We start from the raw sequence: 57092 nt of genomic DNA, 5'->3' as shown, positions 1-57092 counted from the left end.
GCGAGCGCCTGGTTACGCATGCACGCCGCGCGCTGCTCGAAGCCGATGCGGTGCTCGCGGAAATCGCCGCCGGCAAGGCGCTCGGGCGCGGCATCGTGCGCGTGGGCTGCACCGAGGGCTTCACGCGCTCGTTCCTGCCGAGCGTCCTCGCGCGCCATCACGCCGCCGTGCCGCACGTCAATTTCATGCTGCGCGCTGGCACGCCCGCGCAAGTCGAGCATTGGGTCGCCTCGGGCGAAGTCGATCTGGGCGTGTCGTTCTCGGGCGGCGATCCGGCGAAGGTCAGTGTCGAATACAGCGCGCAGGCCAGCGTCTGCGCGCTGCTCGAAGCGGGGCATCCACTCGCGCACAAAGCCGCGCTCACGCTGGCGGATCTCGCCGCGTATCCCGTCGCGCTGCTTGAGCGAGGCAACACGGCGCGTCAGTTGATCGACGCGTGCTGTGCACGCCAGGGCATTGAGCTGAACGCCATTCTCACGAGCAATAATTCGAGCGCGCTGCATGCGTTCGCAGCGCTGGCGGGGGCGATCACGCTGGGCAGCCGGCTGTCGCTGGCGGGCTTGACGAAGCGCGCCGATGAACTCGCGCTCGTCGCCCGCCCCATCGACGAGCCCGAGCTGCGCCAGCGCCGCCTCTTTGTCACGACGATGCGCGAGCGGCGGTTGTCGTCGGCCATCGAGAGCGTGCTCAAGGCGCTGGTCGAGGCCATCGACGCGTGCGCGCTGGGCGAAAGCGTGGACTGAGCGCGGGCGCGCACTATACTCGAACGATGCCCGAAGACGCCTAAGCAGCGCGATAACAGCACTACGACAGCACTACGACAGCGCTACGTCAGCGCTACAAGCGCGCGCCCATCCTGCCCCGCGAGGCCACTATGCCAACGAATACACCAACAGGCCGCCTGGAGCAGAACGGCCAGCCCGTTCATGACGGCCAGATCATCGTCCTGAGCGGGCCGCCCGGTAGCGGCAAGACGTCGGTGGCCAGGGCGCTCGTGCCGTTGCTGCCCCAACCCGTCGCCTGGATCGAAGGCGACCGCTTCTGGAAGTTCATCGTCAAGCCTGACGCGCGCGAGCGCCACGAGAACTTTCGCATCCTGATCCGGTCGATGACGGCGGCCTGCATGCCGTTTGCGCGCTCGGGCTTTCATGTCGTGCTCGACTTTTCGGTACCGCCCGCGATGCTCGACACGCTGCGCGCGATCGTCAAGGACATCCCGCTTCATTACGTGCTGCTGCGTCCCAGTGTGGAGACCTGCGCGCTGCGTGCGTCCGGACGCGATGCCGGCAAGATCGCCGACTACGAAACCCTGCGTGGCTTCTATACGCTTTTCACCGGCGAACGCGAAGGCGCGGGCGACGCGCTCAGCGACGACAGCGCGGCACCCACGACACACGCCGCCGAAATCGTCAGCGGATTGGCTGCGGGACGGTTCAAGCGTTAACATTCCGTTGCGCGCGCAACGTCTTTTCGCATAAACATCAGACGAATAACCCGCGATAAAACGCAATCAGCGTCCCAATCCCGCTTCACACACCTTCAGTTCCCCGCGTCCCGCGCCGATAAACATGGCGGGAAAGGCGGCAACGTACCGTCTTGCGCCATCAACCACGGCTGGCCGCGCGCGCGGCCGCCGGGCTCAGAGGAAACGGAGAACGTGAAGCGACTGTCGTTGAATCAAAAGGCGTGGAGCATCGTCGCGCTGCTGTGGATCGCCCTCGTGGTACTGGTCGTGGTCAATGCGGTCATGACGCGCGTGGGCATGCTCGAAGACCGCAAGGCCACGCTCGCGCAGGAGACGCAGACCGCGCTTGGCGTGGTCGGGTTCTATCAGAAGGAAGCCTCGCAGGGCCATCTTTCCGCCGACGACGCGAAGCGTCAGGCCATCGCCACGCTGCGCGGCCTGCGCTACGGTGCTGACCAGAGCGGCTATTTCGGCATCTACGATAGCGCCGCCACGGCGGTGCTGGTGCCGCCCAAGCCCGAACTCGAAGGCAAGAGCCAGGCCGACATGGTCGATTCCAACGGTACGCATATCGCCCAGGAAATCGTCAGGAGCTCGTCGCCGGGCGGCGACCACGTCAGCAGCTATGTGTGGCCGAAGCCGGGTCACAGCAGCCCTGTCGAAAAGATCACCTATGCGGTGGTCGTGCCCGACTGGGACTGGCATCTGTTCACGGGCGTCTATGTCGACGATATCGACGATGCGTTCTACAGCGCGTTGATGCGCAATCTCGTGCTCGTGGCGCTGATTGGCGTGGCGCTCACGCTCGGCATGTTCTGGCTGATTCGCAGCATCCGCACGAGCCTGGGCGGCGAGCCCGACTATGCCGCCGATATCTGCGAGCGCATCGCAGCAGGCGACCTCACGGCGCAGGTGCGCGTCGCCCCCGGCGACGATCGCAGCCTGCTGCACGCGATGAGCCAGATGCAGCGCCAGCTTGTCGATACGGTGCAGCGCATCCAGGTTTCCGCCGAATCGATCACGACCGGCGCGCAGCAGATCGCAGCGGGCAACCAGGATCTGTCCTCACGCACCGAAGAACAAGCGGCCTCGCTGGAAGAAACCGCGGCGAGCATGGAGCAGTTCACGGCCGCCGTGAAGCACAACACCGACAACGCGCGCCAGGGCAACACGCTGGCCGTCAATGCCTCCGATGTGGCCGCGCGCGGCGGCGAGGTCGTGCGCCGCGTGGTGACGACGATGCACGGCATCGCCGAGACCTCGGAGCGTGTGGAGCAGATCATCGGCGTGATCGACGGCATCGCGTTCCAGACCAATATTCTCGCGCTCAACGCCGCTGTCGAAGCGGCGCGGGCGGGCGAACAGGGCCGCGGCTTCGCCGTGGTGGCCGGCGAAGTGCGTACGCTCGCGCAGCGCAGCGCGAGCGCCGCAAAAGAGATCAAGGACTTGATCGGGCAGTCGGTGACGCAGGTGGCCGAAGGCTCGAAGCTCGTCGACGAAGCGGGCGCGACCATCGATGAAGTCGTGCAGTCCGCAAGACGGGTTGCCGACCTGATGGGCGAGATCGCAGCCGCCTCGGAGGAACAGCACACCGGCATCGAGCAGGTCAATCGCGCCGTTGCGCAGATGGATGAAGTGACGCAGCAGAATGCGGCGCTGGTGGAGGAGGCTTCGGCGGCGGCGCAGTCGATGGCCACGCAGTCGGGCGGCCTGCGCGAGGTGGTGTCGGTGTTCCGGATCGGCTCGCAGCAGGCCGCGCCTGTGCAAGCCGTGCGCCAGGCCCAGGCGGCGCAGCCCGTCGCCGCCAGAACCTTCAAGCAGGAAAAGCGCGCTGCGCCAGCGGCACGCAAAACCACGCCCAAAGCTGCACCTAAAACGCCAGCCCCAGCCCCCTCGCCCGTGCTCGCGACAGCAGGCAGCGACCAGGACTGGGAAACGTTCTGATGAACTGATGATCTGATGAAAAAAGGCACCCTCGGGTGCCTTTTTTATGTCCTGAAAACGCTTTAACTCAAGCGGTTTGTTGCGTGCGCAACCACTTCGCATAGGTCACGAGGTCAGGCTCCAGCTCGACGCCTTCAAGGCGCGTCCAGCTCGTGTAGATATCCTGCGAGTCCGGCACCTGCTGCGGCACTGCGAACTCCACGCGCGCCATGCCCGGACGATACGCCTCGTTCGGCCAGAACACCGGCATGATGCGGCGCCCTTCCATTTCGTCGCGCAAGGCGGCCGGGCCGCCTTCGTCCGTCACCACGTCGCATTGCGCATCCCAGTCGTGCGCATCCCACGCGAGAAACACGCCTGCGTTGCCTGCCGCATCGAAAGTCAGCACCGCGTTCTGCTCGGGCCGCCAGTAGTATTCGACGATGCGTTCGCGCTGCGCGAGCGTCTGCAGCACGTCGGTCGTGCGCCGGTCGGCGTAGACCGCGCCCACGCCATGCACGCCGATATGGCCGTACTGCGCGCAGAACTTCTGCTGCGCGTTGGCCAGCGCCTGGGCGAGCTTGCGCGTCATCTGCGGGTCGGACTTCTTCACGTAGAAGTGAATCAGCCCCGCGTTGAAAGCGTCCACGGCATGCGACTCGTCGGCGGTGCCGGTGAGCAGGATGCGCGTGCAGTTGGTGTCCTTCACGGACGCCAGGAACTCCAGGCCGTCCTGGCCGGGCATGTCGTAGTCCACCACGATGGCGGCCACGTCCTCGAAGCGCGCGGCGTTGGCCAGCGCGTCCTGGCCCAACGCATTGCCGCCCTTCTTTTCGAACTCCGACCACGCCGCGCCCGACATCGGGCTCAGGCGCGAACCGCGCTCGCTCGCGGTTTCGATGAACGCGCGCGCCTCGTCCTGCGAGGTGAAGAAATGATGCGTGGGCGCATGCGGGAAAAGACCACGCAGTGCGTGGAGAAAATCCGCACTGTCGTCGAGAAAGACCACGGATACGGGGTAAAAAACCGGCTGCCTGACGATCGAACTCATGTATATGCCTCGGTGCTAGCGACTGCCTGCAAAACGATTGACCCAGATGACCCGATTGGCGGGTTAAAGCAAGGGTTCACACAAACCGCATCGCAACGCCATCGCTGCCAGATTATGCGGCCTCGTGCAAGGCTCGGCAACCGTTGCGCCGTGACTGTTGCATGCGATGGCAGTCACGGCGCATGGCGCGCGAGGGTGTGAAGCCGCGGTTAAGTCGATATGCATTTCATGCTGCGTCTGTGCGCAATCTTCGCGAAAACTATGCGTAATACATGGGCAATTTGCGCGAAATCGTTTGCGAGCACGCGCCGTGCCACAGTGCGGCGCGCGCGGTATTTTCAGCCAGCCAACACGCACAGAATTGGGGGCATGTCTTCATCCACTGAAGGCATGCGCGGCCCCGCCAGCGGCCATTTTCATCTGGAGTTCATGCAATGAACGCACGTGAATCGATCCCCGCAGTGCTGTCCCGTGGCGCCAACGGCTTTGCCGACGAAATCCTGGCAGCCACCCCGCCCAAAACCTTTCACCATGTCATCGACATTTACCTCAAGGACTCCAATGCCTTCATGAACACGTACTTCGCCCGCTATTTCGAGTGGCAGGGCATTTGCCGCGAACGCTGGTTCCACGAGTGCATCCATAACAACCTGCTCGCGGCAGGCGGCGTCTTCGTCACGAAGCGCGCGCACCAGGAATATGTGCAAGAGACGTTTCCGTTCCAGCGCGTCGATTGCTACTTGAACACCTTCCAGGTGCGGCAATGCTCGGCTTATCTCGTGTTCCGCTTTTGCGTGGACGGGCGGCCCGTTTCGCTCGGCTACCAGCAGATTCTCTTTGCCGGTACCGACAAGCGGATTCGCCGTTTCCCGCCGGGGATCATCGAGCGCGTCAAGGAATACGAAATCGTGCTGCCCGCTGCCGCCGTCTAAGGCTCCAGCGTGAACGCCGAACAAGACGCACATCCTGGGACGAATCCCGGCACCTGTTGAACCGTTGATGGCTCGTATTCGTGTGTAGCTGAAGCCAATAACCGAGGGCCGAAGTCCGGGTGGGCTCACCGCCCGCCCGGCTCATCGCGCCAGACACCGTGCCGCTTCAACCCGCGTAGTCCTGCCCCGCCGCCCAGCGGCGGGGCTTGCCCGGGCCGTCCTGGAGCGCGCGATCCGCCGCGGAACCCGGCTCCGGCAGATAGAGCGTGAAGGTCGTGGCGACGCCCGGCACCGATTCGCAGGCAATCGCGCCGCCCAGCGCATCGGCCACGCGGCGGCAGAACGCGAGGCCCATGCCCGAGCCCTTGCCATGCGATTTGGTCGAATAGAACGGCTCGAAGATGCGCGGCAGGACGTCGGCGGCAATGCCTGGCCCGGTGTCGGTAAAACGCAGCACGCAATAGCCCGCTTCGCTCGCCGTTTCGATTTCGACACGGCCCTTGCCTGCTGCATTGATCGCAAAGAGCGCGTTCTTGAGCAGGTTGAAGAGCACGAAGACCACCAGCGAATCGGAGCCGGAAAAGCACAGTTGCGGATCGATCGGCTGCACCTTGACGAGCTCGCGCTCGCCCGAGCGAAACGGAAAACGTTCGAGCGCCGCGTTCACGCAGGAGCGGATCGGGTAGGCCTCGAAGCTGCGCCGGTCGAGCCGGTCGAGCGTGAACGACGCCAGCGACATTTCGACCACGGTGCTGGTGCTGTCGACCTGGCGCCGGATCGACGTCGCCAGCGACGACAGCCGCTCCGATTGCCCCGGATAGAGACCGTCCACGCAAAGCTGATGCTGCACGGCGAGCTGGTAGCCGCGCATGAGTTCGGGCAGCACGTTGCCGATCTCCTCGGCGTGCATGCCGATGGCCGCCAGCGGCGTGGCCACTTCGTGCGCGACGGTCGCGGCGATCAGGTACGGGCGCATCAGGCCATAGCGCACGATGGTGACGGCAAGAATCCCCAAGCTCACGGCGATGAACACCGCGCCCACCGGGTAGAACGCGACGCCGTAATTCACCGCGTAATCGGTCGCGGCCACGCCGTAAATCGCGAGGCTCAGCAGGCACAGATCGAGCAGGCGGCGACGGTCGCGCGCCTGGGTCTGGCCGCGCGCGACGAACAGCACCCAGCCGCTGCGCATCGCCAGCAGCACCGTCTGCGCGACGTGCACCGGATGCAGCAGCCCCGCATGCGGGTACTTGCCGAAGAAGAACGCGCCATAGCCCGCCACCACTTCGTCGCTTACGACCAGCAGCATCGCAAGCACGCCGCTCAGGCCGTAGGACGCCAGCAGGAACGGCCGTTCGCTGCGCCGCGCGCTGACCTCGATGTTGAAGTGGTAGTAGGTCGTCGGCAGGAACAGGATGAAGAGATAGCCGAACTTGACGAGAACGTCGGCCAGTTCGGTGTCGCTGGTCTGGAACAGGAAGGCCCAGGTGCCCTGCCAGACGAAGGTGGTCGCGCACATCAGTGCGAACGGCACCGAAAGGCGCGAGACGCCTTCCGTCAGGAGTACGTACACGCCAAATCCCAAAAATAAGGCGGATACGAACGCGGGCAAGATCGAATACATAGTGTGTCGCGTGGATTCTTGTATTTACGTCCCGATGCGTGGCGTCGGCGCACCGGCTCTCCCTGCTGGTCTGCGGCGCCCTGGCGCCAGATCTTCCCGCGCGCAACCTTCGCGCCCGCGTTCCGCAGCATCCCGGGTGACCCAGGTGCCCAGTCGGTCATGCGGGCCGGAATGCGGCTTGAGTAGCGAGATCGTGCCGCATGCCCGGAATCAGGGCGTCCCCGTGCGGCTTGTGTCCTGTTTCGTGGTTCTTTTGCTTCGTTTTTGCTTCGTTTTTGCTTCGCTTTTGCTGTGCCAATCCGGCGGATTGCGCATGCGGTCTGCATTGCCTGTACGGCCGTGCCATTCCATGGGCGCGATTATCGCCGGGATCGCGCTTGCCCGTTCGAAAAATTACCCGCCATGCGCGCTTTAATGCGTGACGAATCGGTGCCGTGAAGCTATCCGCATACCGGGGTCAGATCGAGGTCTGAGCCGCCCCGCCAAAGCGCCGCCGATATTCGGCCGGCGACACGCCCACATGCTTGATGAAGGCGCGCCGCAAGGTGTCGGCGTTTGCAAACCCGCAGCGCGCGGCCACGCGTTTGGGCGCCTCGGCTTGCGCCTCCAGCAATGCGCGCGCCGCGTCGACGCGCACGGCCTCCACCCAGGCGGCGGGCGTGAGCCCGACCTCGGCCTGGAACAGGCGCGCGAAGTGGCGCGGGCTCAGGCCCACGCGTTCGGCCAGTTCCGGCACGCGATGCGCGAGCGCCGGATTCGCGGCCACCCAGCGCTGCACCTCCTGGAGCGCCGAGCGCCCCGCCGGGCGCGTTTCGCCCTTGCGGCTGAACTGCAACTGGCCGCCCGGACGCTTGAAGAACATCACGAGCTGGCTGGCGACCTGCATGGCGATCTCGCGGCCCAGGTCTTCCTCGACGAGCGCGAGCGCCAGATCGAGCCCCGCCGTGACGCCTGCCGCCGTGCGCAGCTTGCCGTCGCGCACGTACAGCGAATCCGCTTCGATGGAGACGGTTGGGCACGCCTGGGCGAGCGCCTCGACCGACGCCCAGTGCGTGGTGAGCCGCCGCCGCTCCAGCAGGCCGCTCGCGGCCAGCGCAAACGCCCCCGTGCACACCGAGCCGAAGCGCCGCGCGCGCGCCGCCGTGGCGCGCAGCCAGTCGATCACGCGCGGCGACAGCTGGGCCGTGGCGGCGTCGGGCGCACCGGCCACCAGCAGCGTGTCGATGCGCTCCTGGGCGCGTTCGGGCGATGCCTTTCCGGCGACTTCGTCCGGCAGCAGCCGCACGCCGGACGAGCTGCGGATCGGCCCCGGACGGCAGGCGACGACGCGCAGGTCATAGACGGTGCGACCGGCTTCGATATTGGCCTGCGCGAAGACATCGAGCGGGCCGCTCACATCGAGCAGTTGCACGCCAGGCAACGCGAGGATGGCGACGATTTTCGGCATGGAATCGGGCTCCGTTTCGTGGGCGGCGCCGCGCTTTCGGCACGTGTCTGGCGGATGTCCGGCTGATGGCCGGATTAAGCGCGAAATGGCAGAATTCGACGTACCCAGTCGATATTGGACAATGCTAGCACAAGCCAGAATAGACTCCATTCCCCCGACGGAGTCTTGCCATGAGCCTCGATCTTTCCGGTATTGCCCTTCCCCGTATTCCCGATAGCCAGCTCGCGCGCGAAATCACCGAGTTCGTTCGCGACACCGAATCGCCGCTGCTGTTCCATCATTCGAGCCGCGTTTTCTACTTCGGCGCGATGGCCGGCCAGCAGCGCGGCCTGAAGTTCGATCCCGAGCTGCTCTACGCGGGCGCAATGTTCCACGACGTCGGCCTGATGCATTCGCACAGCAGCGAGCACGAGCGCTTCGAAGTGGACGGCGCGAATGCGGCCCGCGATTTCCTGCGCGCACGCGGCATTGCGCAGCACGACCTCGACCTGGTCTGGACGGCGATCGCGCTTCATACCACGCCAGGGATTCCCCAGCATATGCATCCGGTCATTGCGCTGGTGACGGCAGGCGTGGAGATGGACGTGCTGGGTCTCACGTATCACGAGTACAGCGACGCGCAGCGTGAAGCCGTCGTGCACGCGCATCCCCGCACCGAGCACTTCAAGGAAGACATCATCCAGGCGTTCTACGATGGCATTCACCATAAGCCCGCGACGACATTCGGCAACGTGAAGGCCGACGTGCTCGCCGACAAGGATCCGCACTTCCATGCGGGCAACTTTTGCAGCGTGATCAGGAACTCGGCCTGGAAGGGTTGAGGCGACGATCCCCAGGCAATAAAAAAGCGCGCCGTTTTTTACGGCGCGCTTTTGATTCGGACTTCGATGTTTTCTGGTCTAGCTACCCTTTTCAATTCACCAGCGTCGCCCCCACACGCCCCTGCCGCCGCGCAATCACCATCGCCAGCACCGCGCACGCCGCCAGCATGGCGAACGCAAAGCCCGCCACCGAAGGCCATTGGCCGTTCTGCCAGAACCAGCCGCCCCACGAACCGAGCACGCTCGAACCCAGGTAATACGCGAGCAGATAAAGCGACGTGGCATGGCCTTTCGCGCCATCGGCAAGCTGGCCCACCCAGCCGCTCGCGACCGAATGCGTCGTGAAAAATCCCACCGTCAGCACGACAATGCCGAGCACCACGGGCACCAGCGCATGCGAGAGCGTCAGTGCCAGCCCCAGCGCCGCGACGATCACGCCGCCGAGCAGCACAGGCCCGCGTCCGCAGCGATCCGCGAGCGCGCCCGCCGCCGTTGCAGCGACGATACCGAACAGATACGCGCAGAAAATCAGGCCCGTTTGCGTCGAGCTCAGGTCGAACGGCGGCAGCAGCAGCCGGAAGCCCGCGTAGTTGTAGATCGTCACGAAGAAACCCATCGCAAGGCACCCTGTCGCGAACACGGCGGGCAAGGTCGGCGCACCGAGATGCTTGCGCCACAGCGCGATGTGATGCGCGGGGTTGAGGCTCGCGCGGCGCACGAAATTGCGCGAGACCGGCAGCAGCACGAAGAACGCCACCGCCGCTGCAATATCGATCACGCCGATGGTCAGCATGGCCGTGCGCCACGACAGATGCTCGCTGAGCCAGCTCATGCCCACGCGTCCCACCATGCCGCCAAACGCGGTGCCGCCGACATAGAGCCCCATCGCGAAGCCCAGCCCGGCAGCCGAGATTTCTTCGGCGAGATAGGCCATGGCCACGGCGGGCACGCCGCCCAGCGCGAACCCTTCCAGCGCACGCGCGACCAGGATGCCGTGCCAGCCCGGTTCGAGCGCCGCCAGCACGTTGAACAGCGCGGCGAGCGTCATCGACGCGAAGATCAAGCCGCGCCGCCCGACGCGCTCCGAAAGCGCGCCCGCGCACAGGATCGATACGGCGAGAAAGCCCGTGGACAGCGACAGCGCGAGCGAGCTTTGCGCCGCGCCAATGTGAAACTCTTCTGCGAAGACGGGCAGCAGCGGCTGCACGCAATACAGCAAGGAGAACGTAGCAAAACCGGCCAGGAACAGCGCGATGCTGATGCGCCGGTAAGCGGCGGAGCCGGGACTGACGCCCACGGCGGAAAACACAGGACTTGCGGTACTCATGACAACAGCGCCTCGTGGACAATGCAATGACGAGTCAAATTGTCCTGCCACGCCGCTATACTGTCCAATATATAGAACCCCCTAACGCGATATGTTTTAGCACTGGCATGGAACTCCGGCATCTTCGTTATTTCGTCGCCGTGGCGGCGGAACGCAACTTCACGCGCGCCGCCGAAAAACTCGGCATCGGCCAGCCGCCGCTCAGCCAGCAGATCAAGAGCCTGGAGCGCGAACTGGGCGTCGAGCTGTTCCTGCGCACGCCGCAAGGCGCGGAACTCACGCGCGCGGGCGAGGCGTTCCTGATCGAGGCGCGCCGCGTGCTGGACGACGCCGAACGCGCCGCCCATGTCGCGCAACGCGCGGCGCGCGGCGAATCGGGGCAGATCCGCATCGGCTTTACGGGGTCGGCCGCGTTCAATCCGCTCGTGCCGAGCCTGATCCAGCGTTACAAGCAGCGCTTCGCCGACGTCGATCTCACGCTCGACGAGGCCAACACGCCGCAACTGCTCCAGGGTCTCGCCGACGACCGTCTCGACGCCGTGTTCTTCCGCCCGGATCGCGACAGCACGCTCGCTCTGCCCGGCATCGCGCTGCACCGCTTCCCCGACGAGCCGATGAAGATTGCGCTGCCCTCGACGCATCCACTCGCCGCGCGCCGCCGCCTGCCGCTCGCGGCGCTGGAGCGCGAGCCGTTCGTGCTGGTGGCGGGCCCGGCGGGCTCGACGCTGCATGACGAGATCGTGCGCGGCTGTGCGCAAGCGGGTTTCAGCCCGCGCCTCGCGCAACCCGCGCCGCAGGTGTCGTCGGTGGTCAACCTGGTGGCGGCGGGACTGGGCGTGTCGATCGTGCCCGCCGCCATCGCCCAGGTCCAGGTCAAGGGCGTGCGTTATCTCGACGTGACGGGCGTGCCGATGCGCGCGCGCCTCGCGCTGGGGTGGCGCGAGAAGGACACTGCAGCGACGGTGCGCGAGTTCGTCGCGCTGGCTGAGGACTGACACAGCGCCCGTCTGCGGGCGCGATGCTATTCTGGCGCCGATACCGATACCCAGACGCCGCGCGGCGGCACCACTTCAAGGGGTTGGCGACACCATGCAGCGTAGCGTCAACGGCAACCAGGGCACGGCGGGCGGCACGCGCTCCGACCGCTTTTCCCGCATCGTCATGCAGCGGCCGCGCCTCGTGGTGACGGTGTGTTTTATCGGCGCGATGCTGCTGTTGATCGTCGTCGGCTTGCGTCAGCTCTACAACATGACGCGCAACGACCTGCACAGCCGCCAGCGCGACCTCGAAGTGCGCGCCGTGGGCGTGGACGCCCTGATCGAGGCCGAGCGCCGCCGCCTGATGTTCCTGCGCAATTTCGCCGAGCATCAACTGGGCGCTTACGAGCAGCCCTCGCCCGCCGAACAGTCCGCCGTCATGAAGGCGCTCGCGGCGTCCACGCAGCCGGTCTGGCAGGTTCCGGGCGCGCTCGACGGGCCGAACGTGTACGGCACCAACGCAGCGGGGCTCAGCGGTCTGGAAGGCTTCCAGCGCGACGCGGCCACGCTCCCCGCCGACATCGCACTCGCGCGCGCGATCAGTCCGCTCGTGCAGATCAGCCAGCATGCCGACGCGGTGCAAAGCACGGTGGCGTTCATCTCGTCGAATGGCCTGTTCGTGATCGCGCCGGAAAACCAGGGCCGCACGGTGCCCGACCTGCTGCGCCGCTTCAGCACCATGAACTACTATCGCGGCCAGTTGCCCGCGCGCAATCCCGGGCGCGACGTGCTCTGGACGCCGGTGTACACCGGTCTCAAGACGGGCGAATCGATTTCGACGCTCAGCGCGCCGGTGTATGTCGGCAATCATTTTCGCGGCGCAGTGGTCATGGACATCACCCAGTCGCGGCTGCTGTCGTTGCAGCTTGCCTCGGGCGACGCCGACGACGCCGATGACGACGAGCAGAGCGCCGTTGAGTTCGGCCTGCTGAACAATAACGGCCACGTCGTCTATTTCCGCAACGGCACGCTCACGGAGCAGCGTCCGGCGGCGTTCAGCCTCGACCTCCTGCGCCTCGCCCAGACGTCGGCCGACCAGTGGATGCAAAACGTGTCCGGTTACGTCGAGCATCACGGCAAGTACCTGCTTTACCAGCGCGTCGGCCAGACACACTGGATGCTGCTCGCGCCCACGGACAACGCGGAACTCACGCTCGCCGCCGCTCGCCGTGTGTTCAGCAGCCCCGTGATCGCGGCGTGGCTCGTGCTGATCCTGCTGCTGATGGGCACGCTGCGCATCGTGACGAGCATCTTCGGCCATTACGTCGAAGCGAGCGAGCGGCTCGAACTGCTCGCGCGCAGCGATCCGCTGACGGGCCTCGCGAACCGGCGACGCTTCGAAGAGGCCTTTGCAGAAGGGCTCGAACGCGCACAGCGCGCCGAAGGAAGCGAACGCACGGACGGCTCCAGCAGCAACGCGGAGCACAACGCAGACACGCCCGCCCGCATGGCCGTGCTGATGCTCGACATCGACTTCTTCAAGCGCGTGAACGACCGTTACGGGCATGCAGCCGGCGATCGCGTGCTGACGATCTTCTCGCAACTCCTGAGCGCGAACCTGCGCAGCGTCGACCTGCCCGCGCGCGTAGGCGGCGAGGAGTTCGCGGCGCTGCTGCCCAACGCCGATCTCGCGACCGCCGCCGCCGTGGCCGAGCGCGTGCGCAGCGCCGTCGAAGGCCACGCGCATGGCACCAGCGCTCCCGCAGACAGCGCCGACGCCATTGCGTTCACGGTGTCGATCGGCGTGGCGGCCAGCCCCGAAGACGGCCCCGCCCGTTACGAAGCGCTCATGCAGGTCGCGGATCGCCGGCTATATGTCGCGAAGGAAAGCGGGCGCAATCGCGTCGTGCACGACGGTTTGCAGACACACTGAACGTCGCTTCGATCTCGTTCCATGCGCAACAAATAATGCAGCGAAGGCGGTTGCACACCCCCGGCTCGACGCGCCGCGAAAGACGTTAACATCGGCGGGCCCTTCACCTGCGCCCGCACCCATCCGGCATGAAAAGCAGATTGACCGTGCTCGCCACGTTCTGCCTCGTCGCGCTGGGCGTCTGCGCAACGCTCGCGGTGCTCGTCTGGGCCGTGGACACCGTGGTCGAGCAGCACCAGCGCGCGCAGATCGACGAGTACGCGCGACGCGCGCTCGTGCGAGCCGAAGTCGTGACCGCCGAAGCCGACGCCGCGCTGCGCGCGCTCGTACCCTACGAGGGCACGCCCTGCACGCCCGAGCATCTCCAGACGATGCGGCGCATCGAGGAGCAATACCGCTACATACGCAACGTCGCGTGGACAGATGGCGTGACGGTACGCTGTTCGACGTTGCGCGGGCTTGCTGGCAGTGCGCTGCCGCCCGCGCAGTGGCGCTACAGCGATGGATTCAGCGCCTGGTCGACGGAAACCGGCAAGCGCGGCAACGAAATGCGCATGCTCAACATCCGCTACGGCAGCCATATCGTCGTGGTGGATCCACGCTTTTATCTCGACATCGTGCCGCTGGACGACACGATCGAGCTTGCGCTGCTCGAATCGTTCGACGGCGCGATCGTTACACGCTGGCCGCGCGCGGACACGGCGCTCATGCGCGCCGCGCTGTTTCGCAATCCGCCAGCGAGTTTCTTCGAGCAGCGTTACTACGTGGTCAATCGCTCGCAGCGCTACCCGCTTACGGTGGTCGCCTACGAACCCGCGGATCGCGTGCGGCCCGACGTGGCCGCGCAGGTCAGGCTCTTCCTCGCGCCCGCGCTGCTCGCGAGCGCGCTCGGCACCTGGCTCGTGCTGCGCTGGCGCCGCAAGCTGCGCACGCCGCGCCACGCGCTGCTCGAAGGCATACGCAGGCGCCAGTTCGCGGCGTGGTTCCAGCCGCTCGTCGATCTGCGCACGGGCCGCTGCGTCGGCGCGGAAGCCCTCGTGCGCTGGACGCTCGCCGATGGCGCCGTGATCGCGCCCGACACCTTCATTCCGATGGCGGAATCGCTCGGCCTGATCCAGCCGATCACCGACCTCGTGATCCAGTCCGTGTTCGCGGGCGCAGGGACATTGCTCGCGCAGCGCCGCGACCTGCACATCTCCATCAACGTCACGCGCGATGACCTCGCTTCTTCGCGTTTCCTGCATACGCTCAAGGCGTGCTTCGCGAATCACGACGTGCGTGCCGGGCAGATCTGGTTCGAATGCATCGAACGCGCGTTTATCGATGCGCAGCGTCTGGGGCCGGTTTTACAGGGCTACCGCGACTCGGGCCACAAAGTCTTTATCGACGATTTCGGCACCGGTTATTCGAGCCTCGCCTATCTGCATGCATTGCCGGTGGACGGCATCAAGATCGACAAGTCCTTTATCAACGCGCTGACGTCGGGTTCGGAAATGAACGCGATCGTGCCGCACATCATCGGCATCGCGCACGAGCTGAAGCTGGCGATGGTCGCGGAAGGCGTGGAAGTCGAGGCGCAGGCCGAGTACCTGCGCGAACACGGCGTGCAGTTCGCGCAAGGTTGGCTCTATGCCAAGGCGATGCCCGCTGCGGAATTCGTGCGCTGGGTCGAGGAAAATGCCGTCAAGACGGCGTAAAAATGCGCATTTGGCGTCGGCTGCCCGTTGCGTGTGCATTGGCATGCGCGGGCTGCATGAGTCCGAACGACCCGCTGACGGCGGCGGACTTGCTCAGGATCGCGCTGTCGTAGTGACGGCCCGCGAAGCGCACCACGTCGACGAGGCTGAAGCCCTGCGCCCGATAGAACGCCACGAGATGCGCCGCCGGAAACGGTGTGTCGAGCGCGACCTGCGTGAAGCCGCGTGCGGCGGCCCACTGGCTCGCGAAGGCGAGCAGCGCCTGGCCAATGCCCCGGCTTTGCCACGCCGGTTCGACGCCGAACTGGTGCAAAGAAACCACGCCGCGCTGGCGATAGTGCTCGCACTGCGATTCGACGTCGCGGCCTTCCAGCGTCATCGTGCCGACGATGCGGCCGTTGCAGACCGCCACGAAGCAATCGCCCGCCAGCGCGCGCTGACGCGTGGCGCTAGCGGCCTGGTCGACGCACGCACAATGCAGGCCCAGCGAGGCGAGCCGCGCAAACGCGCGGTGCAGCAGTTGCGTGAGGAACTCCCACGAGTCGCGCTGCGGATCGAAGCGTCGTAAGACCAGATGGCCAATGCCCGGCTGCTTGCTGACGATGCGATCGTGCTGGCGTTGCGGTGCGCGCTGCGTCGACATGGCCTCTCCTGTCGTTTCCATGCAGCCCAGTCTAGGTTTGCGCGCTGGGGGGCACAAGAAAAAATGTCGTAAGGAAAACCGCGTCGAGTGTGAATGAATTGAATCGGCGTGCTCAGGCGGCCTGCTTGAGCGGCCTGCTTAAGCGGCCTGGTCGGCGACCACCGCCAACGCGATGCGCCGAGCCGATTCGATATGCGCCGCCGTGAGCGAGCGCGCGAGCCGCGCATTGCGCGCAAGACACGCGTCGAGAATGCCTTCGTGCTCGTGCTGGAATGCAGGCGTATCGGCAAGCAAGGTGCGTTGCAGCCGCTCATAACGCTCCACCTGATGACGTAATTCGCGAATCGCCGCGAGCGCCCGCGCGTTGCCGCATGCGCCATAGAGCAGTTCGTGAAACTCGCGGTTCAGTTCGCCCTGCTTCTTGCGCGTCTGCGCCTCGCCCAGCAGCCGGTGCACGAGTTCGGCGCGCGCGAGGGTCTCGTCGTCGATGCGCTTCACGCTGCGAAAGATCGCATCGCCTTCCAGCAGCACGCGCAGGTCGTAGATTTCGGCGATATCCTGCGCATCGAGCATGCGCACCACCGCGCCGCGATTGCGGTAGATCTCCACCAGCCCTTCGCGCTCCAGGCGCTGGATCGCTTCGCGCAAGGGAATGCGGCTCACCTCGAAACGCTCGGCCAGGTCGCGTTCCACCAGGCGCTCGCCCGCCGCGAGTTCGCCTTCGACAATCATGTCCCGCAATGCCGCCGCCACGGCCTGGGCCGTCGAATCGATTCTGGCTTCCATGTCCCGCCCCACGCTCCCCAACATCGTCTAAACGGAATAATGGTATACCATTTAGACAATCGAAGGGATAATAGTCGAACCCACGACAGCATGGAGAGCTTGAGATGGCGCACAAGGAACACAACTACGCGGTGAAGGTGCAATGGACAGGCAATCGCGGCACGGGCACCTCGGGTTATCGCGACTATGGCCGCGATCACATCATCGAGTCCGCGGGCAAGCCTGCCATCCCGGGATCGGCTGACCCGGCCTTTCGCGGCGACGCGGCGCGCTGGAATCCCGAAGACTTGCTCGTGGCCTCCGCAAGCGCCTGCCACAAGCTCTGGTATCTGCATCTGTGCGCCGACGCGGGCGTGACCGTGCTCGCCTATGTCGACGAAGCGCAAGGCACGATGATCGACAACGCCCAGGCGGGTCGCTTCAAGGAAATCGTCTTGCGCCCGCGCGTGACGATCCGGGCGGGCGACAACCGCAGCCTCGCGGAACACCTGCATCACGCCGCGCATGAGCAGTGCTATATCGCGAATTCGGTCAATTTCCCGATCCGCTGCGAGCCGGTCATCGACGTCGCCGAAGCAGCGTAAAGGCGCGTTGCCTAGGCGCCGCCCGCCTGGGCGATATAAGCCTCCAGCCCGCTGGCCAGGGCATCGAACACCGCCTTGCAGCGCTTGTTGCCGCGCAGGTCTTCGTGCATGGCGATCCATGTCGTCAGCTTGACCGCACACTCGCGCGGCAACACGCGCTGCAAACGTGCATCGCGCCGCGCGACGCCCACCTGGCACACACCGATGCCGCAACCCGCGCGCAGCATCGCCAGTTGGGCGACATCGCTGTCGGTGCGCAGCGCGAAGCTTTCGCGCTTCCAGTACGGCAGTCTGGTCGCCGCCGCGCGCACGAAGGGCGTGACGGTGTCGTAGCCGATCAGCGCGTGCTGCGCGAGATCGGCGATCGATTGCGGCGTGCCGTGTTCGGCCAGATAGTCGTCGCGCGCATGCAGACCGATTTCAATGTCGCCGATGCGCCGCGCGATCAGCATGTCCTGCTGCGGCGCCGTCATGCGCACGGCGATATCCACTTCACGTTGCAGCAGATCCTGGAGTCGGTTGCTCGGCACCAGTTCCACCACGATCTGGGGATGCGCGCGACGCAGCGCGGCCAGAACCGGCGGCAGCACTTCCACGCTCACCACTTCGCTCGCGGTGATGCGCACCACGCCGCGCATCGCATTACCCTGCCCCGAGGCCGCGCGCTCCAGCGCCGCTGCCGTGCTGCGCATGGACTCGGCGTAGCCGCGCAGCGCGCGCGCCGCTTCGGTCGGCAGGAAGCCCGCAGGCGAGCGCGTGAAAAGCGGCTGGCCGAACGCCTCTTCGAGCGCCGCCACATGCCGCCCCGCCGTAGGCTGCGTGATGCCGAGCGCGCGCGCCGCGCCCGAGAGCGAGCCTTCCGTGAGCACGGCGAGGAAGGTTCGGTAGAGTTCCCAGTTCAGATTCGAGGCCATGCATAAATGTATAGCCGCTACGCGATTCCAGGCAATTTTTTATGAACCGCCCGGCGCGCAGAATGCCCCCATCGACACTTCTTTCAAGCGAGAACGATCATGGCGGCAAATTTCGGCGAAACGGCGTTCGACCAAACGGCGCGCACGGCGCTCGTGCTGGGCGTGAGCGGCGGCATCGGCGGCGAACTCGCGCGGCAGTTGAGCGGCGCAGGCTGGCGGGTGCGGGCGTTGCAGCGCAGCGTGAGCCCTGAAGGCGACGCCGGTGCAGTCGGTGAGATTGGTGCAATCAGCGCAATCGAAACCGTGCAAGGCGATGTCATGGATCGCGACGCCGTCATGCGCGCCGCCCAGGGCTGCGAGGTCATCGTCCACGCCGTGAATCCGCCCGGCTACCGCCGCTGGGCCGACCTCGTGTTGCCGATGATCGACAACACGCTCGCCGCCGCGCAGGCCATGCGCGCCACCGTCGTGCTGCCGGGAACGGTCTACAACTACGGCCCGGACGCGCTGCCGCTCGTCGGCGAGGATGCGCCGCAGCAGCCGCGCACCCGCAAGGGCGCGATCCGCGTGGACCTGGAGCGGCGCATCGAGGCCGCCACCACGCGCGGCGCGCGCGCGATCGTGGTGCGCGCGGGCGACTTCTTCGGGCCGCACGTGGGCAATAGCTGGCTGGCGCAAGGCTTCCTCACGCCGGGCAAGCCGCTGCGCTCGGTGCGCGAGCCGGGCACGCCGGGCGCGGGCCATAGCTGGGGCTATGTGCCCGACGTCGCGCGCACCATGCTCGAACTGATCGAACAGCGCGCCGCGCTGGAACCGTTCGCACGCTTTCACATGGCGGGCCACTGGGACGCCGACGGCACGCAGATGGCCGCCGCGATCTGCCGCGTGGCGGCCCGACACGGCCTCACGGTCAAGCGCGGCGCGTTCCCGTGGCCACTGATCTACATGGCGGCACTCTTTTCGACCACGCCGCGCGAAATGCTGGAGATGCGCTATCTGTGGCGCGAGACGCTCGAACTGGACAACACGCGTCTTGTCGCGACACTCGGCCGCGAGCCGCATACGCCGCTCGACGCGGCCGTGGAAGCCACGCTGATGGGGCTCGGCTGCCTGCCTGCGGGCCAGCCCCGGCTGGCCGCCGCGCACTGAAAGCGGCTGCGCAACGACCGCCAGGACGGCCAAAAACGACTTCATGACGAGGGCAAAACGAGGCTCAAGCACTCCCACCCCGGCCCCAAAACCCCTCGCCAAAACCGTCATCGATGGCCCGCAACGCAGGCTCGCGCTAAAATGCGCCCCGTTCCTGCATGCACCATGCGACTTACGGAGAAGTCTGATGATTATCGAACCGCGCGTCCGCGGCTTCATTTGCGTGACGGCCCATCCGGTGGGATGCGAAGCCAACGTCGCTCAGCAAATCGAATACGTTAAACAAAACGGCCCCGTCGCCAACGGCCCCAAGCGCGTTCTCGTGCTCGGCTCCTCGACGGGCTATGGCCTGGCTGCCCGCATTTCGGCGGCTTTCGGCTCGGATGCGGCCACGCTCGGCGTCTGTTTCGAGCGCGCCGGCACCGACACCCGCCCTGCCACGGCTGGCTGGTACAACACGGCGGCGTTCGAAAAGTTCGCCACCCAGAAAGGCCTGTACGCCAAAACCATCAACGGCGATGCGTTCTCGGACGCCATCAAGCAGGAAACCATCGAGACGATCAAGCGCGATCTCGGCCAGGTCGACCTCGTGGTCTATAGCCTCGCCGCCCCGCGCCGCACGCACCCGGTCACGGGCGCCGTGCACAACTCGACGCTCAAGCCGGTCGGCAAGCAGCTGCGCATGCGCGGCATCGACACCGACAAGGAAGTCGTCAAGGAAACCGTGCTCGAAGCGGCCACCCAGGACGAAATCGACGGCACCGTGGCCGTGATGGGCGGTGAAGACTGGCAAATGTGGATCGACGCCCTGGCGGCCGCTGGCGTGCTGGCCGATGGCGCGAAGACCACGGCCTTCACCTACCTGGGCGCGGAAGTCACGCACGACATCTACTGGAACGGCTCGATCGGCCAGGCCAAGAAGGATCTCGACCAGAAGGTGCTGGATATCCGCGCGAAGCTCGCGGCCACGGGTGGCGACGCACGCGTTGCAGTGCTCAAGGCCGTGGTGACGCAGGCCAGCTCGGCTATTCCGATCATGCCGCTGTACCTCTCGCTGCTGTTCCGCGCAATGAAGGCCAACGGCACGCACGAAGGCTGCATCGAGCAGGTCTACGGCCTGTACAAGGACTCGCTGTACAGCGCCACGCCGATCCTCGACGACGAAGGCCGCCTGCGCGCCGACTACAAGGAACTCGATCCCGCCATCCAGGCGCAGGTCAAGGCCTGGTGGGACGAAGTCGCCGACGACAACATCTACGCGATGACCGATTTCGCGGGCTACAAGGCGGAGTTCCTGCGCCTGTTCGGTTTCGGCATCGAAGGCGTGGACTACACCGCCGACGTCAATCCGAACGTCGCGATCCCGGGCATCATCGAGAAGTAAATCGTCAGCACGCGCGACGAGTCACTGGCTCGTTGCGTGTACAACGAACCGGCGCGCAGTATTGACTGCTGCGCGCCGGTTGCCTCAATCCAGGCATTCAATGCGAATGCTTCGGCACCTCCGCACCACGGCAGCCCACCAGAAAGTCGAAATCGCAGCCTTCGTCGGCTTGCAGCACGTGATCGACGTAGAGCTTGCGATAGCCGCTGCTATCGGCGGCCAAAGGCTGCTGCTGCGCATGCCATGCCTCCAGACGCGCACGAATTTCATCGTCGCCGATATCCACCCGCAACGAGCCCTGCTCGCAATCCATCTCGATCCAGTCGCCGTCGCGCACGATCGCGAGCGGCCCGCCCGCGCGCGCCTCGGGCGCAACGTGCAGCACCACCGTGCCGTAAGCCGTGCCGCTCATGCGCGCGTCCGACACGCGCACCATGTCCGTCACGCCCTGCGCCAGCAGCTTGGGCGGCAGGCCCATGTTGCCGACCTCGGCCATGCCGGGATAGCCCTTCGGCCCGCAGTTCTTCATCACGAGCACCGAGTCCGCCGTGACGTCCAGATCCGGGTCGCCGATGCGCGCCTTGTAGTCGTCGAAATTCTCGAACACCACGGCGCGGCCGCGATGCTTGAGCAGCGATTGCGTCGCCGCCGACGGCTTGAGCACCGCGCCATTGGGCGCGAGATTGCCGCGCAGCACGCACAGGCCGCCGTCCTGCACGAGCGGCTGGTCGAGCGGGCGGATCACCTCGTCGTTGTAGTTGGGCGCCTCGCGCACGTTCTCCCAGAGCGTGCGGCCGTTCGCGGTGAGCGCATCGGGATGCGGCAGCAGGTTCGCGTCGCCCAGGCGCCGCAGCACGGCAGGCAGGCCGCCCGCGTAATAGAACTCCTCCATCAGGAAGCGACCCGACGGCTGCAGGTCGACAAGCGTGGGCGTGCCGCGCCCGATGCGCGTCCAGTCGTCCAGTTCCAGCGGCACGCCAATGCGCCCTGCAATCGCCTTCAAATGAATCGCAGCGTTGGTGGAGCCGCCTATCGCCGCGTTCGCGCGGATCGCGTTCTCGAAGGCTTCGCGCGTCAGCAGCTTCGACAGACGCAAGTCCTCCAGCGCCATCTCGACGATTCGGATTCCTGACATCTGCGCGAGCACGTAGCGCCGCGCGTCCACTGCGGGAATCGCCGCGTTGTGCGGCAGCGTCACGCCCAGCGCCTCGGCCATGCAGGCCATCGTCGACGCCGTGCCCATCGTGTTGCAGGTGCCCGCCGAGCGCGACATGCCCGCTTCCGCCGACATGAAATCGTGCAGCGAAATCTTGCCCGCCTTCACCTGCTCGCTCAGTTGCCACACGACCGTGCCCGAGCCGATGTCGCGCCCTTCGTGCTTGCCGTTGAGCATCGGGCCGCCGCTCACGACGATGGCGGGCACGTCGCAACTGGCCGCGCCCATCAGCAGCGCGGGCGTGGTCTTGTCGCAGCCCACCAGCAGCACCACGGCATCGACGGGATTGCCGCGTATCGATTCCTCCACGTCCATCGACGCGAGGTTGCGCGTGAACATGGCCGTGGGCCGCAGGTTGGATTCGCCGTTGGAAAACACCGGGAATTCCACGGGAAAGCCGCCCGCCTCGTAGACGCCGCGCTTCACGTGTTCGGCGAGCTTGCGAAAGTGCGCATTGCAGGGCGTGAGTTCCGACCACGTATTGCATATGCCGATGATCGGCTTGCCCGCGAACTCGTGATCGGGAATGCCCTGATTCTTCATCCAGCTGCGGTACATGAAGCCGTTCTTGTCGGCGGTGCCGAACCACTGGGCCGATCGGAGCTTGGGCTTACGGGTGTTCATGGCTTTGCCCACTTTGTGAGAAAGACCCATAAATAGCATGACTATATAGGCCTGAATGATCGGGAAAACGCTAATAAAAACGGCCACTCCTGTTGCATATAGTTTGCCTATTCAGAAAAAGAGCAGCGATGCAGTTCAGAAAGGCAAGGCAACGACCCAAGGGTGACCGCGGGTTTGGGATGGCGCGATTTTCTCGTGATTCTGTCCGGCCGTGATGGACGCGGGATGCAGGACGCGGGTGATGCGCCGTGAATTAAAAAACTACAGAGCGACATCGGAGACACGCATGAAACTGGCAACTCGCATGGTGAGCGGGTTCGTCGCAGCAGCGGCGGCCCTTTCTGCCTTCACTTTGGCAGCGGGCGTCGCCCACGCCGAAGACAAACAGATTACGCTGGGTTTCGCCCAGGTCGGCGCGGAAAGCGCATGGCGCACCGCCAACACCGTTTCGGTGAAGGCCGCCGCCAAGGACGCAGGCATCAATCTCAAGTTCTCGGACGCCCAGCAGAAGCAGGAAAACCAGATCAAGGCGATCCGCTCGTATATCGCGCAGAAAGTCGACGTGATCGCGTTCTCGCCGGTGGTCGAATCGGGCTGGGAGCCGGTGCTCCAGGAAGCGAAGCGCGCGAAGATTCCGGTGATCCTCACTGACCGCAACATCGACGTGAAGGATCAATCGCTGTACGTCACGATGATCGGCTCGGACTTCCTGGAAGAAGGCCGCCGCGCGGGCAAATGGCTCGAAGACCACTACAAGAGCAATCCCGGGCCGATCAATATTGTCGAATTGCAGGGCACCGTCGGCTCCGCTCCGGCCAACGACCGTCACGCAGGCCTGATCGAAGTGATCAAGAACGATCCGAAGTTCAAGATCATCGCCTCGCAAAGCGGCGACTTCACGCTCGCGGGCGGCAAGCAGGTCATGGAAGCCTTCGCCAAGAGCTACGGCAACAAGATCAACGTGGTCTACGCGCATAACGACGACATGGCGCTCGGCGCGATCCAGGCCATGGAAGAAGCCGGCATGAAGCCGGGCAAGGACGTGAGCGTGGTGTCGTTCGACGCCACCAAAGGCGGCTTCGAAGCGATGATCGCCGGCAAGATGAACGTCGATGTCGAATGCAGCCCGCTGCTCGGGCCGCAACTGATGACGGCCGTGAAGGACGTGGTGGCGGGCAAGCAACTGCCCAAGCGCATCGTCACGAACGAGACCGTGTTCCCGATGGACGTCGCGGCCCAGACGCTGCCGTCGCGCAAGTATTGAGTGGCAGGTGGGGGTGCAGGGAGTGGCGCTTGTCGCGGGCATCGAACGTGACAGGCGCCACGTATTTTTCGGCACGATTAGTTAGCACTTCGTTCTTTTACGGTGCCTGCCCATGAGCGCAACGCCGCTGCTTGAAACCGTTGGCCTGTCGCGAACTTTCCCCGGCGTGCGTGCGCTCGACGGGGTCGATTTTCGTCTGTTCCCCGGAGAAGTCCACACGCTGATGGGCCAGAACGGCGCGGGCAAGTCCACGCTGATCAACGTGCTCACCGGCGTGCACGAACCGGAAGCCGGTGAAATCCGTCTTGCCGGTCGATCCGTGCGCTTTTCGACGCCGCAGGAAGCCGAAGCCGCGGGCATCCAGACGCTCTATCAGGAGGTCAATCTCTGCCCGAATCTTTCGGTGGCGGAGAATATCTTCGCGGGCCGCCAGCCGCGCAAACGCGGCCTGATCGACTGGAAAACGATCCACCGCCGCGCCGCCGAAGCGCTCGCGCAACTCAATCTTTCGCTCGACGTCACGCAATCGCTCGATACCTACCCGATCGCCATGCAGCAGATGGTGGCGATCGCGCGCGCGGTGTCGGTCGATGCGCGCATCCTGATTCTCGACGAGCCGACTTCCAGCCTCGACGAAGGCGAAGTCGCGCGCCTGTTCGAGGTGCTGCGCAAGCTCAAGGCGTCGGGCATTGCGATTCTGTTCGTCACGCATTTTCTGGAGCAGACCTACGCGATCTCCGACCGCATCACGGTGATGCGCAACGGCGAGCGCGAAGGCGAATATCTCGCCGCCGACCTGCCGGTGCAGACGCTGGTCGCCAAGATGGTAGGACTCCAGAATGCAGGCGAGCGCCTCGCGCAAGCCGAAGCGCCGCATCACGACGACGCCGCAGCGAGCACCCAGGCACCGTATCTCGCCGCGCAAGGCGTCGCGCGGCGCGGCGTGCTCAATCCGCTCGACCTGGAAGTGCAGCCCGGCAAGATCCTGGGCCTGGCGGGCCTGCTCGGTTCCGGGCGCACGGAAACGGCACGCCTCCTGTTTGGCGCGGACAAGGCCGATGCGGGCGCGGTGCGCATCGACGGCAAGACCGTCAAGCTCTCGTCGCCGCGCGACGCCGTCAAGCACGGCATGGCCTATTGCCCCGAAGACCGCAAGAAGGAAGGCATCGTCGCCGACCTGTCGATCCGCGAAAACATCGTGCTGGCCTTGCAGGCGCAGCTAGGCTGGTGGCGCATGATCGGCCGTGCGCGGCAGCGCGAAATCGCCAACCAGTACATCGCGCAGCTCGGCATCAAGGCGCGCGATGCGGAGCAGCCCATCGGCCTGCTTTCGGGCGGCAACCAGCAGAAGGTGCTGCTTGCACGCTGGCTCGCCACCGAGCCGCGCCTGCTGATCCTCGACGAACCCACGCGCGGCATCGACGTCGCCGCCAAGTTCGAAATCATGGATCGCGTGCGCGCGCTTTGCGCGAAGGGTCTCGGCATCCTGTTCATCTCGTCCGAAATCAGCGAGGTCGTGCGCGTGAGCGACCGCATCGCCGTGCTGCGCGACCGCCGCAAAGTCGCCGAACTGGCGGGCGCATCGCGCTCGGAACACGAGGTCTACAACCTCATCGCCGGAGACCGCCGATGAACACCCGTCCGAATTCGGGACTGCCTTCGGGCCTGCCGTCCTGGCTTGCCCTGCTGCTGCGCCACCCGCTCGTGTGGCCCGTCGTCACGCTGGTCGCGCTGTTCGCCGTGGACGTCGCGCACCGCGCGAACTTCCTGTCGATCACGCTGCTCGGCGGCCATCTGTTCGGCGCGCCGGTCGACATCCTCATGCGCGCCGCGCCGCTCGTGGTGGTGTCGCTGGGCATGACGCTCGTGATCGCCACGCGCGGCATCGATATTTCCGTGGGCGCGGTGGTCGCCATCGCGGGCGCGGCGGCGGCCACGGTACTTGCCGACGATCCCACGCGCGTGGGCATGGCGTTCGGCGCGGCACTCGCGGTCGGCCTGTTCGCGGGCATGTGGAACGGGTTGCTGGTCGCCTTCATCGGCATGCAGCCGATCATCGCCACGCTCATCCTGATGGTGGCCGGGCGCGGCGTCGCGCAGCTGCTCACGGGCGGGCAGATCATCCCGATTGGCGCGAAGGGCTATCTCTATGCGGGCGGCGGCTATCTCGCGCTCGTGCCCTGCGCGGTGTGGATCGCCATTGCCGTGACGGCGCTCACCGTGCTGATCGTCAACCGTACGGCGCTTGGGCTGTTTATCCGTTCGATCGGCGTGAATCCGGTGGCCGCGCGGCTCGCGGGGCTGTCGTCGCAGGCCGTGGTGTTCGGCGCGTATGCGTTCTGCGGCCTGACCGCGTCGATTGCGGGCATTCTCATCAGCTCGAACGTGCGCAGCGCCGACGGCAACAACGCGGGCCTGCTGCTCGAACTCGATGCGATCCTGGCCGTGACGCTGGGCGGCACGTCGCTGTCGGGCGGGCGCTTTAGCCTGGCGGGCACGGTGCTGGGCGCGCTCATCATCCAGACGCTCACTTACACGACGTATTCGATCGGCGTGCCGCCCGAAGCAACGCTCGTAGTCAAGGCCGTGGTCGTGCTGGTCGTGAGCGTGATCCAGTCGCCCGCCGCGCGTGCGTTCCTGGCGGCGCAGCTACGCCGTCTTGCGACGAGCCGCCGGGCGCGCGCCTGAGCGCACTGCTGATCGCTCAGAAGCCACACGCCCTTCAAGGACTTTTCCGGAACCTGCCGCATGAACCGTCCCGCTTCCCGCCCCGTCGATGCACCCAGCGCCTGGCGGCGCGGCGTCGCTCGCTTCGTCGATCCGCGCATCCTGCCCATCGTCGTCACCGTGCTGTTGTTCGCTGCGCTGTTTGGCTTCGGCTCGGTGATGTATACGGGCTTCTTCTCGCTCCAGGTATTGTTCGGACTCCTCGTCGATAATGCGTTCCTGCTGATCGTCGCCATCGGCATGACGTTCGTGATCATCTCGGGCGGCATCGACCTGTCGGTGGGCGCGGTGGTGGCGCTCACCACGATCCTCTGCGCCGTGGGCACCGAAAAGCTGCACTGGCCCGTGGCCGTGGTCGTGCCGCTCGTGCTGGCGCTCGGCACGCTGTATGGCGCGGCGATGGGTGCGCTGATCCACTTCTTCCGCCTGCAGCCCTTCATCATCACGCTCGCGGGCATGTTCCTCGCGCGCGGCGCGTGCTTTCTCATCACCACCGAATCCATCCAGATCAACGACGCCGGTTTCCACGCGCTCTCCGAATTCAGCATTCCGGTGGGCAGCGGCTCGCTCACGACCGGGTCGCTGACCGCGCTCGCCATGCTGGCCGCCGGCATCGTGATCGCGCATTTCACGCGCTTCGGGCGCAACGTCTATGCGATCGGCGGCAACGAGCGCTCCGCGCTGCTGATGGGCCTGCCCGTGGCGCGCACCAAGATCGGCGTGTATGCGCTCTCGGGCTTCTGTTCGGCGCTGGGCGGCGTGGTGTTCACGCTCTATGTGCTCTCCGGTTACGGGCTCCAGGCGCAGGGCATGGAGCTCGACGCCATCGCCGCTACGGTGATTGGCGGCACGCTGCTCACGGGCGGCGTGGGGTACGTGATTGGCTCGGTGTTCGGCGTGGGCATTCTCGGCACGATCCAGACGCTCATCACCTTCGACGGCACGCTCAGTTCCTGGTGGACGCGCATCGTGATCGGCGCCCTGCTCTGCGCGTTCTGTTTGCTGCAACGCGCCACCGAACGTCACGCGGCACGCCGCAAATCGACCGGCAGCGGCAAGGGCGCACCGCGCACAAGACGCGCCACCGCGCCCACTGAAGCGCCGCTCGATCCGATGCAGCAGGCGCGCCTGGCAACGCCGCCGCGCGAAGCATGACGAAGCATGACGAAGCGTGAAAAATAGTCCGACTAGTTAGGGGTATACATGGATTAGGAGCCGCATCGGCCCTGCACTAAGATTTTTGCGGTACCGCGCGGCACGCTGCCCCATCTCGCCGCGATTCCGAACCTGGCTGCGCGTGCGCGTCACAGGCGCGCGTTCCACTCACTCCCGGTGCCGTCCAGCATCTGCATACCCTCGACGCAAGCATTGCAACGTCGAGCAGTTCGACCCACGACAACGAGAATCGGAGGAAGACAATGGCGCAGCAACGGGATGACGACAAGGACACGAAGCAACACGATAAAGAGCACGATAACGGCGCCGGCAGCGGCCTGAACGCCACGCGGCGCGGCCTGATGCAGGGCGCGGGCCTGGGCGCGGCGCTGTCGCTGATGGGTGCGCTGGGCGGCGGCGCAGGCGGCCTGATTTCCCCGGCGCAGGCCGCCGAAATGGCCTTCCCTTCGCACAAGAAGTGGAAGATCGTGTTCGTCAACCACGTCACCACGAACCCGTTCTTCGTGCCGACGCAGTACGGCATCCAGGACGCCTGCTCGATGTTCGGCATGGACTATCAGTGGACGGGCTCGGCGACTTCCGATGCGGGCGAAATGGTGCGCGCGGTCAACTCCGCCATTGCCGCCAAGGCCGACGCCATCGCCGTGCCGATCGTCGATCCCAGCGCCTTCGACAAGCCAATCCAGGCCGCGCTGGACGCGGGCATTCCGGTGTTCGCCTATAACGCCGACGCGCCGCGCGGCAAAAGCAATCCGCGCCTCGCGTACATCGGCCAGGATCTGTACCTGTCGGGATATCAGATGGGCGAGCGCATCGTCAGCCTGATCGACAGCGGCATGGTGGCGCTCTTCATCGCAACGCCCGGGCAGTTGAACATCCAGCCGCGTCTTGACGGCGCGAGCGACGCCATCAAGAAGTCCGGCAAGAAGATCGACATCCAGACCGTGGCCACGGGCGCGACCGTCAACGAGGAACTCTCGAAGATCAAGTCGTTCTACCTGGGCCACCAGGACCTCAAGGGCATGTTCGCCGTCGATGCAGGCAGCACCCAGGGCGTCGCGCAGGTCATGAAGGAATCGAACCTGCCGTCCAAGGGCGTGCATGGCGGCGGCTTCGACCTGCTGCCCACCACCATCCAGCTCATTCACGAAGGCTTCCTCGACTTCACCATCGACCAGCAGCCTTACGTGCAAGGCTTCTATACGGTGATGGAAGCGTTCGTGTTCCTCGCTTCGGGCGGGTTGGTGGGCCCGGCCAACATCAACACGGGCCTGAAGTTCGTGACGAAGTCGACGGTCGAGCCGTACCTGAACACCTCGACGCGTTATGAAGGCAAGACCACCAAGCCGCAAATCGTGCCGATGAGCGGCGCAATCAAGTCGTGATGGACACAGTGAACGAACCCGGCAAGGTTCAAGCCCGCGCGCCCCGGCGCGCGGGTATGTCATGGACGTCCCACTGGGCGGCCGAGTTGCGCATCCTGCTGGTGGCGGTGCTGCTGGCCGCGTACTTCGAGTTCGCGAACCACGATTTCCTGCTCACCGACGCGAGCCTCGTCAATCTCTCGCAGTTCATCGCGCCGGTGGCGATCATCGCGTTCGGCGAAATCATGCTGATGATCGGCGGCGACATCGACCTGTCGGCGGGCATGGTGTTCGCCTTCGCGCCGTTCATGATGGTGTTCGCCAACGATGCGGGCGCGCCGATGTGGCTTGCCGTGGTCGCGGGGCTCGTGGCCGCCGCGATCATCGGCTTCGTGAACGGCGCGGTGACGGTGTGGTTGCGCCTGCCCTCCTTCGTCACCACGCTCGGCACGCTGTTCCTGATCAACGGCATCACTCTCACTGTCTCGCGCGGCACGCCCGCGCCGACGCCGGGCTCCCCCGCTTTTGCGGGCTTCATGGGCGCATGGGGCTATAGCGAGATTCTCTGGACGATCGCCCTCGCCGTCGTGATGCACACGCTGCTGCGCCATACGCGTTGGGGCCTGCATACCCAGGCGGCGGGCGCAAACCCGCTGGGCGCGAGCGAAGCCGGCATCCAGGTCAACCGGCTGCGGCTGGGCAACTTCATCCTGGCGGCGGTGCTCGCGGGGCTGACCGGCATCCTGGAAGGCTTTCGCATCACCTCGATCGATCCGCAGGCGGGCGGCAACCAGATCATGTTCCTCGCGGTGGCCGCCGCCGTGATCGGCGGCACGCCGCTCACGGGCGGCTCGGGCACGATCGTAGGCGGGCTGATCGGCGCGGCCGTGCTGGGCATCCTCAACGACGGCTTCACGCTCATCGGCATCAACGCCTTTACGTTCAACATCATCCTGGGCGCCGCGATTCTGGCCGCGATGATTTTCAACATCCACGTTGGCCGCATTCGCCGCAAGGGAGGCCGCTGATGGACGAATCGCAGGCGTTCTCTCCCCCGGCTAATGCTGAAGCGCCGCTCGCGCTGCGCGGCGACAAGATCGTCAAGCGCTTTGGCGCGGTCACGGCGCTCGACGGCGTGTCGCTCACGCTGGGCAAGGGCGAGATCCTGGGCATCCTGGGCGACAACGGCGCGGGCAAGTCCACGCTCGTGAAAATCCTCACGGGCTTTCATCAGCAAACCGACGGCACGCTCCATATCGACGGCCAGCAGACGCTGCTGCGCTCCGTCGATCACGCGCGCTCGCTGGGGATCGAATGCGTTTATCAGGATCTCGCGCTCGCGAACTCGCTGTCGATCTACCACAACATGTTCCTGAACCGCGAGATCGTGCGGCGCGGGCCGTTCAAGCTGCTCGACCACAAGCAGATGCGCGAGCGCGCGGCGCAATGCCTGGACGATATCGGCGTGCATGTGCCGTCCGTGGATCTGCCGGTGGAGCGGCTTTCGGGCGGTCAGCGCCAGGCCATCGCGGTAGCGCGCGCCGTGCATTCGAACGCGAAAATCCTGCTGCTCGACGAACCGCTCGCGGCGATGGGTGCGCGCGAGGCGGGGCTGATTATCGACCTCGTCATGCGCCTGAAGGAAAAGGGCGGGCTATCGATTATCATGATCATGCACAACTATGCGCAGACGCTCGATATCGCGGATCGCATCATGTTGATGCAGCGTGGCCGCGTAACGTATGAACAAAAGAGCGCACTGACTTCGGTGGCGGAACTCATGGACATCGTGCGGCGAGAATACCGGGCGATGCGCGCCACCAGCGCGTAATCGTCACATCAAGGGGGCATGCCTGACCGGCGAGCCCGGTCGGATCATCTATGGATTACCGCAATCTAGAGAAACGCAAGAGCATGCACGCGCGCATCGTGCAGGAGCTCGGTATGCAGATCGTCGGCGGCTCGCTGGCGCCGGGACAGCGTCTGCCCGCCGAACCCACGTTGTGCGAAACCTATGGCGTGAGCCGCCCGGTGTTGCGCGAGGCGACGCGCGTGCTGGTGGCCAAGGGCCTCGTGGTGTCGAAGCCGCGCGTGGGCAGCGTGGTGCGCCCGCGCGAACAGTGGCACATGCTCGACCCCGATGTGCTGTTCTGGACGGTCAACAGCCTGCCCGAAGGCGAATTCTTCCGCTCGCTCATGACGGTGCGCCAGATCATCGAACCGGCGGCCGCCGCGCTTGCCGCGATTTCCGCGACCGACGACGACCGCGCGCGCATCGCCGCCGCGTACGCGCGCATGGAAGGAGCCCAGACCGCCGACGACCTGCTCGAACCCGATCTGGAGTTCCACCGCGCGATCATGGCGGCCACGCATAACGACATGCTCGGCTATATCGGCAATATGCTGTCGCTGGCGCTCGGCGAGTCGATCAAGCTCACGAGCCGCCATCCGAACACGCATGCGCTGTCGCTGCCCAGGCACAAGGCCATCCTCACGGCGATCGAGCATGGCGACGCGCTTGCGGCGCGCCAGGCCAGTCTCGTGCAGCTCGACAATGCCCGCGCCGACGCGAAGTCGATCCTGGGCGGCGCGGCGCTGGAGAGTTGATCAAGCGCCTTCGCAGATCTGCACGTAATGCCGCGCGTACGGTTCGCCGAAGCCGATTTTCATCAGCTCGTCGACGACCTGCTGCGTGCTCCAGAAACCGCGCAGGCGCGCGTACATCGCCTTCACGCAGGCGAACTTGTGAGCCTTGCAATAGGCGACGAGCAGGAACAGCGATTCGCGCGACCGGAAAGTCCGCTCGTCGATGTCGCGCATGATTGCCATCATTTCGCTGTCGTCCACGTGACGCCACATGTTGAAGGAGGCGTGAAAGCCGAAGGTCGGCCGCATTCCCGGTTGCGCTTCATAAGAAAACTGGTCGGCAATCTCGCGCGGCGCGAAGCGTATGCCGTATTGCGACTCCAGCACCGGGCGCCATTGCTGGCCGATGGCTTCGTCTTCGACGGTGCCGGGCGTGACCTCGAAGCGCTCATCAGCAAGCGCCCTGAGCAGACGCGCCGAGCGCAGCGAAAAACCGCCATTGCCGATATCGAGCCCGGGCGGCCGGTGCAGCCAGCGCGCGCCGATATAGTCGTACTCGAAAAACGCCTCGCTCCAGCGCGAAGCATCCAGCACGTAGCCATCCCATTGCGCGACCAGCACCCAGGGCGTGGCGACATGCTTGCCGAGTTCCTTGAGCATGAATGCCGAATACGCCTCGCGCGAGCACAGCGGATCGATCTGCACGATCCGCGCACGCGTGGCGACGTCGCGATGCGTGAACAGCAGGGCGTCGCCAAATTCGCATTGCGCCATCGAAAGATCGAGCGCTCGCGCCGCCAGCGTGGGGTTGATCGTATCGGCCGCGCACAGCGTGACCTCGCGTAAGGCCAGGGGCCGACTGTCGTGCATGGTGAAATCCGGGGAGAGTTGAGCGCGAAATGGTACTGAAGCCCTCAAACTCAAAAAAGCACGCCCCGCGAACACCGGCATCCAGTCTCGCCGCCCCTTGCCTCAGGTCAAGAACCGCACGGACTCATTCAGGCCCGGTTGAATGCGTCCGACAGCCAGAGGAAAAAAACGGTCACACCGCCCGCTTGCTGCGGCGGAACTGGTCGAACAGCACGGCCAGCAACAGAATGCCGCCGCGAATCAGGTATTGATAGAACGTCGGCACGTTCATGAGACTCATGGCGTCCTGCACCGAGCCCATGATGAGCACGCCCACCAGCACGCCCGAGATCGTCGCCACGCCGCCCGTGAGCGACACGCCGCCCAGCACGCAGGCCGAGATCACGCCCAGCTCCAGGCCCACCGAGGTCTTCGGATCGCCCAGGCTCATGCGCGACGCCAGCATCACGCCCGCGAAACCCGTCACCAGCCCTTGCAGCACGAACACGGTGATCTTGATGCGCGTGACCGGCAGGCCCGCAAGACGCGCGGCCTCGCCGTTGCCGCCCACCGCCAGCACGTTCTTGCCGAACACGGTCTTCTTGAGCAGGAAGCCGAACAGCACGAAGCCGATGATGTTGCTCCAGATCGGGAACGAAATGCCGAGGAACGAGCCGCCGCCCAGATCGAAGAAGCGCTCTTCCGAGATCATCACCGCGTCGCCGTTCGAGGTGAGGAAGGCGAGGCCGCGCACCGCTTCCATCATCGCGAGCGTGGCGATCAGCGAGTTGATCTTGAAGCGCGCGATCAGCACGCCGTTGACGAGGCCCACCGCGCCGCCCGCGAGAATGCCCGCGGCAATGCCCAGCAGCACGCTATGCGACTGTGTAATCACCGTCGATGCGACCACGCCCGAGAACGCGACGATCGACGCGACGGACAGATCGACCTCGCCCAGCGCGAGCACGAACATCATGGTCACGGAGATCGAGCCGATCAGCGTGACGGACAGCAAAAGGCCCTGAATATTGCGGCTCGTGAGGAAATCGGGCACCGTCGCGGACAGTATCGCGAACAGCGCCACGAACACCACCGCGATGCCCGATTTGTTGATCATGTCCCACGCGCGCGCACGCGACGGCGTGATCGGCGCGGCGGCTTCGTTGACGGTAGGCGTGCCCTGTGGCTGCATGGCTTGGCTCATCTAAAAGTTGTGTTTCGGTCGTGCTCAACGCGGCAGCGCGAGCTTGATCAGTTCGTCGGGCGAGGCTTCGGCCTTCGGCACGCTGCCCGCGATGCGGCCTTCGCGCATCACGATGATGCGGTCGGCCACGCCGATCACCTCGGCGAGATCGCTCGACACCATGATCACGGTGCGGCCCGCTTCCGCGAGCTCGTAAAGCAGGTTGTAGATTTCGGCGCGTGCGCCCACGTCGATGCCGCGCGTCGGCTCGTCCATCAGGAACACTTCAATGCGTTCGGCCAGCCAGCGCGACAGGATCACCTTCTGCTGGTTGCCGCCGGACAGCGTGCCGATGGCGGTGTCGCCATTGCGCGTCTTGATCGCGAGCTTCCTGATGTAGTCCTGCGCGAGGTCGCGCTCGCGCTTCGCGTCGAGCAGGAAGCGCGCCGGGCTGAAATGGCGCCGCGCGCTGATATTGAGGTTATCCGCCACCGAGGCAATCGCCACGATGCCTTCCTGCTTGCGGTCTTCCGGGCACAGCGCAATGCCCGCGCGCACAGCGTCGCGCGGACTCGCGAAATTCACGCGCTTGCCGTTCAGTTCGACATGGCCCGCGCTCGCGCGCGTCGCGCCGTAAATCAGCTTCATCAGTTCGGAGCGACCGGCGCCCACCAGCCCGAAGAAGCCGACGATCTCGCCGCGCCTGGCCGTGAACGAAACCGGCTCGGCCAGGCCCGGCCCGAGCAGGCCCTTCGCTTCGAGCAGCACGTCGCCTGCCTGACGCGAGCGGTAGCCGTAGACGTCCTCGATCGAGCGGCCCACCATCGCCGCGATCAGGCGATTGCGGTCGAGGTCGGCGACCGATTCGAACGTCTCGATGCGCTTGCCGTCGCGGAACACCGTCACGCGGTCGCACAGCTCATAGACTTCGTCCATGCGGTGCGTGACGTAGATGATCGCGCGGCCATCGGCGCGCAGCGCGTTGATGATGCGAAAGAGGTTCTCCGTTTCGCGCGCCGAGAGCGAACTGGTCGGCTCGTCGAAGGCGATCACGCGCGCGTCGCGCATCAGCGCCTTGCCAATCTCGATCATCTGGCGCTGGCCGATGGACAGATGCTTGACCGGCGTGCGCGGATCGATGCGCTCGCCCAGGCGCTTGAGTTCGTCCATCGCGCGCTGCACGAGCGTGCGCTCGTCGAGCACGCCCAGGCGATTGGGCAATTGCCCGAGCATCAGGTTGTCGGCCACCGTCAGCTCGGGCACGAGATGCAATTCCTGATAGATGATCGCGATGCCCGCGTCCAGCGCCGCTTTGGTAGTCGTGAAGCGCTGCTCCACGCCGCCCAGCTTGAGCTGGCCCTCCTGCGGCTGGTTCACGCCCGAGAGCACCTTGAGCAGCGTCGATTTACCCGCGCCGTTCTCGCCCATCAGGCCGTGCACCTCGCCCGCGCGCACCTCCAGCGAGACGCGGTCGAGCGCCTTCACACCCGGAAAGCTCACGGTGATGCCGTCGAGTTCCAGATACGCGCGCTGCCCCTGTCGAGCCTGTTCAGCCTGGTGAGCCGCGTTGCCCGCGCTCGCCGCATCGGCATAAGTCATGGTTTCAGTCATTGCATCCCTGCCCTATCTCAAACGCCCTTACATCCCCAAGCGAACCTTAGATACCCAGCTCGCTGCGCACGGCCGTCCAGTTGTCGCGCGTCATCAGCTTGCCGGTCGTCTGCGTATCGGCGGCCGGCTGCTTGCCGTCGCGGATCCATTCGACGAGGTTCTGCGCGCTGTCCTTGCCGTGGTTCGTCGAACTCACGGCAATCGTGCCGTAGAAGCCCGTCGGCGCCTTCTTCTGGAACTCTGCGAACGCTTCGCCAGCGCCGTTGATGCCCACGCCGATCACGTCCGCCGCCGGCAGATGCAGTTGCTCCGTTGCGCGCACCGCGCCCAGCACGCTTTCTTCGTTGAGCGCGAAGATCACCCACTTCTTGATGTTCGGATGCTGCGCGAGCACCGGCGAAGCCGCGTTGAAGCCGCCTTCGTCGTCGGTGGTCTTTTGCGGCGCGTCGAAGATGTTTTCCTTCTTGAAGCCACCCGCGATCAGCGAGGCCGTCGCGCCGTCGGTGCGCAGCTTGGCCGTCGGCAGTTCGTAGTCGGTGATGCGCAGCGCGCCTACTTCTTCCGGCTTCCAGCCGCGGCGCTTCATTTCGTCGGCGATCGCCGTGCCGACCTGGTTGCCGATCTTGAACGCCGACATGCCCAGATGCGGCACGCTTGCCAGCGGCTTGCCCGACGAATCCACGAGCTGGTCGTCGACCGTCACGAACTTCATGTTGTAGCGCTTGGCGCGCGCCTGGATCGCCGGCCCGAGACGCACGTCCGGTGCGCAGATCACGAAGCCCTGCGCGCCTTGCGCGCCCAGGTTGTCGATAGCAGCCAGCACTTTTTCGCCGTCCGGCGTGCCGATGTTGACGACCGAGAAGTTCTCCTTCTGGCCTAGCGCCGTGGCCGCCTTCTGTTCATTGATGAACCACGCCTGTTCCGGCATCTTCACGAGGAAGCCGATCTTGGTGGGCGAGTCGGCGTGCGCCGCGATGTTCATGCCGAGCGGCGCGATGCACAGGGCCGCGAATACGGCGCGAAGGGTAAAGCGGCGGATATGGCTGGTCATGCTCCTGTCTCCTTGGGTGTGGTTTTGCTGCGCTTGTAGTACGTGATGGGTGGACTCAGCGGTATGGGGCGACGCTCAGTGTCCGAAGGCCTCGACTTCGACATGCCTGCCCAGCAGGAACGCGTCCGCGACGAGGCGCAGCGGGCGCACATCGACGTCCTCGGTGCCGTGGGCGATCAACCAGTGAAAACGCTCATACAGCGCGGAATATTCCCTTTCCGCGCCCAGTTCGACCGGCTCGCCATTGATCGACAGGCGCTTGCCGCCTTCCGAAATCGACAGCAGGCCGTCCGTTGTCTCCACATCGATTTCCCATTGCTCCACCGGGCCATGACGCCAGTCGAATTCGGCGCGCACGGGCACGCCGTCCGTGTCGATGCAATCGAGTTCGGCGGCGATGGGCGTCGCGCAATCACTGGGCACATGCAGCGTCGCGCCGCGCAGCAGCACTTCGCGCGGCAGGATGCGCGTGACGATGGAGAGCGCGTTGATGCCCGGATCGAACACGCCCAGGCCGCCCGGCTCCCAGATCCATTGCTGGCCCGGATGCCAGCGGCGCACGTCCTCTTTCCAGCGCACGTGCACGGCGCGCAGCGTGCGGGTGGCGAGCCACGCGCGCGCCGGTTCGACCGCGCTCGCGCAGCGCGAATGCCAGGTGGCGAACAGCGTGCGCTTGTGCTGCTTCGCAAGCTCGCGCAGCGCTTCGACTTCGCTCACGCTCGCGCCCGGCGGCTTTTCGAGCATCACGTGCTTGCCCGCTTCCAGCGCGGCGCGCGCCTGCGCGTAACGCACCTGCGGCGGCGCGCACAGCGACACGGCGTCGAGTTCATGCTCAGCGCCCAGCAGCGCATCGATATCGCTGTAATTGCGCACGTTGTCGACTTGCGCGTTGCGGCTTGCAGCAGCCACGAGTTCGAAGCCGGGATTGCCCGCGATGGCGGGCAGGTGCTGGTCGCGCGCGATCTTGCCGACGCCGACGACAGCCAGGGTGTACGACGCATTCATGGCGATCTCCAATCCTATGGCCGCTTTTTCCAAAGAGGCGATTTTATTCTGGATAACGAACGACTTATTTTATCCAGCGCAGCACGAGCGGGTCGAGTCGGCGTGCAATATCGATCAGCTCGGCGCGCGTAGCGGGGTGCATCGCAGGCAGCGGATGGCGCGGCAGTTCGCAATCGATCACGCCGCCTTCCTTCATCAGCGACTTGCAGGCAAGCAGGCCCGCCTGACGGTTCTCGTGATTGATGAGCGGCAGCCACTTCTGGTAGAGCGCAAATGCGTCGTCGGCGCGGCCTTCGCGGTGCGCCACGATGATCGGGCGAATGCCGTCCGGAAAGCCGCCGCCCGTCATCGCACCCGTTGCGCCCGCGTTCAAATCCGCCAGCAGCGTGATGCCTTCCTCGCCGTCCCACGGGCCTTCGATCGCGTCGCCGCCCAGGCGGATCACTTCACGCAGCTTGTTGGCCGCACCCGGCGTCTCGATCTTGAAGTACGACACCTGCTCAATCTCGCGGGCCATGCGCGCGAGGAACGGCGCGGAAAGCACCGTGCCGGCCGCGGGCGCGTCCTGGATCATGATGGGAATGTCGATGGCGTCGGACACGCGGGCGTAGAACTCGTAGATCTGCGCTTCGGGCACGCGGAACGTCGCGCCGTGATAAGGCGGCATGACCATCACCATCGCCGCGCCCATGTCCTGCGCGCGCTTGCTGCGCGCCGCGCAGACGTTCGAGCCGTAATGCGTGGTCGTGACGATCACCGGCACGCGGCCCGCGACGTGTTCGAGCACCGTGCGCGTGATGACTTCGCGCTCGTCGTCGGAGAGCGAGAACTGCTCGGAGAAGTTCGCGAGAATGCACAGGCCGTCCACGCCTGCATCGATCATGAAATCGACCGCGCGCTTCTGGCTCGGCAGGTCGAGTTCGCCGTTAGCGGTGAAGGTGGTCGGCACCACCGGGAAGATGCCCGTGTAGCGGGGCGTGCTGCTCGTCGTCATGTCTTCAATCCTGCTTCGGTAAGGGGGTCTTGCGCGCCTGCATCGTGCAGGCGCCTGGAATCACGACTCGCGCACCAGTGCGCTTTCGCTTTGCACCGGCGTGCGCAACGCAGCGCGCACGGCGAAGGTCGCGAGCACCGCGACCACCAGCGTGGCCGCGAGAAAATACAGTCCGGCCGCGAGGCTGCCCGTCGCGTCCTTGATCAGTCCGATGCCATAAGGGCCGAGATAGCCGCCGAGATTCGCCAGCGAGTTGATCATCGCGATCCCCACGGCTGCGCTCGTGCCGGTCAGGAACTCGCCGGGCAACGCCCAGACCACGGCCTGGATCGAGTAGAGCGAAAACGCGGTCAGGCTGATGAACAGCAGTTGCAGCGCCGGCGCATGCACCCATGCGCTCGCGGCCATCGTGAGCGCCGCGACCGCCGAGACCACGACGATGTGGCCATAGCGCTCGCGATGCTTGTCCGAATGGCGCGGAACGATCAGCAGCCCCGCGACCGCGAACAGATACGGCACCGCGCTCAGCAGGCCAGCCGTCGAATCGCTCACGCCGAACGCCTTGATAATGGTAGGCAGCCACAGTGACAGGCCGTAGATGCACAGCGGAAACGGCAGGAACAGCAGCGCAAGCAGCAGCACGCGGCGATCCTTCAATGCGCTGAACGGATTGCGATGCGCGTCGAGCGAATAGCTGCGGCGATCAGAGGCCAGCTCGCGCTCGATCCAGCGGCGTGCTTCAGGGTCGAGCCAGCGCGCGTGCGCGGGCGACTCGGGCAGCAGGCGCAGCGTGGGCAGGCACAGCAGCACGGCAGGCAAGCCGCTTACGACAAACAGCGTCTGCCAGTTCGAGAGGCCGAAGAAGCCATGCGTTTCAAGCAACGCGCCCGCAATCGGCCCGGTGACGATGCCCGCAATCGGCTGCGCGAGCACGAGCAGGCCGATCACGCGCGCGCGATGGCGCACCGGAAACCAATGCGTGAGAAAGAACAGGATGCCGGGATAGAGGCCCGCTTCCGCCGCGCCCAGCAAGAATCGCAGCACGTAGAAACTCTTCGGGCCGCTGACGAAGGCCATCGCCATCGTTATCGCGCCCCAGGTGAAGAGGATGCGCGCAAACCAGACGCGTGCGCCGAAACGCGCGAGCGCCAGGTTGCTCGGCACTTCGCAAAGGAAATAGCCGACGAAGAACAGGCCCGCGCCCAGCCCATACGCGGCGTCGCTCAGGCCCACGGCCGCGTTCATGTGCAGTTTCGCGAAGCCCACGACCGTGCGGTCGACGTAGGCCACCACGTAGATCAGCGCAAGGAACGGCACGAGGCGGCGCGCGATATGCCCGACGATGTGCTTTTCCTCTGCGCCTGCTGCGGTCTTGCCGGGGTGCTGCACCTGCGGATTTGTCATCCTGTCTGTCTCCATCCTGTTGCCTGCCTTGCGCCAGCGTGTCGCCAGTCCGCGTTGCGCGCGGATCTCGTGGGCGACGTGTCCGTTTATCGCTTTCTGCGTGTTTTTATTTCATGCTCTCAGGTTTGCTCGTTGTATCTGCCTGCAACGCGCCGACGGATGCCAAGCGGGTTCGCATCGCGCAGTGCATCGGGCAGCAGGCCGTCGGCCAGGTTCTGGTAGCAGACCGGGCGCAGGAAGCGCTCGATCGCCGCCGTGCCCACCGACGTGCTGCGCACGTCCGAAGTCGCCGGGAACGGGCCGCCATGCACCATCGCGTCGCACACTTCCACGCCGGTCGGAAAACCATTGACGAGCACGCGGCCCGCCTTGCGCTCGATGAGCGGCAAAAGCGTGCGCGCGAGACCGGCGTCCTCGGGTTCCATGTGCAGTGTGATCGTCAGTTGCCCTTCGATGCTGCGCAGCACGGCGCGCAGTTCGGCTTCGTCGGCGCATTCGACCAGCACGCTGCTCGGGCCGAACACTTCTTCGCCGATGGTTGCGTGAGCAAGCAACTCGCGCGCGCCGACCTTGAACAGCGCGCTCTGGGCGCGGCCAGGCGCCGCCGCGCCGCGCGCGAGCGTGGTCACGCTGGCGTGCTGCGCGAGGCGGTTCACGCCGCGCTCGTAAGCGTTCAGGATGCCAGTGGTCAGCATCACCCCTGCGTTGGCCGCGCTGAATTCGCGTGCGGCGTTCGCGGCAAACGCGTCGAGATCCGCGCCCTTCAGGCCCAGCATCAAGCCGGGGTTGGTGCAAAACTGCCCGCAACCCAGCGTCGCCGATGCCGCGAACTCACGCGCGAGGGCTTCGCCGCGCGCGGCGAGCGCGCCCGGTAACAGCAGGTTCGGGTTCACGCTGCTCATTTCGGCGTAGACGGGAATCGGTTCGGCGCGCGCCGCCGCCAGCTTGACGAGTGCGAGGCCACCGGCACGCGAGCCGGTAAAGCCCACCGCGCGAATGGCCGGATGCTGCACGAGCGCCGCGCCCACTTCATAGCCCGCGTCGAACAGCAGTGAGAACACACCTTCAGGCAAGCCCGCCGCCGCGACTGCCTGCTGGATCGCGCGACCGACGAGTTCCGACGTGCCCGGATGCGCGGCATGCGCCTTCACGACCACGGGGCAACCGGCAGCCAGCGCGGACGCCGTATCGCCGCCCGCCACCGAAAACGCCAGCGGGAAATTGCTCGCGCCGAACACCGCAACCGGGCCCACGCCGATGCGCCAGAAGCGCAGGTCGGTGCGCGGCGGCTGGCGCTCGGGCAAAGCCGGTTCGATGCGCGCGTCGAGCGCGTTGCCGCTGCGCACGAGCGTCGCGAACATGCGCAACTGATTGGCCGTGCGGGCGCGCTCGCCTTCCAGGCGCGCGCGCGGCAGGCCGCTTTCGGCCATCGCGCGCTCGATCAGTTGTTCGCCGAGCGCCTCGATGCGCGCCGCGCAATCGTCGAGAAACAGCGCGCGTGTTTCGGCAGGCAAGGCCCGATAAACGTCGAACGCTTCATCGGCGAGCGTGCAGGCCTGTTCGACATCGCCTTGCAACGCGCCGTGGAAAACCGGTTGCGCGATGGCTTGCGCGCTCGCGGCATCGACGGACTGGAACGCCGCGCCTTCGCCACGCTTCGCGCGCGCGCCGATCAGCAGTTCGCCCGTGAGTGCAATCGTCATGGTCTGGGTCTCCGGCGCGTCAGTGCGAGTGGCGCGGCACGTCGGAGCCGCGCTTGCCGACCAGGAAGTCGAGATCGCAGCCTTCGTCGGCCTGCAAAACGTGATCGACGTACAGGCGCGCATAGCCGCCCTTGCCGAGCTGCTCCGCCACGCCCGGCGCGGCGGCGGGATCGACGTCGCTCAGGCGGCGTTGCAGTTCCTCGTCGCTGATGTCCAGATGCAGGCGGCCGTTCTCGCAGTCGAGCTCGATCCAGTCGCCGTTGCGCACGGCCGCCAGCGGGCCGCCCGCCGCCGCTTCCGGCGCGACGTGCAGCACCACGGTGCCGTAAGCCGTGCCGCTCATGCGCGCGTCCGAGATGCGCACCATGTCCTTCACGCCCTGGCGCAGCAGCTTGGGCGGCAGGCCCATGTTGCCGACTTCGGCCATGCCCGGATAGCCGCGCGGGCCGCAGTTCTTCATCACGAGGATCGAGTCCTTGTCCACGTCGAGCGCTTCGTCGCCGATGGTCGCCTTGTAGTGATCGAAGTTTTCGAACACCACGGCGCGGCCACGATGCTTGAGCAGTTCGGGCGTCGCCGCCGAGGGCTTGAGCACCGCGCCGCGCGGCGCGAGATTGCCGCGCAGGATGCAGATGCCGCCGTCCGCGATGAGCGGATTGTCGATCTGGCGGATCACCTCGTCGTTGTAGTTCGGCGCTTCACGCACGTTGTCCCAGATCGACTTGCCGTTGACCGTGAGCGCGTCCGGATGCGGCAGCAGGTTTGCTTCGCCGAGGCGTCGCAGCACGGCGGGCAGGCCACCCGCGTAATAGAACTCTTCCATCAGGAAGCGGCCCGACGGTTGCAGGTCGACGATGGTCGGCGTGCTGCGGCCAATGCGCTGCCAGTCTTCCAGTTCGAGCGGCACGCCGATGCGGCCCGCGATCGCCTTCAGGTGGATCACGGCGTTGGTCGAGCCGCCGATGGCCGCGTTGGTGCGGATCGCGTTCTCGAACGCTTCGCGCGTGAGGATCTTCGAGAGCTTCAGGTCTTCCAGCGCCATCTGCACGATGCGGATGCCCGACATGTGCGCGAGCACGTAGCGGCGCGCATCGACGGCGGGAATCGCCGCGTTATGCGGCAGCGAGACGCCGAGCGATTCGGCCATGCAGGCCATCGTCGACGCCGTCCCCATGGTGTTGCAGGTGCCCGCCGAGCGCGACATGCCCGCTTCGGCGGCCAGGAAGTGATGCAGGTCGATCTCGCCTGCCTTGAGCGATTCGTGCAGGCGCCACACCGCCGTGCCCGAGCCGATGTCCTGGCCTTCGAGCTTGCCGTTGAGCATCGGGCCGCCCGTCACGACGATGGCGGGCACGTCCACGCTGGCCGCGCCCATCAAGAGCGCGGGCGTGGTCTTGTCGCAGCCGCACAGCAGCACGACGGCGTCGATGGGATTGCCGCGGATCGCTTCTTCCACGTCCATCGACGCCAGGTTGCGCGTGAGCATCGCCGAGGGGCGCAGGTTCGATTCGCCGTTGGAGAACACCGGGAACTCGACCGGGAAGCCGCCGGCTTCGTAGATGCCGCGCTTCACGTGTTCCGCGAGCTTGCGGAAGTGGGCGTTGCAGGGCGTGAGTTCCGACCACGTATTGCAGATGCCGATGACCGGGCGGCCATCGAATTCGTGATCGGGGATGCCCTGGTTTTTCATCCAGCTTCGGTACATGAAGCCGTTCTTGTCCGTGGTGCCGAACCACTGTTGGGAGCGCAGTTTGGGTTTCGTTGCCGACATCGTCTGAATGGGTAGGGCTGAATGTTCCGCTTAGTCTAAGGAGAACTCTGATAACCTTCTAATGAAAAAAATGACTATTCCGATATCGAAATCGGCATTGGTATAAACGCTTAGAACTATTTGGGAAATCAGGCACCGCCATGCTGGAGACAAGCCCCTGGTACGTGCGCACGCGGCTCAAGACGCGGCAGTTGCTGCTCGTGGTCGCGCTCGCCGAAGAAGGCAATATTCACCGCGCCGCCGCCGCGCTCAACATGACGCAGCCCGCTGCGTCCAAGCTGCTGCGCGAGCTGGAAGACATGCTGGGCGCACTGCTGTTCGAGCGCATGCCGCGCGGCATGAAACCCACGCTGTACGGCGACGCGCTAATCCGTCACGCGCGCGCCGTGCTGGGCAGCCTCGACCAGGCGCAGGAGGAACTGACCGCGCTCAAGGCCGGGCGGCTTGGCCATGTGGCGGTTGGCGCGATCACCTCGCCGGGCGTGAGCGTGCTGCCGGCCGCCGTGGCGGCAGTCAAGCGCTCGCACGCGAACATGCGCATCTCGGTGGAAATCGACGCGAGCAACGTGCTGCTCGACCATCTGGCGCAGGACAAGCTGGACGTGGTGCTGGGGCGGCTGTCCGCCGAGCACGACAAGCTCGCGCTGCGTTACGAGCCGCTCACGGGCGAGCCGGTGTGCGCCGTGGTGCGGCCCGGGCATGCGCTGCTAGCGGAAGCGGCCGGCAAGCCGCTGACACTCGCCGACGTGGCGCGCGCCACCTGGGTCGTGCCGCCCGTGGCGAGCGTGCTGCGCCACCGCTTCGAGCTGATGTTTCAGCGCGCGAGCCTCGCGCCGCCGTCGAACGTGGTGGAAACGCCCGCGCTGCTCTTCATCACCCGCGTGCTGGAGCAAAGCGACATGATCGCCGTGCTGACCGGCGACGTGGCGCGCTACTACGCGGCGCATGGCATGGTGGCGATCCTGCCGGTGCCGATGGACTGCCAGATGGACGACTTCGGCATCATCACGCGCGCCGACCGGCTGCTGTCGCCCGCGGCGGGCGTGATGATCGACGCGCTGCGCGAGGTGAGCGCCCAGGTCTATGGCGCGACGCCGCCCGACGCGCAGACGTATTCTTCTGACTGAGGCTTGCAAAAAGCGGCCTGCGCAAGCGGCCCGCGATTTCGGCCACACGCGCCGACGCGCCAGAACGAGACTTCGAGGAGACCCCCATGCCCGCCGTCACGCCCGACTCCACCGCGATCCGCACCGCGCTCTGGCGCGCGCTCCATGTGCAGGTCGACGCCGAACCGCATGTGCTCGAAGACGAACTCGGCATGCAGCTTGCCGCGCCCGACGCGCACTGGCGCAAGCGTCCGGACATGGATCCCGAAGGCACGCGCGGCTATCGCGCGTCGATCGTGGGCCGCGCGCGGTTGATCGAAGACCTGGTCGCCGCACAGGTTGCCCAGGGCGTCACGCAATACGTACTGCTGGGCGCGGGCCTCGACACCTTCGCGCTGCGGCGCCCCGAGATCGCCGCGCGCGGCCATGTCTACGAAATCGATCACCCGGACACGCAGACCTGGAAGCGTCAGCGTCTCGCCGATCTGGGTTTTCGCGAGCAGGAGTGGCTGCGCTTCGTGGGCGTCGATTTCGAAGCGGGCGAATCATGGCGCGCACAGCTCGTGAAAGCGGGCTTCGATGAAGCCCGCAAAGGGTGAATCATTTCTGATCGCGACGGTTTAATCGCAAATTCATTTTGAAGTTTTGCGACAGTTATTACCCGCCACTGGGCGATTATTTTTACGCCTTTTTTATGCGCCAATGACTAGATTAATGCTGACTGCATTGGTCGATTGGTGTCTTTATTCACTATGCATTGGGTGATTTGCATCAATCCGATATAAACTTACAGCGAAATAACAGACACAAGAAAATCTCAATGACCTCCTTGCTGCAACCGGGATATGCGCCATTTATCGTGGCGATCGGTCTCATGATCGTAATTGCCGTACTGGAAGGTGTGACGCTTTTATTTGGCTTTAGTGTCACGACGCATGCGGGCAATCTGCTTGCTCATCAATTATTTGATATCGACCACGCGGCAAGCGGCGCAGAGGTCGGCTTTATCGGCCAGTTGCTTGGATGGCTGCATGTGGGACGTGTGCCGTTTCTGGTTTTGCTCACGTTGTTTCTCACGGGTTTTGCGATTGCAGGGCTGCTGCTGCAATGGGTTTTGCACGCGCTGTTTCATTTCATGTTGCCGCCTGCATTGGCGGCGTTTGTGGCGCTGCCGTTTTCGCTGTTATTCGTGCGTAAAACCGGCAAGCCGCTTGGGCGGCTCGTGCCGCAGGAAGAAACCAGCGCGCTTTCGGAAATCGATTTCATTGGTCGCGCCGTGCGCATTGTCACGGGCGAAGCCACCCAGGGTAATCCGGCCGAAGCGCGTTTTGTCGATGAGTTCGGGCAGGCGCATTACGTTCGGATCGAACCGGACGAGGCCGGGCTCACGTTCGTGCGCGGGCAAACCGTGCTGATTACCGCGCGGGTTTCGGGGTCGCTGTATCGGGCGATTGTGAGTCCGCGTCATCTTTCTCCCTCCTCTGCTTCCTCTGCCCCTCTCCCCTGACCCCTCTCCCCTGGGAGAGGGGGACGAGTGAGCCCTCTCCCTTCGGGAGAGGGTTGGGAGAGGGAGGGTCTTCAACCAATCAAGAGTCAACCATCGCAATGGATACGATCATTTTCTGGGGGGCCGCCGCTCTGGCGGTCATCGTCGGCTTGGGCCTGATCGGCCTGATTTTCGCGCGCCTTTACGTGCGCGCTTCGGCCGAACGCGCGTTCGTGCGCACCGGCCTCGGCGGCCAGCGCGTCATCATGAGCGGCGGCGCGGTCGTGCTGCCCGTGTTCCATGAAGTCATCCCGATCAACATGAACACGCTCAAGCTCGAAGTCAGCCGCGCTTCGCGTGACAGCCTCATCACCAAAGACCGGATGCGCGTGGACGTCGTGGTCGCGTTCTTCGTGCGCGTCGCCCCCACCGCGGAAGGCGTATCCACCGCCGCACAGACACTCGGCCAGCGCACGCTCGCGCCCGAGAACCTGCGCGCGCTCGTGGACGACAAGTTCGTCGATGCACTGCGCTCGACGGCCGCGCAGATGACGATGCAGGATCTGCAGGACGCACGCGAAAAATTCGTGCAAGGCGTGCAGAACACCGTCGCGGAAGACCTGACCAAGAACGGTCTGGAGCTGGAAAGCGTGTCGCTGACCAACTTCAACCAGACGTCGAAGGAATACTTCGATCCCAATAACGCGTTCGACGCCGAAGGTCTCACCAAGCTCACGCAGGAAACCGAACGCCGCCGCAAGGAGCGCAACGAAGTCGAACAGGATACCGAAGTATCCGTGCGCGAAAAGAATCGCGACGCACTCGCCAAGCGGCTGGAAATCGACCAGCAGGAATCGTTCATGAAGCTGGAGCAGGAACAGCAGGTGAAGACGCGCACGGCGGAGCAGAACGCGCGCATCACCGCGTTCGAGGCGCAGCGCCATCAGGAAGCCGAGCAAAGCCGCATCGTCGCGGAGCGTCTGGTGCAGGAGTCCGAGATCGAACGCGAGCAGGCCGTGCGCTCGCGCAAGGTGGAAGCCGACCGCGAAATCCGCGTGAAGGAAATCGAGCAGGCCAAGGTCACGCAGATCGCCGAGCAAGAACGGGCCATCATCATCGCGCAGAAGTCGGAGGCGCAATCGCAGGCCCAGGCGCGCGCGAACGAGTCGCTCGCCGAAGCCGTGAAAGCCGAGCAGCTCGTGGAAACCACGCGCCGCACCGCCGAAGCCGACCGCGCGAAACAGGTCGCGCTGATCGAAGCCGCGCAGGAAGCGGAAACGAGCGCCGTGCATGTGACCACGAAGGCGCGCGCCGAGCGCGAAGCCGCGCAGATGCAGGCCACCGCGATCGTCGAACTGGCGGAAGCGGCGCGCAAGAAGGGTATCGCCGACGCCGAAGCCCAGCGCGCGTTGAATGACGCGATCAATACGCTGTCGTCGGATCAGACTTCGCTGAAGTTCAAGCTGGCGCTGCTCCAGGCGCTCCCGTCGATCATCCAGCAAACGGTCGAGCCGATGAAGTCGATCGACGGCATCAAGATCATCCAGGTCGACGGGCTGAACCGCCAGGGCGGCGCGGCTGGCGACGGCATCGTTGCCGGTGGGAATGGCAACGGCAATGGCAATCTGGCCGAGCAGGCGATGTCGGCGGCGCTCGCTTATCGTGCGCACGCGCCGCTCGTCGATTCGCTGCTCAAGGAAATCGGCCTGAACGGGTCGTCCCTGTCGGCGATGGTACCGGGCGCAACGGCGAGCCACTCCGAAGCGACGGGCGCGCCCGCCGCCATCAACGGCGTCGATCCTGCGCACGCCTCCCCGTCGCACCACTACGGCCCGCGTCTGCCGGACGCGAACGCCGCAAGCTAAACCCCGCCATCGAAGCCGCGCAGGACAGCACGTTCCGCGCGGCCTTCGCCGCGTGCTTCGGGCAGCGCGCGATCCGCGTTATAGTCCGCGTGGTCTTCTCTACGTTCGACGCGCCGCTTCACAGCGGCACAATCGCGCCGCCATCGCTTCGCCCATGCACACCGCCCTGCTCGCTCCCCGTCCGCTCGACGCCCTCGAACTGCCCGCCGATCTCGATGGCCGCGATGGCGTGAATCGCGCGCACGGCCGCATGCAGATCTCGGCGCTCAACGATCTCGATGCGATCCGCGCGTGGCTCGCGCGCGTCGCCGATTCGAAGGCCACCTTCGAGACCTATCGCAAGGAAAGCGAGCGCCTGCTGCTCTGGGCGATCGTGCAACTGGGCAAGCCGCTGTCGTCGCTCACGCACGAAGACCTGCTCGCCTACCAGCGCTTTCTCGCCGATCCGCAGCCCGCCGCGCGCTGGGTCGCGGGCGGCGGGCGCAAGCACGCGCGCGACGATGCGCGCTGGCGGCCGTTCTACGGGCCGCTTTCCGCGACCAGCCAGCGCCAGGCCATGGTGATCCTCAACACGCTGTTTTCGTGGCTCGTGAGCGCCGGTTACCTGGCGGGCAATCCGCTGTCGCTGTCGCGTCAACGGGCGCGACGCGCCGCGCCGCGCATCACGCGCTATCTCGAACGCGAGCTCTGGGACGAGGTGAAAGCCTACGTCGACAGCCTGCCGCGCGAAACCGCCCGCGAGCGCGAGCATCACGGCCGCACGCGCTGGCTGCTCACGCTGCTCTATCTGGGCGGCCTGCGTATTTCGGAAGTTGGCGGCAATACGATGGGCGACTTCTTCGCGCGCCGCGACGGCGCAGGCGTCGAGCGCTGGTGGCTCGACGTGCTGGGCAAGGGCGAGCGCCGCCGCCTCGTGCCCGCCACTGCGGAAATGATGACGGAGCTGGTGCGCTATCGCCGCTCGCGCGGTCTCGCCGAGCTGCCCGCGCCGCATGACACGACGCCGCTCGTGCTGCCCATCGGCAAGTCGGTGAAGCCGCTCACGCGCACGGCGCTGCACACGATCGTGAAGGGGATTTTCGCGGGCGCGGCGCAACGGCTGCGCGAGATGGACGGCGCCGCCGATAGCGCGCAGACGCAGGCGCGCGCGCAACGGCTGGAGGCCGCGTCGGCGCACTGGCTGCGTCACAGCGCAGGCTCGCATATGGCCGATGGCGACGTCGACCTGCGGCTCGTGCGCGACAACCTCGGGCATGCGTCGCTCAGCACGACCAGCCTCTATCTGCATAGCGACGACGACGTGCGCCATCGGGAAACCGACGAGAAGCATCGGATCGGCTGGTAAGCGCCAAAGATCCGACGCTGCGCAGCGTTTAAACCAGCAACTGCCGCGCCAATACCTCGCGGGCCTGTGTCACGGTCTCGTTTTCGCCGGGCAGCGGCGGCGTCAGCGAGAACACCGCTTCCGGCAACGCGGGCAGCTTATGGCGCGCGGACAGCCGCACGAGGCCGTCCGGCACCGCCGACGCGCACAGGCACCCCACGCCCAGCCCGGCAGCGAGCATCGACTGCAAGCCCGCCACGCCCGATGCGCTATGCCCCATCACAAAGGCGCGGCCCTGCTCCTCCAGCGAATGCACCGCGATCTGGTGCAGCATGCAGTCGTTCGGCAGCAAGACCAGCGGCAGCGGGTCGGGCAGCGACTCCGCGAGCAGGGGCGACGCCACCCAATGCAGCGGCTCACGGCGCAGCACCCAGCGCGCGTCGCCGCTCGCGGGCCGCACCGCGCCCACCGACATGTTCATCACCACGCCCAGGTCGATCTGGCCGCGCGCGTGCGCCTGCTCGATCTCGACGCTCTTCATCGTGCTCACGTGCAGGCTCAGTTGCGGGTAGCACTCGCGCAGGCGCGCAAGCATGCCCGCGACTTCGTGCGTGCGGTAGTAGTCGGTGATGGCGACGCGCAGTTCGCCCTTGATCGCCTGGCCGCGCACGTCGTCGAAGGCGGCTTCGTTGAGCGCCACGATGCGCCGCGCGTGCGTGAGCAGGCGCGCGCCTGCCGGCGTGGTCTCGACGCCGCGCTTGCTGCGCACGAATAGCGGCACGCCAGCGCGCGCTTCAAGCTTGCGCATCTGCTCGCTGACCGTGGACTGCGACAGATGCAGCGAAGGCGCAGCGGCCGTCAGGCTGCCCGCGTCCACCACTACCGTGAAGGTGCGCAACTGGTCGAGTTCGAAACCACGCATGCCACTACCCTGCCTTTTCCATCCATCGAATAAGTCGATGGATAGTACCACCTATTCCCGCTTTTCCGCCGGATGCGTGCTATAGCACAATGGGATCCCGAATGGTGCAGCGCGCCAAAGCATTGCCCTGCATCGGCCACTTCAAAGACAGGTTCGCCATGTCCGACAACACGTTCACCGCCGCGCCGCCAACCGTCGCGGCCCCATCCTCCGGCGCCGCCGCGCACGGCCATTCCGGCTGGGCGCTGCTCGTCCTGCTGATCGGCGCGATCCTGCCGCCGCTCGATTACTTCATCGTCAACCTGGCGATGCCCGCGATTCACGACGGCCTCGCCGCCAGCGCCTCGCAGTTGCAGCTGGTGGTCTCGGCCTACGCCTGCGCCAACGCCGTCGCGCAGATCACCGGCGGGCGCCTGGGCGATCTCTACGGTCGCAAGCGCATGTTCATGATCGGCATGGCGGGCTTCGTGGTGGCGTCGACGCTTTGCGGGCTGGCCACGGACGGCACGGTGCTCGTGTTCGGTCGCATCCTCCAGGGCCTCTTCGCCGCCGTGCTCGCGCCGCAGGTGCTGGCGACGATCCGCAGCGTCTACGCCCCGCACGAGCAGGTGCGCGTGATGGGCCTCTACGGCTTCGTGTTCGGCGTCGCGGCCGTGATCGGCCAGCTGGGCGGCGGCGCGCTCATCAGCCTGCATCCGTTTGGCCTGGGCTGGCGCGCGATCTTTCTCGTCAACCTGCCGATTGGCCTGCTGGCCCTGCTCGGCAGCTGGCGCTTCATTCCGGAAAGCCGCCCGCCGCGCGGCGCGCGCATCGACATCCCCGGCACGCTGCTGCTGTCGCTCTTTCTGCTGATGCTGGTGTATCCGCTCACGCGCGGACGCGAAGACGGCTGGCCCGCGTGGATGCTGTTCTGCCTGGCGGCGTCGGTGCCGGTGCTCGGCTTGCTGCTGCGTGTGGAATCGCGCACGCTCGCGGCAGGCAAGGATCCGCTGCTCGACGTGCGGCTGTTGCGCAATCCCGTCGTGGCGCTGGGGCTCGCGCTGGCGTTCCTGTTCTATCTGCTGAGCGCGTTCTTCCTGAGCTACGGCATTTATCTGCAGAGTGGGCTGCACTGGTCGCCGCTGGCTTCGGGGTTCGCGATCCTGCCGTTCGGCGTCGGCTTTCTATCGAGTCCGCTGCTGATGCCGCGTCTGGTCGCGCGCATCGGCGGCTATCGCGTGCTCACGCTCGGTTATGTGCTGATCGCGCTGGGTCTGGCCACGGCAGCAACGCTTGCGGGCGCCACGGCGCCGGGCGCGCTGTTCTATGTCGGGCTGGCGGCGATGGGGATTGGGCAGGGCCTCGTGCTGCCTTCGGTGGTGCGCATCGTCCTCGCCGAAGTCGAACCGGCGCGCGCAGGCGTCGCGTCGGGCATGGTCACGGCGATGCTGCAGATCGGCGCGGCCGTGGGCGCGGCGACGCTCGGCGGGCTGTTCTTCGCGCGGCTGGGCGCGCATCCTGGCGCGCTCGACTATGCGGCGGGTTTCAAGGCGTCGATGTTCGCGCTAGTGGCGATTCTGGGCGTGTGCGTGCTGCTGTCGATGGCGCTCGGGCCGCTGCATCGGCGGCTGCATGCGCATGACTGAACCGCAGCGCGCGTCCGAACCGCTTTGAACCCACGCGCTGATTTCGTTATGCCAAAGACTTCGTTCACGCGCGCAGGGTCGCTTGCTACGATGCGCCCAGTCTTCTCCGAGACTGCCTGGGCCGCTCGCTGAGCCGGTCTGGACTGGGGTTCGCTCCGGCGTGCTTAAGCTCGCGCCGGAGCGCTTTTCAAGCGCTTTGCGTCGCGCTTGCCTCGGCATCGACGCCGGCACGCCGCTCTACCTCCAGCATTTCAACCAGCCGCTGCAGCGCCGCGGGCGCGCGCAGGTCGCTGCGCCACACCAGATAAATCGTCACCGCACGCACCGACACCGGCAGCTTGTGCGCCATCACCGATGCGCGGCTGGGCATGCTTTCCAGCAGGCTCGCAGGCAGCAGCGCGAGACCGGCCCCCGCCGACACGCATGCCAGCATGCCGTGATACGACTCCAGTTCGAACACGCGCCCCGGCGCGGCGTGGTCTTCTTCGAACCAGCGCTCGAACGTCCGCCGGTATGAACAGTTCGAGCGGAACGCGTAGATGTTCGCGCCGTTCACGTCCCTGGCGCGCTTGATCGGCTTGCGGCCGGTCGCCGAAATCAGCACCAGTTCCTCGCTGAAAACCGGCACACCCGTGAGCGCGGGATGCGACACCGGGCCATCGACGAACGCCGCCGCCAGCTCCCCCTCCAGCACGCGATCGATCAGTTCTCCCGACGGCCCGGTCGAGAGATCGAGCGCCACTTCCGGATAACGCCGATGAAACGCCGCCAGCACCGGCGGAATGCGCACGGCCGCGGTGCTTTCCAGCGAGCCGAGCGGCAGCACGCCGCGCGGCTCGTCACCCGCGACGGACAGCTTCGCTTCATCGACGAGATCGAGGATGCGACGCGTGTAGTCGAGAAACGCTGCGCCCGTCGACGACAGGCGCAGGCGCATCTTTTCCCGGATGAACAACTCCGCGCCCAACTCTTCCTCCAGCTGGCGCAGGCGCGTCGTGAGATTGGACGGCACGCGGTGCAGCCGCTGCGCGGCGGCCTGCACGCTGCCTGCATCGGCGATTTCGCGAAAGATCAGTAGTTGAGCCAGCTCCATACCCTCACTCCGAGAGAACAATTTATTCAATATTATTCACTTTTACTGAGGATTGCCAGATCGTATCCTGTCACTCAAGCAATGCCGCATTCATCGACGCATCGATCCCGATTTGATCCCGATTCGATCCCGTTTCCTTCTCAGGAGCACAGCATGACCGCAACCCCCGACACGACCGGCGCCGTCTCGCGCAACCCCGCCAACGGCGAAATCCTCGCGACCTACGCGTTCGACAGCGAAGTGGCCGTGGAAGCGGCGCTCGTGCGCACCGCCAGCGCCGCGCGCGTCTGGCGCGACACGAGCGTTGCGCAGCGCGCCGCCGTGCTGGTGCAGTTCGCTCACGTGCTGCGCGAGCGCAAGCAGGCCTTCGCGACGATGATCGCCGACGAAATGGGCAAGCCCATCGCCCAGGCGCGCGGCGAAGTCGAAAAGTGCGCAGCCCTGGCCGAGTGGTACGCCGAAAACGGCCCCGCCATGCTCGCGCCCCTGAATGTGCCGGTGCCGGCCGGCGTCGCGCGCCAGGAATTCCGCCCGCTCGGGCCGATTCTCGCGGTCATGCCGTGGAACTTCCCGATCTGGCAAGTGCTGCGCGGCGCGGTGAGCATGCTGCTCGCGGGCAACACCTACGTGCTCAAGCACGCGCCCAACGTGATGGGCAGCGCCTACCTGCTGCGCGACGCGCTCGCCGCCACCGATCTGCCCGCAGGCGCGTTCGAAGTCCTCAACCTGCCGCCCGAGCGCGTCGCGCCGGTGATCGCCGACGCGCGCATCGCCGCCGTCGCGGTCACGGGCAGCGTGCGCGCAGGCGCGGCCATCGCCCAGCAGGCGGGCGCGGCGCTCAAGAAGTGCGTGCTGGAACTGGGCGGCTCGGACGCGTTTATCGTGCTGGCCGACGCCGATCTTGACGAAGCCGTGCGCTCCGCCGTGCTGGGTCGCTACGGCAATACGGGCCAGGTGTGCCTGGCCGCCAAGCGCCTGATCGTCGAACAAAGCATTGCCGCCGAATTCGAAGCGCGTTTTGTCGAAGCCGTGAAGGCGCTGCGCATCGGTGCGCCGCGCGAAGACAGCACCTTCATCGGCCCGATGGCGCGCTACGACCTGCGCGACGAACTGCACAACCAGGTCGAGCGCTCAATCGCCGAAGGTGCACGCCTCGTGCTGGGCGGCGACAAGATCGAAGGCGCGGGCAACTACTACGCGCCGACGATTCTCGCCGACGTGCGCCCCGGCATGACGGCCTTCAAGGAAGAGCTGTTCGGGCCGGTTGCGGCAATCGTGGTGGCGCGCGACGCGCAGCATGCCGTCGATCTCGCGAACGACAGCGAATTCGGCCTGGGCGGCACGATCTGGTCGCGCGACGTGGAGCGTGCGAACGCCCTGGCCGCGCAGATGGACACCGGCGCGGTCTTCATCAACGGCGACGTCGCGACCGATCCGCGCGTGACCGTGGGCGGCGTGAAGAAGAGCGGCTTCGGGCGCGAACTGTCGAGCTTCGGCATGCACGAGTTCTGCAACGTCCAGACCGTGTGGGTGGATCGCCGCTAAACGAAAAACGAGGCCGCACGAAGCAGGGCGTGAAACCAGCGTGAAAACGTTTTGCGCCTTGCAGGAAGGTCTTTTTTACCGATTACGGGCGCGGCCAGGGTTGAGGAGCAAGCGGGTTTTTCCGCATTCAACCTTTTGCCGCGATAACCGTTAATCAGGCTATGGAGCACGGCAGCGGGCCGACTGACTTGCCGGTGCGGGCGCCGCGCACCATACCCTGTCCCCGTTCATTCTGGGACCATGCAGAGTCGAAGTCTTGAACGCCGGCGGGTGACCGCCGGCGATTTTTTTTGCGCGCACGGAATGCGCGCGCAAGATGGGTGCGCACGCATCGAGTCCGGTGCTACTGGAATGGATTGAGCACACGGGCGCCAGTGCCCGCAAAATCGTCGACGTTGCGGGTGACGACCGTGAGGTCATGAATCAAGGCGGTGGCGGCGATCAGCTTGTCGAGCGCATTTTCCGGATGCGGCACGCGCAACCGTCCCCACAATTGGCCAACGTCCTCGTCCACCGGCAGAACGTATTGGCCATAGTCGCGCAACACGCTTACGAGCCACGCGTCCAGCAGTGACGCCTGCGCCGCATCGCGGCGATGGCGGATCAGCTCGACGCCGCGCCGAAGCTCCGCGACCGTCACGACAGACAGGTAGATGTCTGTCTCGTCACGGGCGGCCTCGCGAAAAAATGCCTGCACGCCGGCATTCGCACGTTCGCGCTTGCGGACTTCGCTGATGACGTTGGTATCAACCAGAAACATGCGGTGCCCCACCATCGTCGGTGCGCTCGAAGTCGGCGTCTTCCCCGACCTCTGGCATGGTCAGCAGGACTTCGGCAAAGCTGCGACGATGGGTTCCGCGCAGCGCCTGCGCGAGGATTTCGCGGTGCTCAGCCTCAGCGCTGCGGCCGTGCGCGGCGGCGCGCTCGCGCAGACTCTGCACGAGGCTCTCATCGACGTTTCGAACCAGAAGATTGGGCATGTCAGACTCCTCGACGACGCAATGCTATCAATGATAGCAGCCGTACTGGGAATGACAGGCGCGACAGATGCGGACAGCGACCAATAGCGCAAAAGGCTCAACCGGCCTCAATGCGTATCGAAACTCATATCGTCGTGCGCGACGCGCGCGGGCTCGACGCGGCCAAGCGCTTCGAGCAGCGAGCGGCCGGCGGTCGTGAGCGACGGCAGGCGCTCGCCTTCGGCGCGCGTTTCAAGCGCGACGAGCTGGCGTTCAAGCAGGGTATCGAGTTCGTGGCGGTTCATGTCGATCTGTTCCGGCGCGTGGCGGATCAACATCAGCGTGGCGAACTCGTGCGGGCTCAACAATTCATGTCTCCTAGTAATGCCGCAACCAGGGGCACAGGGGCGCATATCATCAGGCCTGAATGTGACGCCGACGTGACTGTCACAATCATTGCCTCGCGAGCGCCACATCGCTGTCACATGCCGCTGTCATGCGCAGCTGTAATGCGCGGCTGTCACATGCGCTGGCGCTCGGCGGCCTCCGGCTGGCGCACCATGGCCACGCCGCATTCCTCGACGAGGTCGCGCAGCGTCGCAGCGAGGTGCGTGCCGGTGTCGTTGGCGGCAATCCCCATACCGTCGTCGCGACGCACGGCCCGCACGCCGACCACGATCGGCATGTCAGGCGCGCGGTCGCGCACGCGCCGCACCAGGTTGCGCAGGTACGGCGGCGAATCCGGGGCGTCTAGCGACACCAGGCAGATCGCATGAATATCGAGCGCATCCACCATGCCTGCCTTGGTGTTGCGCACGTCGTCGTAGGTCGTCGCCGTGCAGGGAATGCGCGCGCGCAGCAACAACTGGCAGACGATGGCCGCGACCACCTCGTCGAACGCGCCGCGCCCCGGCACGCACAGCACGAGTCGGCCGTCGTGCGGCACTTCAACAGGCACTTCCACTTCCTCGCCCTTGCGGCGCGCCGTGTGGCGCGAGTCGTCCACCGATTCGAGATCCTCGACGATGTCGAGCAGCGCCTGGTTGATGCGCGCAAGCTGTTCGGCGGGCAGCACGCCGCGCAGCACGTCGTTGCGCGCAAAGCGCAGGCCCTCGAACACCACCTGCTCGTAGTAGTCGATCAGCGGCATGTCGGCGAGCAGGCGGTCGGCCTGCAACAGCGCTTCGTGCGGATCGTCGGCGAGCAGCCGCTGATAGCAGGTCTGTGCAGGCGTGAGCGCGGGCTGGTCGCCCAGCAGGATGGTCAAAAAGTTCAAGCGATCCACGTAACGCCCAAGCGTGACGATGCACAGCGTGAGCGGCGTCGAGAGCACAAGGCCAATCGGCCCCCACAGCCAGCTCCAGAAGATCGCCGCCACCACCACCGCGAGCGGCGAGAGGCCCGAGCGGCGGCCATAGAGCATCGGCTCGGCGAACTGACCCGCGACCACGTCGACGACGATGAAGAAGATCAGCGTCCACACTGCCATCGTCCATTGCGGCTGGATGGCGGCGGCCAGCAGCGTGGCCATCACGGCGGCGATCCAGATGCCGATGTACGGCACGAAGCGCAGCAGCGCCGCCACCGCGCCGAACAGCAGCGCCCCCGGCACGCCGATCCCCGCCAGCCCGACCGCCAGCACCGCGCCCACCGACACGTTCACCCCTAGCTGCGCGACGAAGTAGCGCGACAGGCGCTCGGAGGCGTCGTTGATGGCCGTGGTCGTGCGGTGCAGGTCGTCGGAGCCGAACACGCTGATCAGCCGGTCGCGCAAGTCCTCGCGCTGCAACAGGATGAAGATCGTCACCACCAGCACGATGAAACCTGTCTCCAGCGGCGCGATCACCGGCGCGAAGGCCTTCTGCGCGAGCTGCATCGGCGTGGGCGCGGGCGTGTGGACTTCCACCGGCATGGGCTGCTGCGGCTGGTTGCGCGCGGCGCGCCCGCGCGGCTGCGGCGGCGAGGGCGGCGGCGTGGGCGTC

The 57092-nt window shown here is 65.8% G+C and carries 48 protein-coding genes and 1 pseudogene (1 of these 49 running past the window's edge); 26 read left to right on the top strand and 23 right to left on the bottom strand.

Annotated features, from left to right (window positions below; all coding sequences use genetic code 11):
- From BBA01S_RS31120 to BBA01S_RS31110, 3 genes are all read left to right on the top strand, one after another.
- On the top strand, positions 1 to 743 hold the 3' portion of the coding sequence (locus BBA01S_RS31120; RefSeq protein WP_027819863.1) for a LysR family transcriptional regulator. The gene continues 184 nt to the left of window position 1, outside the view; the window shows 743 of its 927 coding nt (coding positions 185–927); its start codon lies off the left edge, out of view; its stop codon occupies positions 741 to 743.
- A 131-nt stretch (positions 744 to 874) separates the two neighbouring features.
- Positions 875 to 1444, top strand: coding sequence for a phosphotransferase-like protein (locus BBA01S_RS45330; protein ID WP_052391973.1), 570 nt, complete (start codon positions 875 to 877; stop codon positions 1442 to 1444).
- Between the two features lie 213 nt (positions 1445 to 1657).
- Positions 1658 to 3409, top strand: coding sequence for a methyl-accepting chemotaxis protein (locus BBA01S_RS31110; RefSeq protein ID WP_027819862.1), 1752 nt, complete (start codon positions 1658 to 1660; stop codon positions 3407 to 3409).
- Between the two features lie 67 nt (positions 3410 to 3476).
- Here the strand turns inward: BBA01S_RS31110 and BBA01S_RS31105 are convergent, their stop codons facing one another.
- Positions 3477 to 4439, bottom strand: coding sequence for a response regulator (locus tag BBA01S_RS31105; RefSeq protein ID WP_027819861.1), 963 nt, complete (start codon positions 4437 to 4439; stop codon positions 3477 to 3479).
- Positions 4440 to 4873: 434 nt separating this feature from the next.
- Between BBA01S_RS31105 and BBA01S_RS31100 the strand changes: the two genes are divergently transcribed.
- A complete protein-coding gene (locus BBA01S_RS31100; protein WP_027819860.1) occupies positions 4874 to 5371 on the top strand; it encodes an acyl-CoA thioesterase in 498 nt (165 codons plus the stop codon).
- A 166-nt stretch (positions 5372 to 5537) separates the two neighbouring features.
- Here the strand turns inward: BBA01S_RS31100 and BBA01S_RS31095 are convergent, their stop codons facing one another.
- Both BBA01S_RS31095 and BBA01S_RS31090 read right to left on the bottom strand, forming a co-directional pair.
- On the bottom strand, positions 5538 to 6995 hold the full coding sequence (locus BBA01S_RS31095) for a sensor histidine kinase (protein ID WP_027819859.1): 1458 nt from the start codon (positions 6993 to 6995) through the stop codon (positions 5538 to 5540).
- 457 nt (positions 6996 to 7452) lie between these two features.
- Positions 7453 to 8442 carry a GlxA family transcriptional regulator gene (locus tag BBA01S_RS31090; protein WP_027819858.1) on the bottom strand — a complete coding sequence of 330 codons (990 nt, stop codon included), beginning with the start codon at positions 8440 to 8442 and terminating at the stop codon, positions 7453 to 7455.
- A 170-nt stretch (positions 8443 to 8612) separates the two neighbouring features.
- Between BBA01S_RS31090 and BBA01S_RS31085 the strand changes: the two genes are divergently transcribed.
- Complete coding sequence (locus tag BBA01S_RS31085) at positions 8613 to 9263, top strand: HD domain-containing protein (protein ID WP_027819857.1); 651 nt, start codon at positions 8613 to 8615, stop codon at positions 9261 to 9263.
- A gap of 91 nt (positions 9264 to 9354) precedes the next feature.
- Here BBA01S_RS31085 and BBA01S_RS31080 read toward each other — a convergent pair whose 3' ends face one another.
- On the bottom strand, positions 9355 to 10590 hold the full coding sequence (locus BBA01S_RS31080; RefSeq protein ID WP_042298194.1) for an MFS transporter: 1236 nt from the start codon (positions 10588 to 10590) through the stop codon (positions 9355 to 9357).
- Positions 10591 to 10697: 107 nt separating this feature from the next.
- Between BBA01S_RS31080 and BBA01S_RS31075 the strand changes: the two genes are divergently transcribed.
- From BBA01S_RS31075 to BBA01S_RS31065, 3 genes are all read left to right on the top strand, one after another.
- A complete protein-coding gene (locus BBA01S_RS31075; RefSeq protein ID WP_027819855.1) occupies positions 10698 to 11585 on the top strand; it encodes a LysR substrate-binding domain-containing protein in 888 nt (295 codons plus the stop codon).
- 94 nt (positions 11586 to 11679) lie between these two features.
- Positions 11680 to 13500, top strand: coding sequence for a diguanylate cyclase (locus BBA01S_RS43525; protein WP_052391972.1), 1821 nt, complete (start codon positions 11680 to 11682; stop codon positions 13498 to 13500).
- 128 nt (positions 13501 to 13628) lie between these two features.
- The gene (locus BBA01S_RS31065) at positions 13629 to 15197 is read left to right on the top strand and encodes an EAL domain-containing protein (RefSeq protein ID WP_084162669.1); all 1569 of its coding nucleotides are present in this window, start codon (positions 13629 to 13631) and stop codon (positions 15195 to 15197) included.
- Here BBA01S_RS31065 and BBA01S_RS43520 read toward each other — a convergent pair.
- Both BBA01S_RS43520 and BBA01S_RS31055 read right to left on the bottom strand, forming a co-directional pair.
- Entirely contained in the window at positions 15184 to 15840 is a 657-nt protein-coding gene (locus BBA01S_RS43520) for a GNAT family N-acetyltransferase (RefSeq protein ID WP_063750577.1), read from the bottom strand. The genes BBA01S_RS31065 and BBA01S_RS43520 overlap by 14 nt on opposite strands.
- Before the next feature lie 138 nt (positions 15841 to 15978).
- On the bottom strand, positions 15979 to 16626 hold the full coding sequence (locus BBA01S_RS31055) for a GntR family transcriptional regulator (RefSeq protein WP_027819853.1): 648 nt from the start codon (positions 16624 to 16626) through the stop codon (positions 15979 to 15981).
- 104 nt (positions 16627 to 16730) lie between these two features.
- Between BBA01S_RS31055 and BBA01S_RS31050 the strand changes: the two genes are divergently transcribed.
- Positions 16731 to 17210, top strand: a complete 480-nt coding sequence (locus tag BBA01S_RS31050) for an OsmC family protein (protein WP_027819852.1) — start codon at positions 16731 to 16733, stop codon at positions 17208 to 17210.
- Between the two features lie 11 nt (positions 17211 to 17221).
- Here the strand turns inward: BBA01S_RS31050 and BBA01S_RS31045 are convergent, their stop codons facing one another.
- Positions 17222 to 18124 (bottom strand): LysR family transcriptional regulator, encoded by a 903-nt coding sequence (locus BBA01S_RS31045; RefSeq protein WP_027819851.1) that lies wholly within the window; start codon positions 18122 to 18124, stop codon positions 17222 to 17224.
- Positions 18125 to 18223: 99 nt separating this feature from the next.
- Between BBA01S_RS31045 and BBA01S_RS31040 the strand changes: the two genes are divergently transcribed.
- Complete coding sequence (locus tag BBA01S_RS31040; protein WP_027819850.1) at positions 18224 to 19273, top strand: SDR family NAD(P)-dependent oxidoreductase; 1050 nt, start codon at positions 18224 to 18226, stop codon at positions 19271 to 19273.
- Positions 19274 to 19460: 187 nt separating this feature from the next.
- Positions 19461 to 20657, top strand: a complete 1197-nt coding sequence (fabV, locus tag BBA01S_RS31035; RefSeq protein WP_027819849.1) for an enoyl-ACP reductase FabV — start codon at positions 19461 to 19463, stop codon at positions 20655 to 20657.
- Between the two features lie 97 nt (positions 20658 to 20754).
- Here fabV and BBA01S_RS31030 read toward each other — a convergent pair whose 3' ends face one another.
- A complete protein-coding gene (locus tag BBA01S_RS31030) occupies positions 20755 to 22497 on the bottom strand; it encodes an IlvD/Edd family dehydratase (protein WP_027819848.1) in 1743 nt (580 codons plus the stop codon).
- Positions 22498 to 22783: 286 nt separating this feature from the next.
- Between BBA01S_RS31030 and BBA01S_RS31025 the strand changes: the two genes are divergently transcribed.
- From BBA01S_RS31025 to BBA01S_RS30990, 8 genes are all read left to right on the top strand, one after another.
- Positions 22784 to 23761, top strand: coding sequence for an ABC transporter substrate-binding protein (locus BBA01S_RS31025; protein WP_027819847.1), 978 nt, complete (start codon positions 22784 to 22786; stop codon positions 23759 to 23761).
- A gap of 112 nt (positions 23762 to 23873) precedes the next feature.
- Positions 23874 to 25394, top strand: coding sequence for a sugar ABC transporter ATP-binding protein (locus BBA01S_RS31020; protein WP_027819846.1), 1521 nt, complete (start codon positions 23874 to 23876; stop codon positions 25392 to 25394).
- Complete coding sequence (locus BBA01S_RS31015; protein WP_042298192.1) at positions 25391 to 26449, top strand: ABC transporter permease; 1059 nt, start codon at positions 25391 to 25393, stop codon at positions 26447 to 26449. Before BBA01S_RS31020 ends, BBA01S_RS31015 begins: the two co-directional genes overlap by 4 nt.
- A 60-nt stretch (positions 26450 to 26509) precedes the next feature.
- Positions 26510 to 27643, top strand: coding sequence for a galactofuranose ABC transporter, permease protein YjfF (yjfF, locus tag BBA01S_RS43515; protein ID WP_042298191.1), 1134 nt, complete (start codon positions 26510 to 26512; stop codon positions 27641 to 27643).
- A gap of 263 nt (positions 27644 to 27906) precedes the next feature.
- On the top strand, positions 27907 to 29049 hold the full coding sequence (locus tag BBA01S_RS31005; protein ID WP_027819844.1) for a sugar ABC transporter substrate-binding protein: 1143 nt from the start codon (positions 27907 to 27909) through the stop codon (positions 29047 to 29049).
- On the top strand, positions 29049 to 30056 hold the full coding sequence (locus BBA01S_RS31000; RefSeq protein ID WP_027819843.1) for an ABC transporter permease: 1008 nt from the start codon (positions 29049 to 29051) through the stop codon (positions 30054 to 30056). The genes BBA01S_RS31005 and BBA01S_RS31000 overlap by 1 nt, the downstream gene beginning before the upstream one ends.
- Positions 30056 to 30859 carry an ATP-binding cassette domain-containing protein gene (locus BBA01S_RS30995; RefSeq protein ID WP_027819842.1) on the top strand — a complete coding sequence of 268 codons (804 nt, stop codon included), beginning with the start codon at positions 30056 to 30058 and terminating at the stop codon, positions 30857 to 30859. Before BBA01S_RS31000 ends, BBA01S_RS30995 begins: the two co-directional genes overlap by 1 nt.
- Positions 30860 to 30909: 50 nt before the next feature.
- Complete coding sequence (locus BBA01S_RS30990; protein ID WP_027819841.1) at positions 30910 to 31635, top strand: FadR/GntR family transcriptional regulator; 726 nt, start codon at positions 30910 to 30912, stop codon at positions 31633 to 31635.
- Here BBA01S_RS30990 and BBA01S_RS43510 read toward each other — a convergent pair whose 3' ends face one another.
- From BBA01S_RS43510 to BBA01S_RS30945, 9 genes are all read right to left on the bottom strand, one after another.
- Positions 31636 to 32484 (bottom strand): DUF5672 family protein, encoded by an 849-nt coding sequence (locus BBA01S_RS43510; RefSeq protein WP_052391971.1) that lies wholly within the window; start codon positions 32482 to 32484, stop codon positions 31636 to 31638.
- Between the two features lie 172 nt (positions 32485 to 32656).
- Complete coding sequence (gene araH, locus BBA01S_RS30980) at positions 32657 to 33667, bottom strand: L-arabinose ABC transporter permease AraH (RefSeq protein WP_027819840.1); 1011 nt, start codon at positions 33665 to 33667, stop codon at positions 32657 to 32659.
- Positions 33668 to 33691: 24 nt separating this feature from the next.
- Positions 33692 to 35257 carry an L-arabinose ABC transporter ATP-binding protein AraG gene (gene araG / locus BBA01S_RS30975; protein WP_027819839.1) on the bottom strand — a complete coding sequence of 522 codons (1566 nt, stop codon included), beginning with the start codon at positions 35255 to 35257 and terminating at the stop codon, positions 33692 to 33694.
- A gap of 46 nt (positions 35258 to 35303) precedes the next feature.
- On the bottom strand, positions 35304 to 36308 hold the full coding sequence (locus tag BBA01S_RS30970; protein WP_027819838.1) for an arabinose ABC transporter substrate-binding protein: 1005 nt from the start codon (positions 36306 to 36308) through the stop codon (positions 35304 to 35306).
- A 75-nt stretch (positions 36309 to 36383) separates the two neighbouring features.
- Positions 36384 to 37313, bottom strand: coding sequence for a Gfo/Idh/MocA family protein (locus BBA01S_RS30965; protein WP_027819837.1), 930 nt, complete (start codon positions 37311 to 37313; stop codon positions 36384 to 36386).
- Positions 37314 to 37377: 64 nt separating this feature from the next.
- Positions 37378 to 38307, bottom strand: a complete 930-nt coding sequence (locus tag BBA01S_RS30960; RefSeq protein ID WP_027819836.1) for a dihydrodipicolinate synthase family protein — start codon at positions 38305 to 38307, stop codon at positions 37378 to 37380.
- 60 nt (positions 38308 to 38367) lie between these two features.
- The gene (locus BBA01S_RS30955; protein ID WP_027819835.1) at positions 38368 to 39711 is read right to left on the bottom strand and encodes an MFS transporter; all 1344 of its coding nucleotides are present in this window, start codon (positions 39709 to 39711) and stop codon (positions 38368 to 38370) included.
- Positions 39712 to 39830: 119 nt separating this feature from the next.
- Positions 39831 to 41408 carry an aldehyde dehydrogenase (NADP(+)) gene (locus BBA01S_RS30950; RefSeq protein WP_027819834.1) on the bottom strand — a complete coding sequence of 526 codons (1578 nt, stop codon included), beginning with the start codon at positions 41406 to 41408 and terminating at the stop codon, positions 39831 to 39833.
- A 25-nt stretch (positions 41409 to 41433) separates the two neighbouring features.
- Positions 41434 to 43185, bottom strand: a complete 1752-nt coding sequence (locus BBA01S_RS30945; RefSeq protein ID WP_027819833.1) for an IlvD/Edd family dehydratase — start codon at positions 43183 to 43185, stop codon at positions 41434 to 41436.
- Between the two features lie 140 nt (positions 43186 to 43325).
- Here BBA01S_RS30945 and BBA01S_RS43505 point away from each other — a divergent pair, with 140 nt between their 5' ends.
- From BBA01S_RS43505 to BBA01S_RS30915, 5 genes and pseudogenes are all read left to right on the top strand, one after another.
- Positions 43326 to 44312: a LysR substrate-binding domain-containing protein gene (locus BBA01S_RS43505; RefSeq protein WP_042298189.1), complete on the top strand. Its 987-nt coding sequence runs from the start codon at positions 43326 to 43328 to the stop codon at positions 44310 to 44312.
- A gap of 86 nt (positions 44313 to 44398) precedes the next feature.
- A pseudogene (locus tag BBA01S_RS43500) lies at positions 44399 to 44881 on the top strand (class I SAM-dependent methyltransferase); the annotation flags it as partial.
- Between the two features lie 230 nt (positions 44882 to 45111).
- Positions 45112 to 45798 carry an OB-fold-containig protein gene (locus BBA01S_RS30930; protein ID WP_027819832.1) on the top strand — a complete coding sequence of 229 codons (687 nt, stop codon included), beginning with the start codon at positions 45112 to 45114 and terminating at the stop codon, positions 45796 to 45798.
- A 98-nt stretch (positions 45799 to 45896) separates the two neighbouring features.
- A complete protein-coding gene (locus BBA01S_RS43495; protein ID WP_084162666.1) occupies positions 45897 to 47642 on the top strand; it encodes a flotillin family protein in 1746 nt (581 codons plus the stop codon).
- 154 nt (positions 47643 to 47796) lie between these two features.
- The gene (locus BBA01S_RS30915) at positions 47797 to 48987 is read left to right on the top strand and encodes a tyrosine-type recombinase/integrase (protein WP_027819831.1); all 1191 of its coding nucleotides are present in this window, start codon (positions 47797 to 47799) and stop codon (positions 48985 to 48987) included.
- Between the two features lie 28 nt (positions 48988 to 49015).
- On the opposite strand, the gene BBA01S_RS30910 is transcribed toward BBA01S_RS30915, so the two are convergent.
- Entirely contained in the window at positions 49016 to 49888 is an 873-nt protein-coding gene (locus BBA01S_RS30910; protein WP_027819830.1) for a LysR family transcriptional regulator, read from the bottom strand.
- A gap of 158 nt (positions 49889 to 50046) precedes the next feature.
- Between BBA01S_RS30910 and BBA01S_RS30905 the strand changes: the two genes are divergently transcribed.
- A complete protein-coding gene (locus tag BBA01S_RS30905; protein ID WP_027819829.1) occupies positions 50047 to 51513 on the top strand; it encodes an MFS transporter in 1467 nt (488 codons plus the stop codon).
- A gap of 187 nt (positions 51514 to 51700) precedes the next feature.
- Here the strand turns inward: BBA01S_RS30905 and ptrR are convergent, their stop codons facing one another.
- Positions 51701 to 52606, bottom strand: coding sequence for a putrescine utilization regulator PtrR (ptrR, locus tag BBA01S_RS30900; protein ID WP_027819828.1), 906 nt, complete (start codon positions 52604 to 52606; stop codon positions 51701 to 51703).
- A gap of 153 nt (positions 52607 to 52759) precedes the next feature.
- Between ptrR and BBA01S_RS30895 the strand changes: the two genes are divergently transcribed.
- Entirely contained in the window at positions 52760 to 54151 is a 1392-nt protein-coding gene (locus BBA01S_RS30895; protein ID WP_027819827.1) for an aldehyde dehydrogenase family protein, read from the top strand.
- A 343-nt stretch (positions 54152 to 54494) separates the two neighbouring features.
- Here BBA01S_RS30895 and BBA01S_RS30890 read toward each other — a convergent pair whose 3' ends face one another.
- The 4 genes from BBA01S_RS30890 to BBA01S_RS43485 form a co-directional block, all read right to left on the bottom strand.
- Positions 54495 to 54911, bottom strand: a complete 417-nt coding sequence (locus BBA01S_RS30890; RefSeq protein ID WP_027819826.1) for a type II toxin-antitoxin system VapC family toxin — start codon at positions 54909 to 54911, stop codon at positions 54495 to 54497.
- The gene (locus tag BBA01S_RS46190) at positions 54898 to 55131 is read right to left on the bottom strand and encodes a FitA-like ribbon-helix-helix domain-containing protein (protein WP_084162665.1); all 234 of its coding nucleotides are present in this window, start codon (positions 55129 to 55131) and stop codon (positions 54898 to 54900) included. Before BBA01S_RS46190 ends, BBA01S_RS30890 begins: the two co-directional genes overlap by 14 nt.
- Before the next feature lie 107 nt (positions 55132 to 55238).
- On the bottom strand, positions 55239 to 55478 hold the full coding sequence (locus tag BBA01S_RS43490; RefSeq protein ID WP_042298188.1) for a hypothetical protein: 240 nt from the start codon (positions 55476 to 55478) through the stop codon (positions 55239 to 55241).
- 152 nt (positions 55479 to 55630) lie between these two features.
- On the bottom strand, positions 55631 to 57092 hold a 1462-nt coding region (locus BBA01S_RS43485), incomplete at its 5' end, for an AI-2E family transporter (RefSeq protein WP_042298187.1).

It is taken from the genome of Paraburkholderia bannensis NBRC 103871, from assembly GCF_000685015.1.
Taxonomy (GTDB): Bacteria; Pseudomonadota; Gammaproteobacteria; order Burkholderiales; family Burkholderiaceae; genus Paraburkholderia; species Paraburkholderia bannensis.
Note: the sequence above shows the minus strand (reverse complement) of the source record. Positions and strands in the feature narration are given on the sequence as shown.

Bases quoted from the DNA above. Each gene is read 5' to 3' on its own strand.
- BBA01S_RS30970 (WP_027819838.1), bottom strand. From the start codon at position 36,308: ATGACCAGCCATATCCGCCGCTTTACCCTTCGCGCCGTATTCGCGGCC.
- BBA01S_RS30990 (WP_027819841.1), top strand. From the start codon at position 30,910: ATGGATTACCGCAATCTAGAGAAACGCAAGAGCATGCACGCGCGCATC.
- BBA01S_RS30955 (WP_027819835.1), bottom strand. From the start codon at position 39,711: ATGACAAATCCGCAGGTGCAGCACCCCGGCAAGACCGCAGCAGGCGCA.
- BBA01S_RS30945 (WP_027819833.1), bottom strand. From the start codon at position 43,185: ATGTCGGCAACGAAACCCAAACTGCGCTCCCAACAGTGGTTCGGCACC.
- BBA01S_RS46190 (WP_084162665.1), bottom strand. From the start codon at position 55,131: ATGCCCAATCTTCTGGTTCGAAACGTCGATGAGAGCCTCGTGCAGAGT.
- BBA01S_RS30965 (WP_027819837.1), bottom strand. From the start codon at position 37,313: ATGAATGCGTCGTACACCCTGGCTGTCGTCGGCGTCGGCAAGATCGCG.
- BBA01S_RS31100 (WP_027819860.1), top strand. From the start codon at position 4,874: ATGAACGCACGTGAATCGATCCCCGCAGTGCTGTCCCGTGGCGCCAAC.
- BBA01S_RS31050 (WP_027819852.1), top strand. From the start codon at position 16,731: ATGGCGCACAAGGAACACAACTACGCGGTGAAGGTGCAATGGACAGGC.
- BBA01S_RS30905 (WP_027819829.1), top strand. From the start codon at position 50,047: ATGTCCGACAACACGTTCACCGCCGCGCCGCCAACCGTCGCGGCCCCA.
- BBA01S_RS43520 (WP_063750577.1), bottom strand. From the start codon at position 15,840: ATGTCGACGCAGCGCGCACCGCAACGCCAGCACGATCGCATCGTCAGC.
- BBA01S_RS31040 (WP_027819850.1), top strand. From the start codon at position 18,224: ATGGCGGCAAATTTCGGCGAAACGGCGTTCGACCAAACGGCGCGCACG.
- BBA01S_RS43525 (WP_052391972.1), top strand. From the start codon at position 11,680: ATGCAGCGTAGCGTCAACGGCAACCAGGGCACGGCGGGCGGCACGCGC.
- BBA01S_RS30995 (WP_027819842.1), top strand. From the start codon at position 30,056: ATGGACGAATCGCAGGCGTTCTCTCCCCCGGCTAATGCTGAAGCGCCG.
- fabV (WP_027819849.1), top strand. From the start codon at position 19,461: ATGATTATCGAACCGCGCGTCCGCGGCTTCATTTGCGTGACGGCCCAT.
- BBA01S_RS43505 (WP_042298189.1), top strand. From the start codon at position 43,326: ATGCTGGAGACAAGCCCCTGGTACGTGCGCACGCGGCTCAAGACGCGG.
- yjfF (WP_042298191.1), top strand. From the start codon at position 26,510: ATGAACCGTCCCGCTTCCCGCCCCGTCGATGCACCCAGCGCCTGGCGG.
- BBA01S_RS31065 (WP_084162669.1), top strand. From the start codon at position 13,629: ATGAAAAGCAGATTGACCGTGCTCGCCACGTTCTGCCTCGTCGCGCTG.
- BBA01S_RS31080 (WP_042298194.1), bottom strand. From the start codon at position 10,590: ATGAGTACCGCAAGTCCTGTGTTTTCCGCCGTGGGCGTCAGTCCCGGC.
- BBA01S_RS30915 (WP_027819831.1), top strand. From the start codon at position 47,797: ATGCACACCGCCCTGCTCGCTCCCCGTCCGCTCGACGCCCTCGAACTG.
- araG (WP_027819839.1), bottom strand. From the start codon at position 35,257: ATGACTGAAACCATGACTTATGCCGATGCGGCGAGCGCGGGCAACGCG.
- ptrR (WP_027819828.1), bottom strand. From the start codon at position 52,606: ATGGAGCTGGCTCAACTACTGATCTTTCGCGAAATCGCCGATGCAGGC.
- BBA01S_RS43510 (WP_052391971.1), bottom strand. From the start codon at position 32,484: ATGCACGACAGTCGGCCCCTGGCCTTACGCGAGGTCACGCTGTGCGCG.
- BBA01S_RS31075 (WP_027819855.1), top strand. From the start codon at position 10,698: ATGGAACTCCGGCATCTTCGTTATTTCGTCGCCGTGGCGGCGGAACGC.
- BBA01S_RS30910 (WP_027819830.1), bottom strand. From the start codon at position 49,888: ATGCGTGGTTTCGAACTCGACCAGTTGCGCACCTTCACGGTAGTGGTG.
- BBA01S_RS31105 (WP_027819861.1), bottom strand. From the start codon at position 4,439: ATGAGTTCGATCGTCAGGCAGCCGGTTTTTTACCCCGTATCCGTGGTC.
- BBA01S_RS43495 (WP_084162666.1), top strand. From the start codon at position 45,897: ATGGATACGATCATTTTCTGGGGGGCCGCCGCTCTGGCGGTCATCGTC.
- BBA01S_RS31055 (WP_027819853.1), bottom strand. From the start codon at position 16,626: ATGGAAGCCAGAATCGATTCGACGGCCCAGGCCGTGGCGGCGGCATTG.
- BBA01S_RS30890 (WP_027819826.1), bottom strand. From the start codon at position 54,911: ATGTTTCTGGTTGATACCAACGTCATCAGCGAAGTCCGCAAGCGCGAA.
- BBA01S_RS45330 (WP_052391973.1), top strand. From the start codon at position 875: ATGCCAACGAATACACCAACAGGCCGCCTGGAGCAGAACGGCCAGCCC.
- BBA01S_RS30960 (WP_027819836.1), bottom strand. From the start codon at position 38,307: ATGACGACGAGCAGCACGCCCCGCTACACGGGCATCTTCCCGGTGGTG.
- BBA01S_RS31045 (WP_027819851.1), bottom strand. From the start codon at position 18,124: ATGGCCTCGAATCTGAACTGGGAACTCTACCGAACCTTCCTCGCCGTG.
- BBA01S_RS31030 (WP_027819848.1), bottom strand. From the start codon at position 22,497: ATGAACACCCGTAAGCCCAAGCTCCGATCGGCCCAGTGGTTCGGCACC.
- BBA01S_RS30930 (WP_027819832.1), top strand. From the start codon at position 45,112: ATGACCTCCTTGCTGCAACCGGGATATGCGCCATTTATCGTGGCGATC.
- BBA01S_RS31020 (WP_027819846.1), top strand. From the start codon at position 23,874: ATGAGCGCAACGCCGCTGCTTGAAACCGTTGGCCTGTCGCGAACTTTC.
- BBA01S_RS31015 (WP_042298192.1), top strand. From the start codon at position 25,391: ATGAACACCCGTCCGAATTCGGGACTGCCTTCGGGCCTGCCGTCCTGG.
- BBA01S_RS31025 (WP_027819847.1), top strand. From the start codon at position 22,784: ATGAAACTGGCAACTCGCATGGTGAGCGGGTTCGTCGCAGCAGCGGCG.
- araH (WP_027819840.1), bottom strand. From the start codon at position 33,667: ATGAGCCAAGCCATGCAGCCACAGGGCACGCCTACCGTCAACGAAGCC.
- BBA01S_RS31005 (WP_027819844.1), top strand. From the start codon at position 27,907: ATGGCGCAGCAACGGGATGACGACAAGGACACGAAGCAACACGATAAA.
- BBA01S_RS31095 (WP_027819859.1), bottom strand. From the start codon at position 6,995: ATGTATTCGATCTTGCCCGCGTTCGTATCCGCCTTATTTTTGGGATTT.
- BBA01S_RS30895 (WP_027819827.1), top strand. From the start codon at position 52,760: ATGACCGCAACCCCCGACACGACCGGCGCCGTCTCGCGCAACCCCGCC.
- BBA01S_RS31000 (WP_027819843.1), top strand. From the start codon at position 29,049: ATGGACACAGTGAACGAACCCGGCAAGGTTCAAGCCCGCGCGCCCCGG.
- BBA01S_RS31090 (WP_027819858.1), bottom strand. From the start codon at position 8,442: ATGCCGAAAATCGTCGCCATCCTCGCGTTGCCTGGCGTGCAACTGCTC.
- BBA01S_RS31085 (WP_027819857.1), top strand. From the start codon at position 8,613: ATGAGCCTCGATCTTTCCGGTATTGCCCTTCCCCGTATTCCCGATAGC.